The following is a 57,671-nucleotide window of genomic DNA, read 5'->3' as shown; positions in this document are numbered from 1 at the left end:
GCGGCCACCGACCGCGTGGTGGGGCTCGGCCAGCCCTGCTGGGTGAGCCTGCTGACCGCTGACCTCAGCACGGCGCAGCACTTCTACGGCGCCGTACTGGGCTGGACCTTCCGCACCGGATCGTTCGGCGAGGGCTTCTCCGTGGCCGTCGCCGACGGCAAACCCGTCGCCGGCCTCACCGACGTCGCCCGCAGCATGGGCGTGGGCGTCTCCTGGACGGCGTACTTCGCCGTCGGCGACGCCAACGAGGTGGCCTCACGGGTACGGGAGCGCGGGGGCACAGTGGCCGTGGGGCCGCTCGCGGTCGGCACCGGCCGCGTCGTGCTGGCCGCGGACCCGGCGGGAGCCGTCTTCGGCTTCTGGGAGGGACGCAACGTGCCCGACTGGGGCATCGGCAAGGGCTCCGCCCCCGCCTGGCTGGAGCTGCGCACCCGGGACGCCTTCGCCGCGGCCATGTTCTACGGCGAGATCTTCGACTGGGCCGTCGACCGGCCGGACCGCTGCGAGGTCCGCTACGAGGACGAGATGGTCACGGTACGGGCGAGCGGCCACACCGTGGCCTGCCTGCGCGGCGGAGCCATCGAGGCCGACCCCGATCCCCGAATCCGGCCGCGCTGGCACGTGTACTTCCGCGTCGACGACGTCGAGAAGGCCGTCGAGGCCGCCCTCGCGGCCGGCGGCGCGGTGGTCGCCGAGCCGACCCACTCCAAGGTGGGCCGGGAGGCGACGCTGCGCGATCCCGAGGGAGGCCTGTTCACGGTGACCGAGCGGAGCACCTGCTAGGGCATGTCCGATGGGTCAGCGCGGGCCCTGCGACGCCTGGCACGGCACCTCGCCGCGTTGTCGCATCACCCGAGTACGCCCAGTACGCGGGAGATGCTCCGCCTTGCGATGCACCGCACCAGACGCCGCAGGACCCGCACCGACCCATCGGACACGCCCTAGGGCGTGTCCTCAGGCCGTGTTCCGGGTCGTGTCCTGGGCCGTGCCCGAAGGCGTCACGGGCCGTCCGCGCCGTGGACCGTCTCCGCCGTGCGCCAGAAGCCGATCAACGCCTCCGCCGTCGCCGCTGGACGCTCCGCGTTGGGGGAGTGGCCCGCGCCCGCCACGATCGTCCGGTGCGCCGACAGCGCCAGCGCCATCTCGGTGATCCGCGGCACCGGCCAGGCGTAGTCCAGCTCGCCGGAGATGACGTGCTTGGGCAGGGCGACCGCCGCCAGCTCCACCGTGCGGTCGATCTCCTCGATCAACTGGCGGCCCGTCGCCATCAGTTGCTCCGGAACGGTCGTCATCCAGCGCCGGCGCAGGAACTCCGCGAGCGCCGGTGCCGTGCCGTTCGCCGCCGCGTTCTCGGCGTCCTGGCGCTGCATCTCCTGCCAGACGCCCTCCATGTCCAGCACCGTCAGGGCCTGCAGCAGCTGCCGGGTACGGGCCTGCTGGGAGGCGGAGATCGAGGCGGCGCCGCTGCTCATGACGGTCAGCGAGCGGAACGGGGCCGGGTCGGCGAGGACGGCGGCCCGGGTGATCAGGCCGCCCAGGGAGTGGCCGAGGAGGTGGACGCCCCTCCCGACGCCCCTCCCGTCCGCGCCCTCGTCGAGGGCCGCCGCCTGGGCCAGCACGTCGCGGGCCAACTCGTCCTGCGCGTAGGCGGTTTCGTCGCGGGGGCCGGGCGTCTCGTGCTGCCCGCGGCCGTCCACGGCCACGGCCCGGTAGCCGGCGGCCGCCAGGGGCTCGAGGAGGCCGATGAAGTCCTCCTTGCTGCCCGTGAAGCCGGGTACGAGCAGGACGGTGCCGAGGGGCGTCACCGCGGCACCCGGACGCGCGTCGTGCACGGCGAACTCGCCGCGTGCGGTGGTGAGGCGGTACGCCGTGGCGCACGGGGGCAAGGTGAGAAAAGGCGGCCTGCTCATGTCACGAGGCTAACGCCGGCCCTGCCCTGAGCGCCGCAGGGCCCGGAAGGAGAGCCCGGAAACGCCGGACGGGCCGCACAAGGCGGCCCGTCCGGTGCGTCGGCATCCGGCGGCGTTACGCCGAGGCGGCCTCGGCCGGGGCGGCGGCCTTCTTGGCGGCCGTCTTGCGGACGCGCTTGGGCTTCTCGGCGACGGCCTCGGTGCCCTCGGCCACCTCGACCGCGGCGGCGGTCTTCTTGGCGGCGGCCTTGCGGGTGCGCTTGGGCTTCTCCTCCGCGACCGGCTCGACCGCGGCCTCGGCCTTCTTCGCGACGGCCTTGCGCGTGCGCTTGGGCTTCTCCGCGACGGCCTCGGCGCCCTCGGCCACCTCGACGGCCGCGGCGGCCTTCTTGGCCGTCCGGGTGCGCTTCGGCTTGGCCTCGGCCTCGACCGCCTCGGCGGTCTCCACCGGGGCGGCGGCCTTCTTCGCGGCCGTCTTACGGACGCGCTTGGGCTTCTCCGCGGCGACCGCCTCGGTCACGGCCTCGGCCGTCTCCACCGGGGCGACGGCCTTCTTGGCGGCGGCCTTGCGGACGCGCTTGGGCTTCTCCGCGATGGCCTCGGCGCCCTCGGCGCCCTCGGCGGTGTCGACCGCGACCTCGGCCTTGGCGGCGGCCGTCTTACGGACGCGCTTCGGCTTCTCGGCGACGGCAGCCTCGGTCACGGCCTCGGCCGTCTCCACAGCGGCGGTGGCCTTCTTGGCGGCGGTCTTACGGACGCGCTTGGGCTTCTCCTCGGCGACCGGCTCGGTCACGGCCTCGGTCACGGCCTCGGCGGTCTCCACCGGGGCGACGGCCTTCTTCGCGGCCGTCCTGCGCGTGCGCTTCGGCTTGGCCGGAGCCTCCGGCTCCACGGCCGGGGCCGGAGCCGGGACCTCCACGACCGGTGCGGGAGCGGCGGGAGCCTCCTCCACCACGGTCGCGACCGGCGCGGCGACGACGGCCTGCGCCGCACCCGCCCCACCGCGCGTACGGCGCCGGCGGCGCGGACGGGCCGGGGTCTCCGGGGCACCCGACGACGAGACCTGCTCGGCGGCGGGCTCGGCCGGCACGGCGGCCGGGGCCGACGACACCGCCGCGCCACCGCGCGTACGGCGGCGCTGGCGCGGGGTACGGGTGCGCTCAGGACGCTCCGAGCGCTCCTCGCCCCGCTTCGGGCCGCGTCCGCGGCCGCCCGGCTCGCCGAGGTCCTCGATCTCCTCCGCCGCGAGCCCGGCGAGCTTCCGCTCGGAGCGCGGCAGGATGCCCTTGGTGCCGGCGGGGATGTTCAGCAGCTCGTAGAGGTGCGGGGAGGTGGAGTACGTCTCCTCCGGCTCGTCGAACGGCAGGTCCAGCGCCTTGTTGATGAGCTTCCAGCGCGGGATGTCGTCCCAGTCGACCAGCGTGACGGCGGTGCCCGACTTGCCCGCGCGGCCGGTGCGGCCGATGCGGTGCAGGTAGGTCTTCTCGTCCTCGGGCGCCTGGTAGTTGACGACGTGCGTGACGTCGTCGACGTCGATGCCGCGGGCGGCGACGTCGGTGCAGACCAGGACGTCGACCTTGCCGTTGCGGAACGCGCGCAGCGCCTGCTCGCGGGCGCCCTGGCCCAGGTCGCCGTGGACCGCGCCGGAGGCGAAGCCGCGGCGGGTGAGCTGCTCGGCGATGTCGGCGGCGGTCCGCTTCGTCCGGCAGAAGATCATCGCGCGGTTGCGGCCCTCGGCCTGCAGGATGCGGGCGACCATCTCCGGCTTGTCCATGTTGTGGGCGCGGAAGACGTGCTGGGTGATGTTGGCGTGCGTCTGGCCCTCGTCGTCCGGCGAGGTGGCGCGGATGTGCGTGGGCTGCGACATGTAGCGGCGGGCCAGCGAGATGACCGCGCCCGGCATGGTGGCCGAGAAGAGCATGGTCTGGCGCTTGGCCGGCAGCATCGTGATGATGCGCTCGACGTCGGGCAGGAAGCCCAGGTCGAGCATCTCGTCGGCCTCGTCCAGGACGAGCGCCTTGACGTGCGCCAGGCTGAGCTTCTTCTGGCCGGCGAGGTCCAGCAGTCGGCCGGGCGTGCCGACGATCACGTCGACGCCCTTCTTGAGCGCCTCGACCTGCGGCTCGTAGGCGCGGCCGCCGTAGATGGCCTGGACCCGGACGTTACGGACCTTGCCGGCGGTCAGCAGGTCGTTGGTGACCTGCTGGCACAGCTCGCGGGTGGGGACGACGACCAGGGCCTGCGGCGCGTCGGTCAGCTGCTCGGGCCTGGCCCGGCCGGCCTCCACGTCGGCGGGGACCACGACGCGCTCCAGCAGGGGCAGGCCGAAGCCCAGGGTCTTTCCGGTGCCGGTCTTGGCCTGGCCGATGACGTCGGAGCCGGAGAGGGCGACCGGGAGCGTCATCTCCTGGATGGGGAACGGATGCACGATGCCGACGGCCTCGAGCGCCTCGGCGGTTTCGGACAGAATCCCGAGTTCGCGGAAAGTGGACAGAATCTTGCCTCTTCTGTGAGACGCGGCGCGAGGCGCGCGAAGGGGGTCGTACGAAAGTGACGTACTGACCGCGCCGGGTGACGAACCCGGCCTTGGCTGGCCGGGTGGCGCGGGACCACTGCCTTCGCTCGAGCACACGTGCCGCTAGCGGATCCCTCCAGATGTGCGTACGTCTCGTACGTACCGCGGAGGGCGGTCGGTTTTGTGGAAGCCGATCGGGCCACCGACCGGGCATCCGCTGGTGCTCCGGAGACGCGCCCCCAGAAGACTCAGCATGAGTTCGGCCCGTCGAATACTCGACTGGCCTATTACCACTGTACCCCGGAAAGGCGCATGTGTGTCCGGACAATCCCGTGTCCGGATCCGGAGGAAGTGTCTGACCAGGGGCTTCGGCGTGTCGCCCGGCGGGCTATCGTTCGCTGCATGGAGACGCCCGACACGCCAGAGAACCCCACCGAGCCCACCGCTGAGCCCACCGGAATCGCCGCCCAGGACTGGGCCCACGCGTCCGCCGACCCGCAGTACCGGGCGGCCGTCGTGGATCTCCTCGGCGCTCTCGCCTACGGCGAGCTGGCCGCCTTCGAGCGGCTGGCGGAGGACGCCAAGCTGGCGCCCTCCCTGGACGACAAGGCGGCCCTTGCCAAGATGGCCTCCGCCGAGTTCCAGCACTTCCAGCGGCTGCGGGACCGGCTCGAGGCCATCGACGTGCAGCCGACCGCCGCGATGGAGCCCTTCGCGGCCGCCCTGGACGAGTTCCACCGCCAGACCGCGCCGTCGGACTGGCTGGAGGGCCTGGTCAAGGCCTACGTGGGCGACTCGATCGCCAGTGACTTCTACCGCGAGGTGGCGGCCCGCCTGGACTCCGACACCCGGGCGCTGGTGCTGACGGTGCTCGACGACACCGGGCATGCCACGTTCGCTGTCGAGAAGGTCCGGGCCGCCATCGAGGCCGAGCCGCGCGTCGGCGGCCGGCTGGCGCTGTGGGCGCGCCGGCTGATGGGCGAGGCGCTCTCCCAGGCGCAGCGCGTGGTCGCCGACCGGGACGCGCTGTCGACCATGCTGGTGGGCGGCGTGGCCGACGGCTTCGACCTCGCCGAGGTCGGCAAGATGTTCTCCCGGATCACCGAGGCGCACACCAAGCGGATGGCCGCGCTGGGCCTGGCGGCATAACAGAGGGCGCGGTAGCGGTACGGACAACAACGCGCACCAACCGGATCCCGCCGGTCCGTTCTCAGGCCGTGGCTGATCGGCGGGGGGCCCGGTTCGCCGGGCGCAGCAGCAGGGAGACCAGCGCCACGCACACGCCCAGCGACACGCCGAGCACCGCCAGTGTGTGGCCCGGCCCCAGCGCCGAGTGGCCCAGCAGGGCGCCGAACAACGCGGCGCCCGGCCCGGTGGCCAGGGCCAGGAGGCGGGAGCGGAACTGTCCGTAGCGCGCGGGAAGCCAGCGCAGGGCTCCGTAGGAGACGGCGAGGCCGATGAGGACCGAGCCGAGCGCTTCCCAGAGGATCATGGTCATTCCCTCCCGAGGTGGCCGAGAAGCGGGGTGCAAATCGGTCGTAGCGGTCTTACCCCAGGACCGCCCCGGACAACCCTCGTTCCGATCTCGTCCCGCACGCGCCGGGACGTACGCCGGACCGGGTGACGGGCCGCCGTACGACGACGGCGGGGCCCCGGTGAATTCCGCACCGAAGCCCCGCCGTTCACGTCCGGTCGACGCGTGTCACATCGCGCCGAAGCCGACCTTGCGGACGGTGGGCTCACCGATCTCGACATAGGCCAGCCGGTCGGCCGGAACCAGGACCTTGCGCCCGCGGTCGTCCACCAGGGCCAGCAGCTGCGCCTTGCCGGAGAGCGCCTCGGAGACCGTGCGCTCGACCTCCTCGGCACTGAGCCCGCTCTCCAGAACGATCTCGCGGGGCGCGTGCTGCACGCCGATCTTGACCTCCACGGCCTGTCCCTCCGAAGGTTGGCGGTCCCCCTGGGCAGGGCCCGGGGGAGGGGTGCGCGGTCAGCCGCGCCGTACGTTCCACACATTAGCCCGGGACGCGGCGGGCCGGGCCGGTCCCCCGCACGCTCGCAGCGAACACGCGGCGGGGAATACGGCTCAGGCGCGTCAGGCCCCGGGGCCGGAGCCGGGGCCGGTGGGCTCAGTGCTGCTCGTGCGCGACCTTCGGGAAGCCCGCGATGCCCCGCCAGGCCAGCGAGGTCAGCAGCTGGACCGCCGTCTCGCGCGGCACGGTGCTCTCGCTGGAGAGCCAGTAGCGGGCGACCACCTGCGAGACACCGCCCAGGCCCACGGCCAGCAGCATGGCCTCGTCCTTCGACAGGCCGGTGTCCTCGGCGACCACGTCGCTGATCGCCTCGGCGCACTCCAGCGAGACCCGCTCGACGCGCTCGCGCACGGCCGGCTCGTTGGTGAGGTCGGACTCGAAGACCAGGCGGAAGGCGCCGCCCTCGTCCTCGACGTACGCGAAGTAGGCGTCCATGGTGGCCGCCACGCGCTGCTTGTTCTCGGAGGTGGAGGCGAGCGCCGTGCGCACGGCCTGGAGCAGGTTCTCGCAGTGCTGGTCCAGCAGGGCCAGGTAGAGGTCCAGCTTGCCCGGGAAGTGCTGGTAGAGGACCGGCTTGCTGACGCCCGCGCGCTCGGCGATGTCGTCCATCGCCGCCGCGTGGTAGCCCTGTGCCACGAAGACCTCCTGCGCGGCGCCCAGGAGCTGGTTGCGTCGGGCTCGGCGCGGCAGGCGCGTGCCTCGCGGGCGCGCCTCGGTCTGCTCGATGGCTGTCACGCCGCCTCCCATGATTGTTCCGTGCACGGTGTGCACCGCGCCCGCCATCGTACTTTTGGGTAACCGGGCCGTGCGTGGTCGGAGCGGAGAATTTCACGGACCGGACGCTGTGGGAAGCCGACAAAGCCCGACAACCGGCACAGGGCGCCGCAGGCTACCGGTAATCGTCCTCGTCGATCTCCACCACCCGGGCCTGTTCCGCACGGTCCGCCTCGTTCGCCGAGTCGGGGTCGGCGCCCACCGGGACCTCGTCGTGCTGCGGCGCGAGATCGGCGGTCTGCTCCTGCGCGTCGGCCTCGGGGGCCTCGACGTCGATCTCCGTGACGTCCTCCGCGTCGAGCTCGTCGAAGGTGTCCGGATCGGTCGGGTCGACAGGCATGCGGGATCCCTTTCCAGCATCCAGGATGAAGCGCCCTCGTACTCCTTGGTACGAGCCTAGGAGACACGGACGCGCGCCGCCAGGCGATCTGTGACGGCCGCCACAAGGGGGTCGGCGTGATCGTCTCGTAACATTGCCCGCATGTCTTCGACCGAGTCGCCGGACGCCCGCGCCGTGCCCGTGGTGCCACCCACCCGGTCCTCGCAGGTCAGCGAGGGTGAGAAGGTGCGCACGGTCACCCTGCCCGGGATCACGCTCAGCGTGCGCTCCCGGCCGCCCGCGGCCCCCGGGCTGCCGCCCGCGCTCTACGTCCACGGCCTCGGCGGCTCGTCGCAGAACTGGTCCGAGCTGATGGAACGGCTCGAGTACGCCGTCGACGGCGAGGCGCTGGACCTGCCCGGCTTCGGCGACGCGCCGCCCCCGGCGGACGGCGACTACTCCATCACCGCCTACGCGCGCGTGGTCATCCGCTACCTCGACGCCTCGGGCCGCGGGCCGGTCCACCTCTTCGGCAACTCCATGGGCGGCGCCATCGCCACCCGCGTCGCCGCCGTCCGCCCGGACCTGGTGCGCACCCTCACCCTGGTCTCGCCCGCCCTGCCCGAGCTCAGACCGCAGCGCACGGCGGTGCCCACCGGGCTGCTCGCCGTGCCGGGCGTCGTCTCGCTCTTCGCCCGGATGACGAAGGACTGGACCCCCGAGCGGCGCACCCGCGAGGTGCTGGCCCTGTGCTACGGCGACCCCGCCCGGGTGACGCCCGAAGGGTTCGCCCTGGCGGTCGAGGAGTACGAGCGGCGGCTGGAGCTCCCCTATTTCTGGGAGGTCATGGCCCGCTCGGCGCGCGGCATCGTCGACGCCTACACGCTCGGCGGACAGCATTCGCTGTGGCGTCAGGCGGAGAAGGTCCTTGCCCCTACCCTGCTGGTGTACGGAGTGCGCGATCAGCTCGTCTCCATCCGTATGGCCCGCCGCGCGAGCAGGGCATTCCGCGACTCGCGGCTGCTGACGCTCCTGGAGGCGGGTCATGTCGCGATGATGGAGGACCCGGACGTGGTGGCTCACGCCTTCCGGGAACTGCTCGCGGATACCGCCACGACATCTGAACGGAGCGCCTCGCCCCGTGGGTAAACACAGCGCACGTGCCGACCGGGCCCGCCAGGGACCGGCCGCTGCCGCCGCCCCCGGTCCCGGCCGCCGCCGCGCCCCGGAAGGCCGCGGTCCGGCGGACCACGGTTCCGGCACGCTGCCGCCGGTTCCCGGACCGGGCACCGGCCGCAGGCGCGGCGTGGCCTCCGGCGACGACGCCGCGGTGCTCGCGGCCGCCTTCGACGCCGGCTTCGGGCCCGACTACGACGCGGGCTTCAGCGCCGGGCTGCGCACCGGCACCGGGCCCGGACGGAACGGGGTGCGGGACGACGCGCTCGGCGTCCTCGGCGACCAGCGCGATCCGGCCGCCGGCTGGGGCGTCATCGGCGCGCAGCGCGCCCAGGAAGCGGGCCCCTCCGTTCCGGCGCCCGCCGGGCCCACGCACTCCTCCACCGGCTTCGCCCCCGGCGGCCTCGACGCCGCCGTCGTGCTCGGGCGGGTGCCCGAGCCGGGGCGCGAGCCGGGCCGGCCCGCCGGGCGGGCCGCGAGCCGGGCGGCGGCCCGGGACGGCAGCGGCTCGCGCGGCTCCGGCAGGGCGGTGGCCCGTACGGTCACCGGAGTGGCCGCGGCCGTGGTGACGGCCGTGCTGGCGGTCACCGTGGCCGGACAGGTCGAGGAGAGCACCGACAGCAAGGCGCAGGCACGCTCCGAGGACGCCGCCCGGCGCGGCGGCGCCGGCGTCGCCTCCCGCTCCGACAGCAGACCCACGCCCAAGGGCGGCGCCACGCTCCCCGCCACGTACGAGCAGAAGATGGCGCACAAGTACCCGCTGGACACCTCCGCCGGCGCCTCGGGTGAATTCCGGGCCGTCGCGGGCGAGGAGAAGGCTCCTGGTAAGGGGGAAATCCTCCGTTACCGCGTTGACGTGGAGAAGGGGCTGCCGCTGGACGGCACGCTCTTCGCGGAGGCCGTCCACAAGACCCTCAACGACGAACGCGGCTGGGGGCACGGCGGCAAGCGCACCTTCGAGCGCGTCTCCTCCGGCAACGCCGACTTCGTCGTCACCCTGGCCAGCCCGCGCACGACGGCCACCTGGTGCGCCAAGTCCGGCCTGGACACCACCGAGGACAACGTCTCCTGCGACTCGGCCGCCACCGACCGGGTGATGATCAACGCCTACCGCTGGGCGCAGGGCTCGCAGACCTACGGCGAGCGGATGCACCTCTACCGGCAGATGCTGATCAACCACGAGGTGGGCCACCGGCTCGGCCGCGACCACGAGTCCTGCTCGGAGGAGGGCGCGCTCGCCCCCGTGATGATGCAGCAGACCAAGTTCCTCACCACAGACGGCAGGACCTGCCGGCCCAACGCCTGGCCGCACCCGGACCCGGACCGTCCCTCATCCTGAGACGATCCGTCTCCGGATGTGAGACACCTTTGCCCTGGGCCGAAAATTCGTTCAGGCTTCCTCGCATGTCGCCGCACCGTCACGCCCCCGAGAGCGCCCGCTTCACGCTGGCGCTGATCGGCGTGACCGCACACGCCGTCGCCGACATTCACTGTCGCTGAGAACTCTCCTTCCGGCGTTCCCCCTTCACGCGCATCCCGCACACGCGGCGCCCTCTTCGGCCTCGCGTCCCCGGGGGCGGTCCAGCGTTCCTCCCGGTGCCTTCGCGCGCCCTTCCGCAGGCCGCCCTCCGCGGGTGCTCCGCGCTTCCCTCACCTCGCTCCCCGCGAAAGGCCTTACCTGTCATGCGTCAGATGTCCGTCATATCCCGTCGGGTGGCCGCGGCCGCCGTCAGTGTGGTCCTGGCCGGCGGCGCGGCGGCGTGCGGCCCGGAGAAGAGCGGCGCCGAGGGCGGCGGCGCCGACGGCGCGCCGAAGAAGGGCGGCACGCTCACGGTCCTCAACCGGGCGCCGCAGAAGCAGTTCGACCCCGCGCGCCTGTACACCTCCGGCGGCGGCAACATCCCCTCGCTCGTCTACCGCACGCTCACCACCCGCAACCGTGAGAACGGCGTCGAGGGCACCAAGGTCGTCCCCGACCTCGCCACCGACACCGGCACCCCCAGCGACGACGCGAAGACCTGGACGTACAGGCTCAAGGACGGGCTGAAGTACGAGGACGGCACGCCCATCACCTCCGCCGACATCAAGTACGGCGTCGAGCGCTCCTTCGCCGCCGAACTCTCCGGCGGCGCCCCCTACTTGCGCGACTGGCTGATCGGCGGCGACACCTACCAGGGCCCCTACAAGGAGAAGAAGGGCCTCGACTCCATCGAGACGCCCGACGAGAAGACCATCGTCTTCAAACTCCGCAAGTCCGAGGGCGACTTCCCCTACTTCGCCACCTCCACCCAGTTCGCGCCCGTACCCAAGGCCAAGGACACCGGCGCCGCGTACGCCGAACGCCCGGTCTCCTCCGGCCCGTACAAGGTCGTCAAGAACGTGGGCGACGGCGAGCAGCTGACCCTCGAGCGCAACCCCCACTGGTCCGAGGACACGGACAAGGAGCGGCACGCCTACCCCGACCGCATCGAGGTCAGGTCCGGGCTGTCCCCGGCCGTCATCAACCAGCGGCTGTCCACCGGCTCCGGCGCCGACGCGGCCGCCGTGACCACCGACACCAACCTCGGCCCGGCCGAACTCGCCCAGGTCACCGGCGACAAGAGGCTCGCCGCCCGGGTCGGCACCGGCCACTTCGGCCAGACCAGCTACCTGGCGTTCAACCCCACGGTCAAGCCCTTCGACGACCCGAAGGTCCGCCGGGCCATCTCGTACGCGATCAACCGCACCAGCGTCGTCAACGCCGCCGGCGGCTCCTCGCTCGCCGAGCCCACCACGACCTTCCTGCCCCGCCAGAAGCCCCTCGGCCACACGCCGTACGACCACTTCCCGGCGGGCGCCAAGGGCGATGCGGCCAAGGCCAGGGAACTGCTGAAGGAGGCCGGTCACGAGAGGGGCCTGGAGATCACCCTCACCCACTCCACCGCCCAGGACTTCGAGACCAGCCCCGAGATCGCGACCGCGGTCCAGGCCGCGCTCAAGGACGCCGGGATCACCGTCAAGCTCGAGGGCCTGGAGCCCAACGACTACGACGAGAAGATCCACAGCGTCGACAAGCAGCCGGGCCTGTTCATCGCCCACTGGGGCGCCGACTGGCCCTCCGGCGGCCCGTTCCTCGCGCCGATCTTCGACGGCCGGCAGATCGTCAAGGACGGCGCCAACTTCAACACCGCCCGCCTCGACGACGCCAAGATCAACGACGAGATCGACGCGATCAACAAGATCACCGACCATGACGCGGCCGCCGAGCGCTGGGGCGCCCTCGACAGGAGGATCGGCGAGCAGGCCCTGACCGTGCCGCTGTTCAACCCGGTCTACAAGCGCCTGTACGGCAAGGACGTCAAGAACGTCGTCATCAGCGACTGGACCGGTGTCCTCGACGTCTCGCAGGTCGCGGTCAAGTGAGCACCGAACTCCTCCTCACCCGGGAACCGGAGGCGGGAGCCGCTCCCGCCTCCGGCGCCCGGCAGGTATGGCGACGGCTGAGGGCGCGCAAGGCCGCGCTCGCGGCCGCCGCCGTGCTGGGCCTGCTCGTCCTCCTCGCCCTGTTCGCGCCGCTGCTGGCCGCGCTCGAGGGCCAGGACCCGAACACCTACCACGACGCCCTCGTCGACTCCGCGCGCGGCGGCGTGCCGTTCGGCGACCTCGGCGGCATCAGCGCCGAGCACTGGCTGGGCGTCGAACCCGGCACCGGCCGCGACCTGTTCGCCCGCCTGGCCTACGGCGCCCGCGTCTCGCTGCTCGTCGCCGTCGGCGCCACCCTCATCCAGATCCTGATCGGCGTCGGCATCGGCCTGGCGGCGGCCCTCGGCAACCGCCTCGTCGAGAGCGTGCTCACCCACGTCACCGACGTGATGGTGGCGATGCCGCTGCTGGTCTTCGCCATCGCCCTGATGGCCGTCGTCCCCGCAGGCTTCCCCCGCCCGGTCCTGCTGGCCGTCGCCATCGGACTGCTGCAGTGGGGCGGCATGGCGCGCCTGGTCCGCGCCCAGACGCTGACCCTGAAGAAGCTCGACTTCGTCTCCGCCGCCCGCCTCACCGGCGGCTCGTCCTGGCGCACCGCCCGGCGCGAACTGCTGCCCTCGCTCGCCGCCCCCGTCATCACCTACGCGGCCGTCCTGCTGCCCACCAACATCGTGCTCGAGTCGAGCATGTCCTTCCTCGGCGTCGGGGTGAAGCCCCCGACCCCCTCCTGGGGCCACATGCTCTCCTCGGCCACCACCTGGTTCCGCGCCGACCCCATGTACGTGCTGCTGCCCGCGCTCATGCTGTTCGTCACCACGCTCGCCTTCACCGTCCTCGGCGACGGGGTGCGCGCGGCGCTCGACCCGCGCGAGGCCTCCCGGCTCGGCGCCGGCAGGAGCCGGCGCAAGGCCCGTACGAGCGGCGCGGGAGGCGCGGCATGACCGGATACCTGCTGCGACGCGCCCTCGGCGCGCTCGCCGTCGTCCTCGTCCTCACCGCCGTCGTCTACGCGACCTTCTACATCGCCCCCGGCGACCCGGCCCGCCTGGCCTGCGGCCCGCGCTGCAACCCCGAACAGATCGCCCAGGTCCGCGAACAGCTCAACCTCGGCGACCCGGTGTACGTGCAGTACTGGCACTTCCTGCAGGGCATCGTCGCCGGGCACGACTACTCCACCGGCGCCGGCGTGCTGCACTGCGACGCACCCTGCTTCGGCCTGTCGTACCAGAACAACCAGCAGGTCACCGACATGATCGTCGAGCGGCTGCCGGCCACCGCCTCGCTGGCGGTCGGCGCCATGGCCGTCTGGCTGCTGCTGGGCACCGCCACCGGCCTGCTCTCCGCGCTGCGCCGCGGCGGCGCGACGGAACGCGTCCTGACCTGGCTCACCCTCGCCGGGACGGCCACCCCCGTCTTCATCAGCGGCCTCGGCCTGCTGATGCTCTTCTGCGCCTACCTGGCCTGGCTGCCCTTCCCGTCCTACGTGCCGCTCACCGAGGACCCCGAGCAGTGGGCCTGGAACATGCTGCTGCCCTGGGCCGCGCTCGGCCTGCTCGAGTCGGCGAAGTACGCCCGGCTCACCCGCAGCTCCCTGCTGGAGACGCTGGCCGAGGACCACATCCGCACCTTCCGCGCCTACGGCGTCACCGAACGGTCGCTGATCGGACGGCACGCGCTGCGCGGCGCCGTCGCGCCCGTCATCGCGCTGACGGCGGCCGACTTCGGGTCGATGTTCGGCAACGCGGTACTCACCGAGATGATGTTCGGCCTGCCCGGGATCGGGCAGCTCCTGGTGAACGCCACCAAGAGCCTCGACCTGCCGGTGGTCGTCGCCGTGGTGACGGTCACCGGAGCCGCCGTCGTCGTCGCCAACATCGTGGCGGACGTGCTCTACGCCGTCGCGGACCGAAGGGTGGCCCTGCGATGACCGCCGAACCCCTGGTCGTCGTCGACGACCTGACCGTCACCTTCCCCGCCCGCGGAGCCGGCGACGGGTCCGGCGGCGGGCTCGTACGGGCCGTCGACGGGCTGTCCTTCACCCTGCCGCCCGGCGGATCCCTCGGCATCGTCGGCGAGTCCGGCTCCGGCAAGTCCACGGCCGCCTACGCGCTGCTCGGACTGCACCGGGGCACCGGAGCCGACGTCACCGGCACCATCACCGTCGCAGGCCACGACGTGACGGCCGCCGGCGAGGCGGAACTGCGCCGGCTGCGCGGCGGGGTCGCCGCCATGGTCTTCCAGGACCCGCTCTCCTCCCTCGACCCCTACCAGTCCATCGGCGACCAGATCGCCGAGGTCCACCGCGTCCATCACCGCGACGCCTCCCGCCGCGCCGCGCACGAGCGGGCACGGCAGGTCCTCGACCGGGTGGGCATCCCGGACGCCGCCCGCCGCGCCCGCTCCCGCCCGCACGAGTTCAGCGGCGGCATGCGCCAGCGCGCCCTCATCGCCATGGCCCTCGCCTGCGAACCCCGCCTCCTGATCGCCGACGAGCCCACCACCGCCCTCGACGTCACCGTCCAGGACCGGATCCTCGGCCTGCTGCGCGAGCTGCGCGCCGAGACCGGCATGGGCCTGATCCTGGTCACCCACGACCTGGGCGTGGCCGCCGGCAGCGTCGACGAGCTGCTGGTGATGAAGGACGGACGCGCCGTCGAGCACGGCCCGGTGCGCGAGGTGCTCGGCACCCCGCGCGCGACCTACACCCGCGACCTGCTCGCGGCCGTCCCGCGCGTGAACGTCCGCCGGGATCCCCCGCGCGAGCCCGCCGGCGCGCCCGGCGACGAACGCCCCGTCCTGCTGGAAGCCTCCGCCCTGCGGCGGCAGTTCGGGCGCGGCGGCAAGGCCGTCACCGCCGTGGACGGGGTGTCGCTGACCCTACGGGCCGGCGAGACCGTCGGCATCGTCGGCGAGTCCGGCAGCGGCAAGACCACCCTCGGCCGGATGCTGGTGCGCCTGCTGGACGCCACCGGCGGCGAGCTGCGCTACCGCGGCCGCGACATCGGCGGCCTCAAGGAACGCGAGCTGCGCCCCTTCCGCAGCGAACTGCAGATGGTCTTCCAGGACCCCGTCGCCTCGCTCAACCCCCGCCGCAGCATCGGCGAGTCCATCGCCGACCCGCTGCGGGCCGCCGGGGAACTGGGTGACCATCAGATCGTCGCGCGGGTAAGGGAACTGCTCGAGCGCGTGGGCCTCGACCCCGGCGCCTACCACCGCTACCCGCACGAGTTCAGCGGCGGCCAGCGCCAGCGCGTGGGCATCGCCCGCGCCCTGGCCCCCGAGCCCCGGCTGATCGTCTGCGACGAGCCCGTCTCCGCGCTGGACGTCACCACCCAGGCACAGGTGGTGCGGCTGCTGGGCGAGTTGCAGCGCGACCTGGGACTGGCCCTGGTCTTCATCGCCCACGACCTCGCCGTCGTGCGCCAGGTCAGCGACCGGCTCGTGGTGATGCGCGGCGGGCGGATCGTGGAGGAGGGCCCGGCCGACTCCGTCTACGACAACCCCCGCCACGCCTACACCCGCGACCTGCTCGCGGCCGTGCCACTGCTCGAACCGGCGGAAGCCGCTGCATAGCGCGAGACAACGCCCCATCTGTCGGAAAGTCACTTCTGTTCACCCCTTCCGGTGGCGCGACGGACAACCGTCCGCCGCGCCACCGGCCGACGCGCATAGCGTGCACCCCGCTGCCGTAACGGCGGCTGCCGACAAGGGAGAACGGGGGTGCGTTCGTGCGTGTGGGACTGCTTTCCGAGGGCGGGTATCCGTATGCCGCCGGCGAGGGCGGGGAGTGGTGCGACCGGCTGGTGCGCGGACTCGGCCAGCACGACTTCGAGCTCTACGCCCTGAGCCGCAGCGCCCGCCAGGAGGACAGCGGTTGGCACGCGCTGCCCGGCAACGTCCGCCGCGTACGGGCGGCCCCGCTGTGGGGCGGACCGGCACCGGGAAGCGTGGGGAGCGCCTACGGCTCCTACGGACGTGAACAGCGGCGCCGCTTCGCCGGGCACTTCGGCGACCTGGCCGCGGCGATCACACTGCCCGGTGACCAGGCGTACCGTTTCGCCGACGGCCTGCACGGACTCGCCGACCTCGCCCGCGACGAAGGCGGCCTCGCCGCCGCGCTCCGCTCCGAACTCGCCCTGCGCACCCTGGAGACCGCCTGCCGCGCCCCCGGCGCCCACCCCGCCGCCTACGGCACCAAGGTTGCCGACCTCCTCGTCGTCTCCGGCTTCCTCGAACGGGCCCTGCGTCCGCTCTCCCTCGACTGGTACGGCAGCGCCGACGGCGACCGCGGCCTCGCCGCCGTCGACCTCTGCCACGCCACCTCCGCCGGACCCGCCGCCCTGCCGGGCCTGCTGGCCAAACGCTTCTTCGGCACCCCCCTGCTCGTCACCGAGTACGAGGTCCACCTCCGCGAGTACTACCTGGGACACGCCCAGGAACGCGCCGACGGGCTCTCCCTGCCCGTCCGCACCCTCCTGTCCGCCTTCCACCGCCGCCTCGTCGCCCAGGTCTACGCCGAGGCCGCCCTGGTCACCGCCGGCGACGGACAGGCCCGCCGCTGGCAGGAGCGCTGCGGCGCCGACCGCGCCCGGCTGCGCACCATCCACCCCGGCATGGACGCCGGCCTCTACGAAGAAGTGGGGGAGGGCGGCCCGGACGCCGGACCCGCCGGCGGCGACGGCCCCGCCCTGGTGTGGGCGGGCGGCGACACCGAACCCCACCTGTGGGAGGCCCTGGCCGCGATGCGCGTCGCCGAGCCGGGCATCCGGCTGCGCGTCATCGGCACCCCACCCGAATCCGGCAGCACCCCCGAAGGCGTCACCTTCACAGCGGCCGCCGGACCCGAGGACTACGCGGCGGGCGACGTCGTCCTCTGCGGCGCCGGCGACGGCTTCCCCGTCGCCCTGGCCGAGGCCATGTTCTGCGGCCGCGCCACCGTCTCCCCGGACACCGGCGCCGTCCGCGAAGTCATCGGCGGCACCGGCCTGGTCGTCCCCCCGCGCGACCCGCACGCCCTCGCCGAGGCCTGCCTGGCCCTGCTGCGCGAACCCGAACGCCGCGCCCGGCTCGGCGCCGCCGCCCGCGCCCGCGCCCTCGAGCTCTTCACCGTCGAACAGAACGTCTCCGCCTTCGGCGCCCTCTACCTCGAGGTCCTCTCCCGCACCCCCGTCCAGCACCCCGCCCCCGATCCCTCCGTGCCCTTCTCCCACGCCGCCGGCTCCCAGCCGCCGCTGACCGTCTCCCCGCGCGCCGCCTCCCCCACCTGGGCAGGACGCCCATGACCACCTCGCTGCGACCCGGCGGCCACACGGCCCGTCCCGTCGGCATAGCCGAGGACACCACCGGCGATACCCCGGCGACGGACCAGCCCCCCGCCGGGGCGCCGGCCGACCCCGTGAAGGCACTCCTCCACCGCCACCACGCCCTGTGCGCCGGCGCCGTCGACCCCCTGGAGATCGCCGCGGGCCTGGAGGCACACGGCATCTGCGACCGGACGGCCGCCGAATACCGCCACCGCGACGTGTTCACCCTCGCCGAAGAACTCCACGCGCGCGTGGAGCGAGGAGAACAGCCGCACGAGGCAGCCGGCGAGCAGCCGCGGACCGCACCGGCGGGCGACGGACCCTGCGCGGTCCTGCGCGACGGCTGGGGCACCACCGGATCACTGGCCTGGCTGTGGCTGCTCGCCTACGGGCTCGTCGGCGACTGCCTGCTCGTGCTGCTGCTCCACGGCAGGCGGGGCCTGGCCGCGCGGGCACTGGTCTCGGCCGCCGTGGCCGTCGCCGCCCCGACCGCGCTCGCCCTGGCCTGCGCGGTGGCACCCGCCGCCTGGTGCGCCCACTGGTTCGCCGGCCGCACCCGCCGCGTGCTCGCCGCCAGCCGCGGCCTCAAGGAGTACGGCCGCACAGTACGGCCCGCCCTCCTGGCGGCCGTCGTGCTGTTCGTGGCCGCCCTGCTGGCCTGCCTGTGGCCCGCCCGCACCGCCCTGCCCGCCACCGCCCCGGCCGGCGGCCTGCCCGCCACCCCGCCCCCGCTCGCCTACACCGCCCTCGCCGCGCTCGGCGGGCTGTTCTTCCTGGCCCGGCTGCTCGCCGCACACGGTCTGGCCAGGCCCGCCGTCGCCGCCACCCTCACCGCCGCCGTCGCCGAAGCCGTACCGCTGGGCACCCTGCTCGCCGCCCGGCTGCCCGGCTGCGAGGCCCTGCGCTGGCCCGTCGGCTGGGCGGCCGGCGCCTTCGGCCCCGCCGCCGTACCGCTCGTCGCCTGCGCGCTGCCCGCACTCGCCCTGCTGGCCCACGCCTTCCCCGCCCTGTCCCGGGCCTCGGTCCACGGACGCGGCGACCACGCGCGCGTGCCCGGCTCCGCACGTCCCCCGGGGGCAACCCCTGTGCCGCAGGCACAGTGAAGGAGCCCTCGCCCGGTGATCCCACACCCCGTCAGAGGAGAGCAAGGAAGATGACCGTTCACCCCCTTGGCACCACCGGGCGAGAGCGAGGGCACGACCGATGAGGGTCCTGCTGCTCGGCGCCAACGGCTACCTGGGCCGCTTCGTGGCCGACCGGCTGCTCGCCGACCCCGCCGTCCAGCTCACCGCGCTGGGCCGCGGCGACGACGCGGACGTCCGCTTCGACCTGGCCACCGGCAGCCCCGGCGCGCTCACCCGCTTCCTCAACGCCGTCCACCCCGGCGTCGTCATCAACTGCGCGGGCGCCACCCGGGGCGGGGCACGCGAGCTGGCCCGGCACAACACCGTGGCCGTCGCCACCGTCTGCGAGTCGCTGCGCCGCAGCGGCTGCGGCGCCCGCCTGGTGCAGCTCGGCTGCTCCTCCGAGTACGGCCCCTCCCAGCCCGGCTCCTCCACCGCCGAGGACGCCGTGCCGCGCCCCGGCGGCCCCTACGGGGTGAGCAAGCTCGCCGCCACCGAACTGGTCCTCGGCTCCGGCCTGGACGCCATCGTGCTCCGCGTGTTCTCCCCCGTCGGACCCGGCACCCCGGCCGGCTCGCCGCTCGGCCGGCTCGCCGAGGCCATGCGCCGGGCCATGCAGAGCGGCGACAACGAACTCAAGCTCACCGGACTGGGCGTCCAGCGCGACTTCGTCGACGTCCGCGACATCGCACGGGCCGTCCACGCCGCCTCCCTCTCCGCCGCGCAGGGAGCCGTCAACATCGGCACCGGCCGGGCGGTGCGCCTGCGCGACGCCGCCACCCTCCTCGCGCGCGTGGCCGGCTTCGGCGGCGCCCTCCACGAACTCGACGACCCCCACCTGGGCACCCCGCCCGCCTACCCCTACCCCGACGGCTGCGGCAGCTGGCAGCAGGCCGACGTGCGCACCGCCCGCGACCGGCTCGGCTGGCGGCCGCGCATCGGCCTCGAGGAGTCACTGGCCGACATCTGGATGGAGGCGGCATGTCGTATCTGATCTCCCCGGGCCACCGCCGCGCCCTCTCCGCCCGCAAGGCCCCCCTCCGGCTCGCCGTCCCCGGCTTCGCCCACCCCCTGGTCGCCCCCGCCGAGTGGGGCGGCCTCCAGCGGGCCGGGCTGCCGCTGGACTGGGTGGTCCTCGGCGGCAGCTCCCTGCGCGAGTCCGGCGGCGTCACCGGCGGCCCCGGCAGCCGGCAGGACCCCTACTGGCTGTCGGCCGCCGTACCGCTGCGCACCGCCGGCGTCCGCGTCCTGGGCCACCTGGACGCGGGCTTCGGCTCCCGCCCGTTCGGCGAACTCCTCTCCGACGCCCAGCGCTTCCTCAACTGGTACCGCGTCGACGGCTTCGCCCTCGCCCGCTGCCCGGCGGACGCGGCCGGACTGCCGGAGACCCGGCGCGTGATCGGCGCCCTGCGCACCCTGCTCGACAAGGCGCACATCGTCCTCGGGCACGGCACCCACCCCGGCCCCGGCTACGCAGCCCTCGCCGACCAGCTGATCACTTTCTCCGGCCCCTGGTCCCGCTACCGCTGGTCCCAGGCCGCCGAGTGGACCGCCGAGCACCCGCCGGAGCGCTTCTGCCACCTGGTCCACGGCGTACCGCGCTCGCACCTGGACGAGGCGCTGCGCATCGCCCGCTGGCACGGCGCCGGCACGATCTACTTCACCGACCGCACCGACCACGACCAGGTGGATCCCTGGGAGTCCCTGCCCGGCTACTGGGACGAGATCGTCTCGCGCATCGGACCGGGTGTCTCGGAATGAGACGGGGCGTGGCAGGGTTACAGGGGAAGACCAGAACGCTGCCTCTATGTTCCCCGCGTCCGTGGGGATGACCCTGGAGACCCCGTGTCGCTGCCACCCTTGGTCGAGCCGGCCGCCGAGCTCACCGTCGACGAGGTCCGTCGGTACTCACGCCACCTGATCATCCCGGACGTCGGGATGGACGGGCAGAAGCGCCTGAAGAACGCCAAGGTGCTCTGTGTGGGTGCCGGCGGCCTCGGTTCCCCCGCCCTGATGTACCTGGCCGCGGCCGGTGTCGGCACGCTGGGCATCGTGGAGTTCGACGAGGTCGACGAGTCGAACCTGCAGCGCCAGATCATCCACAGCCAGGCCGACATCGGCCGGCCGAAGGCCGAGTCGGCCCGGGACAAGGTCCTGGGCATCAACCCCTATGTGAACGTGGTGCTCCACGAGGGGCGGCTCGAGGCCGACAACGTCATGGAGATCTTCTCCCAGTACGACCTGATCGTGGACGGCACGGACAACTTCGCCACCCGCTACCTGGTCAACGACGCGTGCGTGCTGCTGAACAAGCCGTACGTCTGGGGCTCGATCTACCGCTTCGACGGGCAGGCGTCCGTCTTCTGGAGCGAGCACGGCCCCTGCTACCGCTGCCTGTACCCCGAGCCCCCGCCGCCCGGCATGGTCCCCTCGTGCGCCGAGGGCGGCGTGCTGGGCGTGCTGTGCGCCTCGATCGGCTCGATCCAGGTCACCGAGGCCATCAAGCTGCTGGCGGGCATCGGCGAGCCGCTGGTCGGCCGGCTGATGATCTATGACGCCCTGGAGATGTCCTACCGCCAGGTCAAGGTCCGCAAGGACCCCGACTGCGCGGTCTGCGGCCCCAACGCGACCGTCACCGAACTCATCGACTACGAGGCCTTCTGCGGCGTCGTCTCCGAGGAGGCCCAGGAGGCGGCCGCCGGCTCGACGATCACTCCCAAGCAGCTCAAGGAGTGGATCGACGACGGCGAGAACATCGACATCATCGACGTCCGCGAGCCCAACGAGTACGAGATCGTCTCCATCCCCGGCGCCCGGCTGATCCCCAAGAACGAGTTCCTGATGGGCAACGCGCTGCAGGGGCTGCCGCAGGACAAGAAGATCGTCCTGCACTGCAAGACCGGTGTCCGCTCGGCGGAGGTGCTGGCCGTGCTGAAGTCGGCCGGATTCTCCGACGCGGTGCACGTGGGCGGCGGCGTGATCGGGTGGGTCCACCAGATCGAGCCGCAGAAGCCGGTGTACTGACCCGGGCCGGTCCCGGGCTCGTCCGGCGCCCCCGTCCGCTTCGGCGGGCGGGGGCGCCGGCGTTTCAGGAGCAGGTCGTCCCGTCCTTCGGGGGCTTCCCTTCGAGCAGCTGCGCGTTCACGGCCTTCGTCGCGCACTCGTTGACCCCGTAGGTGCCGTGGCCCTCGCCCTGGACCGTCAGCCGCACGCCGACGCCCTTGCCCAGCCGCTCGGCCATCCGCTCGGCACCGGCCACGGGCGTCGCCGGGTCGCCCGCGTTGCCGACCACCAGGATCGGCGCCGCGCCCGGCGCGCTCACCTCGGGGTTCTTCCACTTGCCGGCCACCGGCCAGTCCGTGCACGACAGCAGGGACCAGGCGGCGGACTCGCCGAAGACCGGAGAGGCCGCGCGGAACTCCGGCAGCCGGCGCCTGACGTCCTCCACGGTGTAGCGCTGCTGGGCGTCCGCGCAGGAGATGGCGCGGTTGGCCGCCTGGAGGTTGCTGTAGCGGCCGTCGGGGCTGCGGCCGGAGAGCGAGTCGAAGAGCAGCAGCAGGGTGTTGCCGGTGCCCTTGCCGATGGCCTCCTGCAGGCCGGCGGTCAGGTACTTCCAGCTCTCCTCGGAGTACAGCGCGGCCGCGATGCCGTTGACCGCCTCGTCCTGCGTGAGCTTGCGGCCCTGGGCGGTGGGCAGCGGCTTGGCGTCGAGGTTCTTCAGCAGCGTGGTGATCTGCTCCTGGGTCGGGCAGCCGCCGCCCGTCGCGCCCGTGCCCTTCGAGGCGCAGCCCTTCAGGTAGTTGTCGAGGGCGAGCTGGAAGCCCTTGGTCTGGCCGAGGTTGCCCTGCACCGGGTCCTGCGTCGGGTCCACGACGGCGTCGAGCACCGTGCGGCCGACCTTCCCGGGGAACAGGTGGGCGTAGACGCCGCCCAGCTCCGTCCCGTAGGAGATGCCGAAGTAGTGCAGCTTCTCCTCGCCGAGCGCGGCGCGGATCCGGTCCATGTCCTTGGCGGCGCTGATGGTGTCCACATGGGGGAGCACCTTCGAGGAATTCTTGGCGCACGCGTCGATGTACGCCTTGTTCGACGCGAGGGTTGTGCGGAGCTCGGCGTCGTCGTCGGGCGTGCCGTCGATCTGGAGGGACTCGTCCAGCTCCTTGTCGCTCTGGCACCACACCCCGGCGCTCTCGCCGACCCCCCGCGGGTCGAAGCTCACCAGGTCGTAGCGGGCCCGCAGCGTGGTGTAGGTGTCGGCCAGGCCCGGCAGAGTGGCCACGCCGGAGCCGCCGGGTCCGCCGAAGTTGAAGACGAGCGAGCCGATGCGGTCCGACTTCTGCGTGGCCCTGGCCCGGATCAGGGCGAGCTCGATCTTCTCGCCGTCCGGTTTCGCGTGGTCGAGGGGCACGGGCAGCTTCGCGCACTCCCAGCCCTTGCCGGGCGCCTTGCCGCCGCCCTGGGCCGCGGTGGGGGCGGAGCAGGCGCTCCAGCGCAGCTTGGCGGCGGCCCCGTTCCTGTCGTCGGTGGCGCTCTTGCCGCCCGCGTCGCTCTTCTGCCCGTCGCCGCCGCACGCCGTGGCGGTCAGGACGATCGCGAGGGCGGCGGAGGCGAGGGCGACGGCCCTTGGCCGGTGGGGACTCATTCCACCGACTCTACGGTCGGACCCACGGGCTGAATCCCCCGCACCCCCGGCGTACGGTCGTCAATCAGAGGGAGCGCGGGGGCGTACACGTGACCGGTGGCGGTCGCCGTGGCCGCCGAGGCGGGCGCGGTCGGTGGTACGGCCGTGCGCGACGCCGCGGCCGTGGCGCTGGGGGGCGGCCGGTGCTCGGGCTTCTCCAGCGGCCTGGACTGGGTCTGCCACAGCGCCACCAGGGCTGCCAGCAGGGCCGCGATGGCCAGGGCTCCGGTGAGCAGCCGGGCCCTTCTGCCCCCGTGTTCGTCCTTGTGCTCGGTGGTCCGGGACATCTCTTCCCTCCCCCCACGTCGCCGCCCACCCGCGGGACGACAACCGGGGCGACGACAACCGGGACGTTCCGTGCGGAACTCCTGTGCGGGAGATGGTAGTGCGGGCCACTGACATTCGAGCCGGCGGAGCTCGGCGGGGTTCGTATTACCGGTGTGGTGTGCTAACGGGTGCTATCGGTCCTATCGGTGCTATGACCACACCTATGTGTACACCTATGAACACACCTTATTGGGTCCTGGAACGGTGCCTTCCAAGAGGTATGCGTCGACTGTGCTCTTCACACAGGCATTGCCGCTGTCGTACGCCCCATGGCCTTCGCCCCGGTACGTCATCTCCACCCCGACGCCCGGACCCAGCTCCTGGACCATCTTGCGGGCTCCCTCGTAAGGAGTCGCCGGGTCACCGGTGTTGCCGACCACCAGGACGGGTGCCGAGCCCTTCGCGCTCACATCGGGCGTCCGCCATTCGCCCTTTACGGGCCAACCGGTGCACTGCAGAAGGCTCCACGCCATGAAGTCGCCGAAGACCGGCGACACCTTGCGGAACTCGGCGACCTTCTTCTCGACCTCCGCCGCCGTGTAGCGCTGGGCGAAGTCCGCGCAGGTGATGGCGGTGAGCGAGGCCTGCAACGAGCTGTACCTGCCGTCCTGGCCACGGCCGTTCATGGCGTCGCCGAGCGCGAGGAGGATCTTGCCGTCGTTGTTCTCGGCGTCCTCGACACCTTCGGTGAGGTAGTCCCAGAAGTCCCTCGAGTACAGGGCCTGGGCGATCCCGCTCGTGGCGAGCGACTGTGTCAGGTCGCGGCCCCCGCCGCCGGGCACCGGCCGCTTGTCCAGGCGGTCGAGCAGGCCGGTGACCTGAGGCTCGGTCGGGCAGTTGTCGGACGTCCGCACGCACGCCGTCATGTAGTTGCCGAGCGCCAGCTGGAACCCTCCCGCCTGCGCGAGGGCGCTCTGCACCGGGTCGCTGGCCGGGTCCACCACCGCGTCCAGCAGCGCCCGGCCCACCTTCTTCGGGAACAAGTGCGCGTAGACGGCTCCCAGTTCCGTCCCGTACGAGACGCCGAAGTAGTGCAGCTTGTCGTCGCCCAGCACCTGCCGCATCAGGTCCAGGTCGCGGGCGGCGTTCGACGTGCCGACGTACGGGAGGATCTTGCCGGACCTCTTCCGGCACCCCGCCGCGTACCTCTCGATCCGTTCGACGAGTGCCTTTTCCTCGTCGCGGGTGGCGGGGGTGGCGTCGGACGCGTAGTAGGCGTCCAGCTCCTTGTCGCTCATGCAGGTCACGCCGTTGCTGCGGCCGACCCCGCGGGGGTCGAAGCTCACCAGGTCGTAACGGGTGCGCAGGGTGCGGTAGTCGTCGGAGAAGGCGGGGAGCGTGGTGATGCCGGAGCCGCCGGGTCCGCCGAAGTTGAAGACGAGCGAACCGATGCGGCGGGCGGGGTCGGTGGCCCTGGCCCGGATCATGGCGATGCCGATCGTCTCGCCGCCGGGGCGCGCGTAGTCCAGGGGCGCGCGCATCGTCGCGCACTCCCACTCGCGGCCCGGGGGGCTGCCGGCCGCCTCGCCGCCCTCGCTGCGGCTGGGGGGCGGGCAGGGCTTCCAGTCCAGCTTCTGGGTGGTCGAGGCGTTCGCGGTGTCCGCCGGGTCCTCTCCGCGGTTTCCGCCGTCGCCGTTGCAGCTCGCGGTCGTGAGGGCGAGCAGCGCGGCGGAGAGCAGGGCTGCCGCCCGTACGGGTCTGGGCCTGGGCACGGCTCCATCCTCCGGGCGGGGTGGGGCACGCGCGCGTGGGGCGAGGCGTACGGGTTAGGGGGTGTCCCCTAGGGAGCCGCGGCCTCTCAGCGAGGGACGAACCTCACCTCGGTTGCTTTGACGCTGATCCAGACCGGGGTGCCCTCCGCCAGGGACAGGTCCGTTGCCGCCGCGGGCGTGATCTCGGCGACCACGTCCGGTTCGCCGGTGATGTGCACCCGCACTCTGCTGCCGTGCGTCGTGAGTTCGTCGACCTTGCCCTCCCAGACGTTGCGCGCGCTCGTGCCGGTGGGGGGCGTCGTGTGCAGTGACACCGCTTCGGCCGGGACCACCGCCAGGCCGGCGGTCGCCGGCGTCCGGGGTGGGTCCGCCGTGGTGAGGCTCGCGCCGTCGTCCAGGAGGAGGGTGCGTTCCGCCGTCGCCCTCGCCGGCCAGGCGTTGTGGCCGAGCATGCGGGCCGTCCAGGGGGAGCGGGGGTGTCTCGTCAGCTCGGCCGGAGTGGCGTACTGGGTCGTGCGGCCGTCCTCGACGACGAGCACGTGGTCGGCCAGGGACACGGCCTCCAGGGGGTCGTGGGTGACGATCAGGCATACGCCGGGGAAGTCGGCGAGGTGCGTGCGCAGGGTGTGGCGGACCTGGGCGCGGGTCGACTGGTCCAGGGCGGCCAGGGGCTCGTCGAGGAGGAGCAGCCGGGGGTTCGCCGCCAGGGCGCGGGCCAGGGCCACGCGTTGGGCCTGGCCGCCGCTGAGTTGGCCGGGCCTGCGGTGGGCGAGGTCGGCCACACCCAGGCGGGTCAGCCAGTGGAGGGCCTGGGCATGGGCCTCGGGCGTGGGCGTGCCGTGGGCCCGTAGGCCGTACGCGGTGTTCGCCAGGGCGGTGAGGTGGGGGAACAGGGCGCCGTCCTGGGGAACCCAGGCGATGCGGCGGCGGTGGGGTGGGATGGCGGCCACGTCCGCCGTGCCCAGCTCGACGGGGCTCGCGGTTGCGCGGGAGGTCAGGCCCAGGAGGGCGCGGAGCAGTGTTGTCTTGCCGGCGCCGTTGGGGCCCACCACGGCGATCGTCGTGCCGGGCGGTGCGTCGAGGGTTGTCTCGACCGCGCCCGTGATCGTGGTGCGCAGGGGGTGCGGGGTGGTGCGACCGGGGTGCGGGGTGGTGCGCAGGGGGTCCGGGGTGGTGCGGGGCCTGGCCGGGACGGGCCCCTCCGGGCCGCCCCGGCCCCTCCTGTCCGTTCGTGACTGCGGATTCAGCCAGTGGCCGCGCAGGACGAGCAGGACCGTCGTCGCTATCGCCAGGAGGAGCAGCGATACGGCCGTGGCGCCTTCAGGGTCGTCCTGCAGGAGGAGGTAGACCTGCAGGGGGAGGGTTTGCGTTGTTCCGGGGAGGTTGCCCGCGAACGTGATCGTCGCCCCGAACTCGCCCAGCGCCCGCGCCCAGCACAGGGCCGCCCCCGCGAACAGGCCCGGCGCGATCATGGGCAGCGTGATCGTGCGGAAGACCCTCAGGGGGGACGCGCCCAGGGACGTCGCCGCTTCCTCGTAGCGGGGGTGCAGCGTCGTCAGGGCTCCCTCCAGGCTGATCACCAGGAACGGCATGGCCACGAATGTCGACGCCATGACCGCGCCCGCTGTCGAGAACGGGAGCGTTGTGCCGAACCACTCCTCCAACGGAGGGCCCAGGATTCCTCTTCTGCCGTAGCCCTGGAGCAGTGCCACCCCTGCCACTGTCGGTGGCAGCACCATCGGGAGCATCACCAGGCAGCGGACCAGTGCCTTGCCGGGGAAGTTCGTTCGCGCCAGGAGCCAGGCCAGCGGCACGCCCAGGACCAGGGACAGCAGGAGTGCCCATGCCGACACGATCAGGCTGAGTGTCAGCGCCTCCGTCACCTCGGGGCGTGTCAGGCGCGCGGGAAGCGTCTGCCACGGCGTGCGCGCCAGGATGCCTGCCAGGGGGAGGAAGAGGAACGCCACCGCCAGCGCGGCCGGTAGCGCCAGCGGTAGGGGAGTGCGCTGCCTCATGGCCGCTGGAAGCCCGCCGCGCCCAGGAGCTTCCGGGCCTCCTCCGACGTGAGCCACTTGACGAAGTCCGCTGCCTTCTCGGCGTGCTGCGAGCCCTTGAGCGTGGCCGCCGGGTATGCCGCCACCGCGTTCTGGGCGTCCGGGACCGTGACGGTCGCGACCTTGTTCCTCGCCGCCGTCGCGTCGGTCACGTAGACGATCCCCGCGTCCGCCTCGCCCAGGGAGACCTTGCTCAGGACGGCCCGGACGTTCGGTTCCTGCGAGACCGGCTCGACCTTGATGTGCTGCTGGTCCAGGACCTTCTTGCTGTAGCGGCCCGCCGGTACCTCGGGAGCCGCCAGGACGACCTTCAGGTCCGGCTCGGCCAGGTCCGCGAGGCCGCCGATCCTCTTGGGGTTGCCGGGGGCCGTGGCGATCGTCAGGCGGTTCCTGGCGATGGTGGTGGGCGTACTGGTCTCGTTCCTGAGGCCTTCCATCGTTTTGGTGTCCGCCGTGACCAGCGCGTCGGCCGGGACGCCCTGGCGGACCTGGGAGGCCAGTTCCTGGGAGCCCGCGAACGAGAACTTCAGTCTCGTGTCCGGGTGGGACTGCTCGTACGCCGCGCCCGCCTGCTTGAAGACGTCCGTCAGGGATGCCGCCGCCAGCACCGTGAGGGTCGTTCGCGGCTTGGCGTCGTTCGGCTCGTCCTGGGTGCCGCAGGCCGTTGCCGTTGCCAGGAGGAGGCCTGCTGCCAGGGCTGTGCGGAGGGCGGGGCGCATGTTTCTCCTCAGGCGCGGTCGATGTGCACGTTCGTGGCCTTCACCCTGGCCACGGCCTCCATGCCCACCGTCAGCCCGAGTTCCTCCACGGCCTCGCGGGTGAGGAGGGAGACCAGGCGGTGCGGGCCGGCCTGGATCTCCACCTGGGCGGCCACGTCGCCGAGCTTGACGGCCGTGATGATGCCCGGGAAGGCGTTGCGGGCGCTCGTGTACGGCTCGTCGCTCTCCTCGGCGGCCAGGGTGACCGAGAACGCCGCCAGGTCCTTGCCGTCGATCAGGCGCCTGCCCGACTCGTCACGGGTGGTGGGGATACGTCCGGCGTCGGCCCAGCGGCGGACGGTGTCGGGGCTCACGCTCAGCAGACGGGCTGCCTGCCCGATGGTGTACGACCGCATGTGCGGCACCGTATGGCGTTGTGGGTCGCAGACGCAAGGGTGATCTAGATTGCACCCTTGCGGGTGAGGTGTGTGAAGGAGGCCCAGCCGGGGAGCACCGGCAGCCACAGGGTCATCAGGCGGAACAGCAGGACCGCCGGGGCCGCCTGTTCGGCCGGCAGGCCGGCGAAGGTCAGGGCACCGGTGAGGGCGAACTCCACGGCTCCCACGCCGCCCGGTGTGGGAGCGGCCGAGCCGAGGGCGTTGGCGGTCAGGAAGACCACGGCGATGCTGGCGTAGCTGAGCTCGCCGCCGAAGGCGCGGATCGCGGCGTCCAGGCACATGACGTTCGCCGCCGTCAGCATCAGCATGCCGCCGATGCCGGCGAGCAGCTTCTGCGGGCGCTGGAGGACGTCCAGCAGGCGGGGCACCACGCCGGCGAAGAGGGAGCGCAGGCGGGTCGAGACGAACTTGCGCAGGACCGGGATCGCCGCGACGACCAGGACGAGGACCGCGGCCGTCAGCAGGCCGCCGATCACCGTGCGGGAGGGGCCGAGGGAGGAGCTGCGTTCGGTTCCGGTGACGTAGCCGAAGGACAGCAGCAGCATGATGTGGCAGGCCAGGCCGAAGAGCTGGGAGGCGCCGACGCTGGCCACGGCCAGGCCGGGGCGGATGCCCGCGCGCTGGAGGAATCGGGTGTTCAGGGCCACGCCGCCGACGGCGGCCGGGGCCACGAGCTTGACGAACGAGCCCGCGACCTGGGCGAGCACGGTGCGGGCGAAGCCCACCTTCTCGGGGACGAAGCCCAGCAGGCTGAGGGCCGCGGCGACGTAGGTCAGGGCCTGGAAGGCGACCGCGACCGCCACCCATGCCCAGTTCGCCTGGTCGATGAGGTCGCCGAACCTGATGTGGGTGAGCTGGGAGAGCAGGAAGTACGCGGCGAACGCCCCGGCCACGAAGCTGATCAGGGTGCGCGGCTTGATGCGTTCCAGGCGGACGGGCTCTATGGGGGCCTGCGGCCGGATCAACAGGACCTGGCGGCGGATCTGCGCGAGCAGATCCTCCTCGCGGGCCTCCTCCATGGCCTCGCCCAGGGCCTTCTTCTCGGCCTGCCGCTCGGCCTTGAGCGCCTTGCGGCTGACCTCGTCGGAGCGGTCCTCCTTGGCCTGGCGGGCGGCCTCCAGGACCCGTTCGCGTTCGCGCTGGGAGCGTTCGCGGGCGAGCTGGCGCAGGGTCGCGCGGCTGATGCGGCTGAGGGCCAGCGGCTGGAGGAGGGGCAGGCTGTCGGCGACGGCGTCGGGGCCCAGGACGGCCACGGCGGCGGCCACCGCGCGTTCGGCGCCGACGCGCAGGCCGAGGGTGACCATGAGCTGGGCGATGTCCATGCGCAGGACCAGGTCGCCGGCGGCGATCTCGCCGCCGCGCAGGTCGGTCAGGACGACATTGCCGGAACGATCCACCAGGAGGGCGTCGCCGTCGAGCCTGCGGTGGGCGATCCGGCGGGACTGCAGGGCCTTCACCTGGCGCCAGGCGCCGGCCATCAGCTCGTCGGTGATCTCCCGGGTGGGGGTGGCGTCGAGGGTGCGGCCGCCGACATGCTCGTAGACGAGCATGACCGCGTCCGGGCCGAGCTCGGAGGTGGCGATGAGCCGGGGCGCGTTGGCTCCGGCGGCGATGGCCGCGTACGCCAGCAGCGCCTCCTGCTCGAGGGCCTGGCGCAGGGACTGCAGGCTGCGGCGCTGGGTGATGCCGCGCAGGGCCAGGCGCTGCCAGACGCGGTAGAAGAAGCCCTGCGCCTGGTGCTCGCGGTCGACGACGGTGACGTCGAGCGGCGCGCCCTCCTCGAGCGTGACGATGTAGCGCCGGCCCCGGTCGTGCGGCAGGGAGGGCACCGTCTCGGTGTCCTCCGCGCGCAGGGCGGTGACGGGCTTGAAGCCGACGCGGCGCAGGCCGGCCAGCAGGTGCTGGCCGGTGGGGCGCACGTTGGGGGAGCCGACGGCGTAGAGGGTGCCGTAGGCGACGGTCCAGCCGATCAGGACGGTGGTGGCGATCGAGAACGGCGTGGTGTAGCCGTTGACCAGGACGGCGAACGCGTCCAGCAGGAGGACGACCCACATGGCGACGCGCCAGCGGGGGCGTCGCGACATGCCGACGGCCGTCATGTAGGCGATCACCGGTGCCAGGTAGCCGTGGACCGGGTCGGTGACGCCGCCGGTGGGCGAGGTCTGGGTGAGCGCGTCGCGGATCGAGGCGGGCGCGGCCTCGGCGACCCACAGGTCGGTGGCCAGGGACACGCCGTGCGCGAGGACGGCCGCCAGTACTCCGTCGGCGATGCGCAGGCCGTCGCGTTTGATCAGCCGTTCGATGGCGAACGCGACCGGCACGATGAAGATCGCGACGTTGGCCGCGAGCCCGGCGAAGCTGGCCAGCAGCTGGGGCGCCTTGCCGGTGCTCTCGGTGATGTCCTGTTCCAGGCCGGTGGTGGTGGCATGGGCGAAGGCGGCGAGGGCGAGCACGAGGGCGATGCCGACGATGCCCAGGAAGAGGCGGACCAGGTCGGCCGGGCGGTGGACGCGGGCGGGGAGCAGGGGCTCGTCGCCGGAGACCTTGTCGATGTGGACCTCGCCGCCTTCGCACTCGTACTCGCCGGAGGCCTCCGGTTCACCGGGGCCGGGCAGCACCTCGGGGGCGCGGGCCTCTTCCGGAGGCTGCGCGCCCTGCTGCTCGTCGGTCTCTTCTCTGTCTCGTATCACCAGTCACCGCCCGGAAGATGGTGGCATGACCGGACCGGGCAAGGGGGTATCAGGGTGCATTTCGGGGGCGCGGACTCCGGATCGTACGCCCTGTAGTGCCGGGATGCACTCTGGGTGATCTTGTGGAATGGCCGGCTCCGGTTGTTTCCGGGGGTGCTGTCAGTGCGATGCGGCAGTATGAACCGGTGAGCGAGCTTCCCGAATACGCCGAGCGGGTGCTGGCCGTCGCCGAGCTGATCCCGCCCGGGAGGGTGATGACCTACGGGGACGTCGCCGAATGGCTCGGCGAGGGCGGACCCCGCCAGGTGGGGCGCGTCATGGCCCTGTACGGCGGCGCCGTCCCCTGGTGGCGCGTCGTACGCGCCGACGGCGTGCCGCTGCCCGGCCACGAGCGGCGCGCCCTGGCCCGCTACCGCGCCGAGGGCACCCCGCTGCGCGAAGGCGACGCCCCGCGCATCGCCGTCGCCCGCGCCCGCTGGGACGGCGATGTGACTCCGCACACCTGATGCGACCCGCCGGCAGGACCGCCCCGGGACACCCGGGGGCCCCTGGCCCCAAGGCATTACCCGAACGGATGAGGTTGCCGCGGACCGCCGGCGACAGCCGGGACGCCCTGCGCCCCACCCGCCTCCTGGCGTAGCGTCGGGGACCGCCCTTCGCCCCGGCCCCCGGCTCAGCACGGACGGCCGCACGAGACCCCGCACCCCCACCAGGACCGGCAACCCACGTGAGCTCCTCCTCCGCCTCCCGCTCGGCGCACCAGCCCGCCACGGGCGCGTACCGTCTCGTACGCACCCCGCCGGGGCCGGTGACTCCTCCTGAGCTGGACGCGGCACAGCGCGCCGTGGTTGAGCACCGCCAGGGACCGCTGCTGGTGCTCGCCGGGCCCGGCACCGGCAAGACCACCACCCTCGTCGAAGCGGTCGCCGAACGGGTGCGGCGGGGCACCGACCCCGAGCGCATCCTCGTCCTGACCTTCAGCCGCAAGGCGGCCGTCGAACTGCGCGACCGGATGACGGCCCGGCTCGCCGGCGCCCACGCCCCGCAGGCCACCACCTTCCACTCCTACTGCTACGCCCTGGTGCGCGCCCACCAGGACGCCGACCTGTTCGCCGACCCGCTGCGCCTGCTGTCCGGACCCGAGCAGGACGTCATGGTCCGCGAACTGCTGGCCGGCGACGCCGAGCTCGAGCGCCAGGGCCGGACCCGCGTCCGCTGGCCCGACGAACTGCGCGCCTGCCTGACCACCCGCGGCTTCGCCGACGAGGTACGCGCCGTCCTGGCCCGCAGCCGCGAGCTGGGCCTGGGCCCACGGCAGCTCGCCGGCTTCGCCCACCGCATCGGCCGGCCCGACTGGCGCGCCGCCTCCGCCTTCCTCGCCGAATACCTCGACGTCCTCGACGCGCGCGGCGTCCTCGACTACGCCGAACTCGTCCACCGGGCCGTCCTCCTCGCCGAACGCGAGGAGACCGCCCGCGAACTCGGCCGCCGCTACGACGCCGTCTTCGTCGACGAGTACCAGGACACCGACGCCGCCCAGGTCCGGCTGCTGCGCGCACTGGCCGGCGGCGGCCGCACCCTGATCGCCCTCGGCGACCCCGACCAGTCCATCTACGCCTTCCGGGGCGCCGACGTGAACGGCATCCTCGACTTCCCCCACGCCTTCCCCCGCGCCGACGGCACCCCCGCACCCGTCGCCGTCCTGACCACCTCACGCCGCTCCGGCGCCGGCCTGCTGGCCGCCACCCGCCTGCTCACCCGCCGGATGCCCCTCACTCGCCTGCCCGCCGAAGCCGTACGCGCCCACCGCGACCTGGCCGCCGTGCGCGACGGCGGCCGCGTCGAGGCCTACACCTTCCCCACCGCCGGCGCCGAGACCGACAACATCGCCGACATCCTGCGCCGCGCCCACCTCGAGGACGGCCTCCCCTGGCACGAGATGTCCGTCCTCGTCCGCGCCGGCTCCCGCTCGATACCGGCCCTGCGGCGCGCCCTGACCTCCGCCGGCGTCCCCGTCGAGATCGACGGCGACGACGTCCCGCTGCGCCACGAACCGGCCGTCGCCCCCCTCCTGACCGCCCTGCGGGCCGTGGCCGAAGCGGCAGCCCGGCCGCACGACGCCGACGACCAGGCCCCCTGGCTGGACGCCGAGACCGCGCTCACCCTCCTCACCTCCCCCCTGGGCGGCATGGACGCCGCCGACCTGCGCCGCCTGGGCCGCGCCCTGAGGGAAGAGGAACGCGCCGCCGGCCAGGCCCTGCCACGCCCCTCCGACACCCTCATCGCCGAAGCACTCGCCGAGCCCCAGCGCCTGGCGGCGCACGACCCCGCCTATGCCCGCAGCGCACAGCGCCTGGGCGCCCTCCTGCGCACGGCCCGCGAGCTCCTCGCCACCGGCGGCACCGCCGAGGACGCCCTGTGGACCCTGTGGGACGGCACCCCCTGGCCCGGCCGCCTCCAGCGCGCCGCCCACCGGGGCGGCGCCGCCGGACGCAACGCCGACCGCGACCTCGACGCCCTGTGCGCCCTCTTCGAGACCGCCGCCCGCGCCGAGGAACGCACCGGCGGCCGCGGCGCCCTGAACTTCCTCGACGAGCTCGACGCCCAGGACATCGCCGCCGACACCCTCACCCGCAGACCCGTGCGCCCCGACGCCGTACGCCTGATGACCGCCCACCGCTCCAAGGGCCTGCAATGGCGGCTCGTGGTCGTCGCCGGCGTCCAGGAAGGACTGTGGCCCGACCTGCGCCGCCGCGGCTCCCTGCTGGAAGCCGACCGCATCGGCCGCGACGGCCTCGCCGAACCCCTCAGCCCCAAGGCCCTCCTCGCCGAGGAACGCCGCCTGTTCTACGTCGCCGCCACGCGCGCGTGCGAGCGCCTCGTCGTCACCGCCGTCAAAGCGGCCGCCGAGGACGGCGACCAGCCCTCCCGCTTCCTCACCGAGCTGGGCACCACACCCGTCGACATCACCCAGCGCCCCCGGCGCCCCCTGGCCGTCACCGCGCTCGTCGCCGAACTGCGCGCCACCACCGTCGACCCCACCGCCTCCGACACCCTCCGGGCCGCCGCCGCCCGGCGCCTCGCCCGGCTCGCCGCACTGCGCGACGACGAAGGCCAGCCCCTCGTCCCCGCCGCCCACCCCGACCGCTGGTGGGGCCTGGACGAGCCCACCCACAGCCACACCCCCCTGCGCGACCCCGAGGACCCCCTCGCCCTGTCCGGCTCCGCCCTCGGCAACCTCACCGGCACCGGCTGCTCCCTGCAGTGGTTCCTCGGCCGCGAGGTCAAGGCGGACGCCCCCGCCACCGCCGCCCAGGGCTTCGGCAACGTCGTGCACGTCCTCGCCGACGAGGTCGCCTCCGGCCGCACCCCCGCCGACCTCGCCGTCCTCATGGAGCGCCTGGAATCCGTCTGGGACTCGCTCGCCTTCGACGCCCCCTGGAAGTCCCAGCAGGAGAAGGACAACGCCCGCGCCGCCCTGGAACGCTTCCTGCGCTGGCACGTCATGGAACGCGGCCGCACCCCCGTCGCCACCGAGCACCCCTTCGACGTCACCCTCAAGGCCCAGCAGTACCTCGTCCGCATCCGCGGCTCCATGGACCGCGTCGAACACGACGCCGACGGCCGCGCCTACGTCGTCGACTTCAAGACCGGCAAGGGCGCCGTCTCCGCCGGCGACGTCGAACACCACCCCCAGCTCGCCGTCTACCAGCTCGCCGTCCAGGAAGGCGCCGTCGACGGCCTCTTCGACGGCCGGCGCCCCGCCCCCGGCGGCGCCGAGCTCGTCCAGCTGCGCCAGGGCGCCACCAGGAAGGAGGGCGGCGAGACGCTCCCCAAGGTCCAGGCACAGCGGCCCCCCGAGGGCGAATGGGTCGGCGAACTCCTCGCCGAGGCCGCCGGCCGCGTCCTCGAGGAACGCTTCACCCCGCGCCCCGGCCGGCACTGCTCGACCTGCTCGTTCCGCTCCTCCTGCACCGCCCGGCCCGAGGGCCGCCAGATCGTGGAATGACACGGTGGAACGACATGTCAGTGGCTCCCCCTAACGTTGACCGCGTGACCCCGCGCCTGACCGACCCCGAGCAGCTCAAGGAGCTCCTCGGCATCCCCTTCACCCCGGAGCAGACGGCCTGCATCACCGCGCCGCTCGCCCCGCAGGTCATCGTGGCCGGCGCCGGCTCCGGCAAGACCACCGTCATGGCCGCCCGCGTCGTCTGGCTCGTCGGCACCGGCCAGGTCGCCCCCGAACAGGTCCTCGGCCTCACCTTCACCAACAAGGCCGCCGGCGAACTGTCCGAACGCGTCCGCAAGGCACTCACCGCGGCGGGAATCGCCCCCGGCGAACACGACGAGGACAGCGGCAGCGAACCGCAGATCTCCACCTACCACGCCTTCGCCGGCCGCCTCCTGAAGGACCACGGCCTGCGCATCGGCCTCGAGCCCACCGCACGGCTGCTCGCCGACGCCACCCGCTTCCAGCTCGCCGCCCGCGTCCTGCGCGCCTCACCCGGCCCGCACCCCGCCCTCACCCGCTCCTTCACGGACCTCGTCGCCGACCTCCTCGCCCTCGACGGCGAACTGTCCGAACACCTCGTACCCCCCACCCGGCTGCGCGCCCACCACCACCAGCTGCTCAGCACCCTCGAGAGCGCCCGGCTCACCAACGACGAACTACGCAAAACCCCCGGAACGGCCCGCGCCCGCCTCGAACTCCTCGAGCTGGTCGAGGCCTACCGGCGCGAGAAGAAGACCCGCGACCTCCTCGACTTCGGCGACCAGATCGCCCTCTCCGCCGAACTCGCCCGCACCCGGCCCGAAACAGGCCGCATCCTGCGCGAGGAATTCGCCGTCGTCCTCCTCGACGAATACCAGGACACCTCCGTCGCCCAGCGCCTCCTGCTCGCCGGCCTCTTCGGCGACGGCACCGGCCACGCCGTCACCGCCGTCGGCGACCCCTGCCAGGCCATCTACGGCTGGCGCGGCGCCTCCGTCGCCAACCTCGACGACTTCCCCCGCCACTTCCCCCACACCGACGGCACCCCCGCCCGCCGCTACACCCTCAGCGAGAACCGCCGCAGCGGCGGCCGCCTCCTCGACCTCGCCAACGACCTGGCCGCCCCCCTGCGCGCCCGCCACGAAGGCGTCGAAGCCCTGCGCCCCGCCCCCGGCGCCGAACGCGACGGCACCGTCCGCTGCGCCCTGCTGCCCACACACGCCGAAGAACTCGACTGGCTCGCCGACTCCCTCGCCCACCTCGTCCGCACCGGAACCAACCCCGGCGACATCGCCGTCCTGTGCCGCACGGCCACCGACTTCGCCGAGATCCAGGGCGCCCTCGTCCAACGGGACGTCCCCGTCGAGGTCGTCGGCCTCTCCGGCCTCATCCACCTCCCCGAGGTCGCCGACCTCATCGCCGTCTGCGAAGTCCTGCACGACCCCACCGCCAACGCCTCCCTCGTCCGCCTCCTGACCGGCCCCCGCTGGCGCGTCGGCGCCCGCGACCTGGCCCTGCTGGGCCGCCGCGCCCGCACCCTGGTGCCCTACGCCGGCACGGGCACCGACCCCGACCGCCGCCTGGCCGAGGCCGTCGAAGGCGTCGACCCGGCCGAAGTGATCTCCCTGGCCGATGCCCTCGACACCTTCCTCATCGCCGACGCCACCGACGACGGCCTGCCCTTCTCGGCCGAAGCCCGCGTCCGCTTCGCCCGCCTCGCCGCCGAACTGCGCGACCTGCGCCGCGCCCTGGCCGACCCGCTGATGGACGTCCTGCACCGCGTCCTGGCCACCACCGGCCTCGAGGTCGAGCTCTCCGCGTCCCCGCACGCCCTGGCCGCCCGCCGCCGCGAGACGCTCTCGCAGTTCCTGGACATCGCCGCGGGCTTCGCCGCCCTCGACGGCGAGGCGACCCTGCCGGCCTTCCTGGGCTTCCTGCGCACGGCGGCCCAGTACGAGAAGGGCCTCGACAGCTCACTGCCGGGCGGCGAGAACACCGTCAAGATCCTCACCGCGCACAAGTCCAAGGGCCTCGAATGGGACGTGGTCGCGGTCCCCGGCCTGGTGGCGAAGACGTTCCCCAGCGAGCAGTCCCGGGAGTCGTGGACCGCCCAGCCGAAGGTCCTCCCGCATGTCCTGCGCGGCGACGCCGACACCCTGCCGGACGTCACGTCGTGGGACAGCAAGGGCCTGACGGCGTTCAAGAACGCGATGAAGGCCCACCAGCACACCGAGGAACTCCGCCTCGGCTACGTCACCTTCACCCGCCCCCGCTCCCTTCTCCTGGGCTCCGGCCACTGGTGGGGCCCGAGCCAGAAGCGCCCGCGCGGCCCGTCCGAGTTCCTCGACGCCCTGCGCGAGCACTGCGAGGCGGGCCACGGCGAGATCGAGGCCTGGGCGGACGCCCCGGAGGAAGGCGACGCGAACCCGTCGCTGGCGGAATCCGCCACGGACCACACCTGGCCCCTGCCCCTGGACCCGGACTCCCTGACCCGCCGCCGCGAGGCGGCGGAGGCGGTGCGGGGGTATCTGGCCGGCGACGAGGAGGAGTACGAGTTCGCCGAGGCGTCGCAGGAGGACCGGGCGGAGGAGGAGTGGGAGGACCTGACGGACTGGGATGCCCTGCCGACGACCCGCCCCACGGACCACGCACACGAGGCGCCGGCCGGCCCCACTCCGGAGGAGACCCGCACCATGGCCTCCTGGGACCGCGACCTCGACGCCCTCGCCGGCGAGCTGAGGCGCGCCCGCGCCACCATCCGCGAGGTCGCCGTCCCCGCCACCCTCAGCGCCTCCCAGCTCGTCCAGCTGGCCGCGGACCCCGACGCCTTCGCCCGCGACCTGGCCCGCCCCATGCCCCGCCGCCCCCAGCCCGCGGCCCGCAGGGGCACCCGCTTCCACGCGTGGGTGGAGTCCCGCTTCGAGGCCCTCCCGCTGCCCCTCCTCGGCCCCGACGAACTGCCCGGCGGCCCGGAGGACGACCCGGAGATCGCCGACGAGCGCGACCTGGCCGCACTCAAGGAGGCCTTCGAGCGAACGTCCTACGCCCGCCGCACGCCGTACCGGGTGGAGGCGCCGTTCCAGCTCACCCTCGCGGGCCGAGTGATCAGAGGCCGCATTGACGCGGTTTACCGGCTGAGGCCGAGCGACACCTCGCCAGGCGCCATCACCTACGAGATCGTCGACTGGAAGACCAACCGGACCCAGGACGCCGACCCCCTCCAGCTGGCGATCTACCGACTGGCCTGGGCCGAACAGCACGGCCTGCCCGTGTCGTCCGTCACGGCCGCCTTCGTCTACGTACGCGACGGCGAGACCGTCCGGCCCCCCGATCTGCCCGACAGGGCAGGGCTCGAACGCATCCTCCTGGGGGAGGCGGACGCGTCCTCCCCGTAGGCGGGGTGTGACGAAACCCGGTCCCGGTCACACCACGTGTACGGATAGGCTCGAGGTCATGAGCAGCACCCCGGACAGCGCCGTCCGCACGTACATCGACGCCCATCGCGCCGCCTTCCTCGACGACCTCGCCGAGTGGCTGCGCATCCCGTCCGTGTCGGCCGACCCGGCGCGCGCGTCCGATGTGCGCCGCAGCGCGGACTGGCTGGCGGCGAAGCTCAAGGAGACGGGCTTCCCGACGGTCGAGATCTGGGAAACCGGCCTCCAGGAAACCGGCGCCTCCGGCGCCGAAGGCGCCCCCGGTGCACCCGCCGTCTTCGCCGAATGGCGATCCGGCGACGACAACGCCCCCACCGTCCTGGTCTACGGCCACCACGACGTCCAGCCCGCCGCCCGCGAGGACGGCTGGCACACCGACCCGTTCGAGCCCACGACGGTCGACGGCAGGCTGTACGCGCGTGGTGCCGCCGACGACAAGGGCCAGGTGTTCTTCCACACCCTGGGCGTCCGCGCCCACCTGGCGGCGACCGGCCGTACCGCCCCCGCTGTCAACCTCAAGCTGCTGATCGAGGGCGAGGAGGAGTCGGGCTCGCCGAACTTCCCCGCCCTCGTCCAGGCCCGTGCCGACCGTCTCGCCTGCGACGCCGTGATCGTCTCCGACACCGGCATGTGGTCCGAGGACACCCCGACCGTGTGCACCGGCATGCGCGGCCTCACCGACTGCCAGATCGACCTGTACGGCCCCGACCAGGACATCCACTCCGGCTCCTTCGGCGGCGCGGTGCCCAACCCCGCCATGGAGGCGGCCCGCCTGGCCGCGGCGCTGCACGACGAGGACCTGCGCGTGACGGTCCCCGGCTTCTACGACGGCATCGTCGAGCTGACCGGCACCGAGCGCGAGCTTTTCGCCGAGCTGCCCTTCGACGAGCGGCGCTGGCTGCGCGCGGCGCACTCGCACGGTGCCGCGGGCGAGTCCGGCTACTCGACGCTGGAGCGCGTCTGGGCCCGTCCCACCGCCGAGGTGAACGGCATCGGCGGCGGCTACCAGGGCCCCGGTGGCAAGACGATCGTGCCGTCGTCCGCCCAGCTCAAGCTGTCCTTCCGGCTCGTGGCCGGCCAGGACGCCGACCGCATCCAGCAAGCCGTGCGCGAGTGGGTGGCCGCCCGGCTGCCGGAGGGCATCCGGCACGAGGTGACGTTCTGGGGCGCGACACGCCCCTGCCTGACGCCGCTGGACCACCCGTACCTGCGGTCCCTCACCCGGGCCATGGGCCGCGCCTTCGGGCAGAAGATCCGCTACACGCGCGAGGGCGGCTCTGGCCCCGCCGCCGACCTGCAGGACGTGCTGGGCGTCCCGGTGCTCTTCCTCGGCATCTCGGTGCCGTCGGACGGCTGGCACGCGCCGAACGAGAAGGTCGAACTGGACCTCCTCATGAAGGGCGTGGAGACCACCGCGTACCTGTGGGACGACCTGGCACGGACCGCCGCGGACACGCCCGCCGCGGAGACGCCCGCCGCCCGATGACGCGGGCCGGGCAGACCACCATTCGTAGGGGGAGTTGGAAGCAGCTGTGACCACCTGGACCGAATTCGCCGCCGAACGGCCGATCACGCTCAGCGGCGCGAGCGGAATCGACCGTGCCGCCCACCACCGCCTGGACGAGGCGTGGCTCTCCGCGGCGTGGAGCCACCCCTCGACGCGCGTCTTCGTGGTCTCCGGCGGCCAGGCGCTGGTCGACGACACCCCCGACGGGCGCACCGAACTGGTGATGACGCCCGCCTTCGAGGCACCGGTCACCGAGACGCACCGCTACTTCCTGGGCCAGGACGAGGACGGCGTCGCCTACTTCGCCCTCCAGAAGGACGCGCTGCCCGGCCGCATGGACCAGTCCGCGCGCCCGGCCGGGCTGCGCGAGGCGGGCCTGCTGCTCTCCCCGCGCGACGCGGGTCTGCTCGTGCACGCCGTCGCCCTGGAGAACTGGCAGCGCCTGCACCGCTTCTGCTCGCGCTGCGGCGAGCGCACGGTCATCGCGGCGGCGGGCCACATCCGCCGCTGCCCGGCCTGCGGCGCCGAGCACTACCCGCGCACCGACCCCGCAGTGATCATGCTGGTGACGGACGAGCAGGACCGCGCGCTGCTGGGCCGCCAGATGCACTGGCCGGAGGGCCGCTTCTCGACGCTCGCGGGCTTCGTGGAGCCGGGCGAGTCCATCGAGCAGGCGGTACGCCGCGAGGTCGCCGAGGAGGCGGGCGTGGTCGTCGGCGAGGTGGAGTACGTCGCCAGCCAGCCGTGGCCCTTCCCCTCCAGCCTGATGCTGGGCTTCGTGGCCCGCGCCACGTCCGCGGACATCCAGGTGGACGGGGAGGAGATCCACGAGGCGCGCTGGTTCTCGCGGGACGAGCTGCGGGCCGCGTTCAAGACCGGGGAGGTCCTGCCTCCCACCGGCATCTCGATCGCGGCCCGCCTGGTCGAGCTCTGGTACGGCGAAGAACTGCCGTAACGGAACCGGCACGACCGGTCCCGCACCCGGCTCAGACGCCGATCTTGGCCTTGACCTGGGCCAGCGAGGGGTTGGTGAGCGTGGAGCCGTCCGCGAAGAGAACGGTGGGAACCGTCTGGTTGCCACCGTTCGCCTTCTCCACGAAGGCCGCCGAGTCGGCGTCGAGCTCGATGTTGATCTCGTTGTACGTGATGCCCTCGCGGTCCATCTGGCTCTTCAGGCGGCGGCAGTAGCCGCACCAGGTGGTGCTGTACATCGTCACGCTGCTCGACATGCGACCCGCGCTCCTTTTCCTCTGTTTCCTCAGTGATATTCCGGAAGTAGAACGCGCACCCATCCACAGCCATTCCCATAAGTCGTATCAGTACGACCGCAGGGTCCCGTCTGTGGACGACGTTCCCGGTCGCCCCCGCGAACCTGGCAGCATGGCGGGGTGACAGCAGCAACGCACTCCACCCTCTTCCCGCAGGTGCCGGCCTCCGCCGACGCGGTGCTCGACGGGCTCGACCCCGAGCAGCGCGAGGTGGCCACGGCCCTCAGCGGACCGGTGTGCGTGCTGGCCGGAGCCGGTACGGGCAAGACGCGCGCGATCACCCACCGTATCGCGTACGGGGTGCGGTCCGGCGTGCTGCAGCCCGCCAGTGTGCTCGCCGTCACCTTCACCAACCGCGCCGCCGGCGAGATGCGCGGCCGGCTGCGACAGCTCGGCGCGGGCGGCGTCCAGGCCCGCACGTTCCACTCGGCCGCCCTGCGCCAGCTGCAGTACTTCTGGCCCAAGGCCGTCGGCGGCGACATGCCGCGCCTGCTGGAACGCAAGGTGCAGCTCGTCGCGGAGGCCGCCGCCCGCTGCCGGGTCCGGCTCGACCGCAACGAGCTGCGTGACCTGACCGGCGAGATCGAATGGGCCAAGGTCACCCAGACCGTCCCCGAGGACTACCCGGCCGCCGCCGCCAAATGCGGCCGCGAGGCTCCCCGCGACCCCGCCGAGATCGCCCGGATCTACGGCATGTACGAACAGCTCAAGCGCGAGCGCGGCACCATCGACTTCGAGGACGTCCTGCTGCTGACCGTGGGCGTCCTCCAGGACCGGCACGACATCGCCGAAACCGTCCGCCGCCAGTACCAGCACTTCGTCGTCGACGAGTACCAGGACGTCAGCCCCCTCCAGCAGCGCCTGCTCGAGCTGTGGCTGGGCGACCGGGACAATCTGTGCGTCGTCGGCGACGCCAGCCAGACCATCTACTCCTTCACCGGCGCCACCCCCGACCACCTGCTGAACTTCCGCACCCGCCACCCGCACGCCACCGTCGTCAAGCTCGTCCGCGACTACCGCTCCACCCCCCAGGTGGTGCACCTGGCGAACGGCCTGCTCGCCCAGGCCCGCGGCAGAGCCGCCGAGCACCGCCTCGAGCTGATCTCCCAGCGCGGGCCGGGCCCCGAGCCCGTCTACGGCGAGTACCCCGACGAGCCCGCCGAGGCCGAGGGCACCGCCCGGCGCGTCAGGGAACTCATCGCCGCCGGCACGCCCGCCAGCGAGATCGCCATCCTCTACCGGATCAACGCCCAGTCCGAGGTCTACGAGCAGGCCCTCGCCGACGCCGGCGTGCCCTACCAGCTGCGCGGCGCCGAGCGGTTCTTCGAGCGCCCCGAGGTCCGCGAGGCCGGGCTGCTGCTGCGCGGCGCCGCACGCGCCGGTGGGCACTCCGACCCCCAGCTGGCCGGCGCCGAGGACGTGCCGTCCCAGGTACGGGCCGTGCTGAGCACCCGCGGCTGGACGCCCGAGCCCCCGGCGGGCTCCGGCGCGGTCCGCGACCGCTGGGAATCGCTGGCGGCCCTGGTCCGGCTCGCCGAGGACTTCGTCCGGGCCCGCCCGGACGCCGGCCTCGCCGACCTCGTGGCCGAGCTGGACGAACGGGCGAGCGCCCAGCACGCGCCCACGGTCGAGGGTGTGACCCTCGCCTCACTGCACGCCGCCAAGGGCCTGGAGTGGGACGCCGTCTTCCTGGTCGGCCTCGCCGAGGGCATGATGCCGATCACCTACGCCAAGACCGACGAACAGGTGGAGGAGGAGCGAAGGCTCCTCTATGTGGGCGTCACCCGGGCCAGGGTGCACCTGTCCCTGTCCTGGGCGCTGTCCCGCACCCCCGGCGGCCGGCCCTCCCGGCGGCCCACCCGCTTCCTGAACGGGCTGCGGCCGGGCTCGGCCGCCCCCCGCCCCGGTTCCCCCGGCTTCGCCGGCGCAGGCCGGCCGGGCGGCATCGAGCGCGGAGCCGCCCGCGGCCGGCGCGGCCCGGCACGCTGCAGGGTCTGCGGGCGGACCCTGACCGACGCGGGCGAGATCAAGCTGATGCGCTGCGAGGACTGCCCCTCGGAGCTGGACGAGGCCCTGTACGAGCGGCTGCGGGACTGGCGGGCCGAGCAGGCCCGCCGACTCGGCCAGCCCGCCTACTGCGTCTTCACCGACAAGACGCTCCTCGCGATCGCCGAGGCCGTACCGGGAACCGAATCGGAGCTTGCGAGCATCTCTGGAGTGGGAGGACGAAAGCTCGGCAGGTTCGGAGCGGACGTTCTCGCCCTGTGCGCAGGCCAGGAGCCGGCCTCGGAAGAGGTGTCCCAGGACACCTCCGAAGAATCTCCGGAAAAATAGTTTGCGCGCGCGGACGGCCTACCCATAGCCTTCCGAGCAGGGAACGACGGCTCTGCGGTACTACCGGGATTCGTTGGATCCGTGCTGTACTGAACCGAAGACATGGACCGGTTTCGACCGGTCCCCGAGACGCCGAGAGGAGGCGGAGACAATGATCAGCTTTATCGCCAGCAACAAAATGACCGATCGCCAGATCGGCTCCGCCGCCATGCTCGGCTCCACCATCGGCTCCTTCCAGGGCACCGGTCTGTCCGGCGCCGCCATCCGGCTGGAACAGCGACCGACGAAGGCGTCCGAGGTAAAGGCAGCAGCAGCGGCACAGGCCCAGGCCTATGCCCCGGCAGCGGCGGCCAATGGCGCCGGATCCCCGAACGCAGCGCAGCACCACCTTCCCAAGACGTGGGCCTTCCGTGGGCTCAAACCCTGGAGAGATCCAGCCTGATCGGACGATCAGGTCGGCACCTTCCAGGGCCGCGGAACCCACACCGGGATCCGCGGCCCTTTTGTTTGCCCCCAAGCCTGGGGAAACCAGCCCGGCCACCAGCCGGAACAACAGACGAGGACATAGAGACCGTGCAACTCAAGGCACACACCCCGTCAGCGACCGACCTGATCCCCCCGCCTGTCCCCACGGAGGACACCTTGACCCCCCTCTCCCCGCTCACCACCCTCACCGACCTCGACGACGCGATCGAGAGCCTCGGCGGATCCGTACCCTGCCGCAGCTATGACCCGGAGGTCTTCTTCGCCGAGTCCCCGGCCGACGTCGAGTACGCCAAGTCGCTGTGCCAGACCTGCCCGCTGCGCGCGGCCTGCCTGGCCGGTGCCCAGGACCGCCGCGAGCCGTGGGGCGTCTGGGGCGGCGAGCTGTTCGTCCAGGGCGTGGTCGTGGCCCGCAAGCGCCCCCGCGGTCGCCCGCGCAAGAACCCGGTCACCGCATGAGCACCGCCGGCACCATCGACCGCCCCACGACGTACGACCCCAAGAAGCAGGACCCGACGATGCAGCGCCCGTCCGAGCCGTTCGGCTCCCACGCCCCCCGCCACACCGCCGGCACGACCGCCTCGCGCCAGAACAGGAACCTCGAAATGCAACTCATCCCAGAAGCCCTGGCCAGGGCCCATATGGAAGACCGGCTGAGGGAGGCCGAGTCCCAACGGACCGCCGTGCGGCTCGCCGCCGCCCGGCGGATGCAGCGCCGCGCCGAGCGCGCCTCGCTGCGCGCCCGCCGAGCCTTGGCCATGGCCGTAATGCAGTGAACGCCCGCGGGGCCGGTCCGAACGGACCGGCCCCGCGCCGCCTTGGGTGCGCCACCCGCACCCGGCCCGTTCTCGGAGATATCGTCTGGGAGTGGACCGGAAGACGCATAAGCCAGTGCAGTTGAACCCAGAGGCCACCGAGACCCCCGAGCCCATCACCTGTGCCCGCTGCGGAACCCAGGCCCCCGGCGGCACACCGCCGCCGACCTGGATCTGCTCCGTCGAGAACGGCAGCCGCCGCTACTTCTGCGACGACTGCGCCCGCGCCAACATCAGATCCATCGAGGGCCGGCTCGACTCCGCCTGGTGGTGAGGGGGGCCTCCCCCCCCGCCCCCTCCCTCCCCTCCCCCCAACCCCCGTTTTTCTCAGGCAGGGGTGTCCTGGCTCCGGCTGTCCGCCGCGAAGCCAGGGACCCATGCCTCCATTTCCTCGCGCAGGCGCACGGTGGCGCCCAGCTGGCACAGCACCCCTATGGTGCTCATCGTCACCCGGTGGATCAGCAGATACGCCGGGGGAAGGTTGAGCTGCCGCGCCAGCTGGTACGCGGGGGAGCGGGGATCGGCGATGCGCGTCGCCTGGGCGCGCATCCAGTCGCGGGTGAAGGTGAACTCCTCCACCTGCGCCGGCTCGATGATCGGCAGCAGATAGTCCAGGACCGCCCCCGGATCGAGCTCGATCTCCGGTTTGACGAAGCCCTCCTCCCGCAGCAGCTCATGGACCGCGTCCGCCTCGCCGTCCAGGGTCAGCCGCAGCGCGGTCCCTATCTCCACGGGCAGCCCCTGCGGCAGCCGGTCCACCGTGCCGAAGTCCAGCACCCCCAGCCGCCACTTCTCCGGCGGGCCCTCGGGGTCGTCCCCGGTCAGCAGCCGGAAGTTGCCCGGGTGCGGGTCGGCGTGCAGCAGCCCCGTGCGGGCGGCGCCCGAGAACAGGAAGCGCGCCAGCAACTGCCCCGCCCGGTCCCGCTGCTCCTGGGTGCCGTCCGTTATCACCTCGGACAGTGGCACCCCCTCCAGCCACTCCGTCACCAGCACCTGATCGCTCTGGTGCACCACGTCCGGCACCGTCACATCGGCATCGCCGGCGAACTCCCGTGCGTGCTCGCTCTGGGCCCGTGCCTCCAGCTCGTAGTCCAGCTCCTCCGACACCCGGTCGCGCAGCTCGGTGATGAGCGGCTTGATGTCCATCCCCGGCACCAGCGGCCCCAGCAGTTTGGCGAACCGCCCCAACTGCGTCAGATCCGAGAGCAGCGCCTCACCCGCCCCGGGATACTGCACCTTGACCGCGACCTCGCGCCCGTCGTGCCACACCGCCCGGTGGACCTGACCAATGGACGCCGCCGCGGCAGGCCGGTTGTCGAACTCCTCGAACAGCTCCCGCCAGTCCGGCCCCAGGCGCTGGGCCAGCGCGGCGTGCACCGACTTCACCGGCATCGGGGGCGCAGCCTCCTGAAGCTTCGTCAGCGCCGCCCGGTAGGGCCCCGCGACCTGCTCCGGAAGCGCCGACTCGAAGACGGACAGCGCCTGACCCAGCTTCATGGCACCCCCCTTGAGCTGCCCGAGAGTGGCGAAGAGCTGCTCGGCGGTGCGCTGTTGCAGCTCCGCGGCGATGATCTCCGCCGGCCGTCCGCCGATGCGCTTTCCCAGACCGAGCGCCGTGCGCCCCGCGAACCCCAACGGCAGCGCGGCCAACTTGGCGGTCCGGGTGACCGCCTTGCGGGGTAGATCAGACATGCGCCCCTCCAACTAGCTGAACAGCCACGCCGCGGACGGCGGTTACCGGGTCATTGTCCCGTGTGGGCCCCCGCGGCCACGGAAGATCCCGCTCGTCCGGGAGCCGCCGCGCCGCACGGGCACCGCGGATGCGGCTCGACGGGCAGCGGGGACCAGGCGGGCCCCGGCAGGGCCAGCTCCAGCCGGACCCCCGCGCCCGACGCGGACCCACCGTCGAGAAAGGCCAGCGCCTTCGCCACGGTCAGCCCCGCCACGACCGTGGCCAGTGCCATGTCGCAAGACGGTACCCCCGACGCCCGGCCGGACCTCCACTGGGCGAGCATCCGGGGCCAGGCCGGATCCCGCTCCGCTCTCTCCAGCTCGATACAGCCCGCGCACGCCGACCCGCCCGGCAGCACCAGCGGCCCCACCACGCCCGTGGCCTCCAGCACCCCCGCGTACAGATGGGGTGTCCCGGAGGAGACCAGCTCCCGCGCTGCCAGGGGGTCCGGCGCGTACGCCGCGAGTCCGTCGCGCGGCGCGAACACCACCAGGGCCGGCGGCAGGTCGTCGTCCGGGCCGGGTTGGTCCGGCCCGGACGGCCCGCCCCTCCTCGCCCGTGGCCGGGGCAGGGGCGTGGCCCGGCGCACGACCTGGCGCGCCGCGGCGTCCCGCCGCTCGCCGGTCCGGTCCGCCTCCACCCCGGCGGGCGACACGTCCCACGGCTCGACCCGGCCGCCGTCCAGCACATCCACCCGGCCCACCCCCGAGGCCGACAACAGCGCCGCCACCGCCGCCCCCACCCGCCCCGCGCCCCGCACCTGCACCCGCGTCGCCTGACGCGCGGCCAGCACCCGCATCCCCGCGCCCGGCTCCCGATGGAGCACGGACAGCGAGGCCAGGTCCGGCCGCAGCCGCTCCAGCCCGCCGCCCCGGGCGCGCAGCGCGGCCGCTTCCGCGCCACCACCGCGCGGGTCGTCGAGCAGCCCGGCCCCCGCCAGCCGTCGCACCAGCTCGTCCGCGCGGCCCTCCGGCAGCCCGAACCCCCGCGCCTCCTCGCGCAGCAGTGCCATCCCGCGCGTCCCGTCGAGCAGGGCCAGGAAACTGCCCGTCGCGGTGTCCACCGGCCCCAGGACCACCGCGTGCGCGGGAGCGGCCCCGTACTGAACCAGCTCGCGGTTGCGCCAGGCCCGGCGCAGCGCCGGCTTGATCATCGGGTGGGCGGAGTCGGGCACCCGGCCGGGACCCGGGGCCGTCCCTGTCTCCGTTCCCGTCCCTGCCACCGTCCCCGTGCCCGTCTCCGCCGCCACGGCGTTCTTCGCCCGGCTCATCGTGTTCGTCGGCATCGCGTCCCCCTCGGTCGGCCTTCAGCATGCCCGTACCGGCCGATCGCCGCGTGAAGTTATCCACAGGCGCGGGGTGATCGTCGTACAAGTCCGGGTTTCCTCGACAAGCGACCCGAGGGGCGGGACTTCGCGCACCGCCAGCGGGTAACGTCGGGGCGTGCCCGTCGACCCTCTGCACAGTGCCGCACGCCCACCGCGCAGTGCCCCGAGCCCGCTCTCCCGCACGCCGGAGGCCGACGCGGTCGAGGTCCGACGGAGCTCGCGCCGCCGCAGAACGGTCTCCGCCTACCGCGAGGGCGACCGGACCGTCGTGCTCATCCCGGCCCGCATGTCGGACGCGGAGGAGAAGCGCTGGATCTCCGTGATGCTCGACAAGCTCGCGGCGCAGGAGAGCCGGCGGATGCCCGGCGACAGCGAGCTGGCCGGGCGGGCCCGCCGCCTGTCCGAGCAGTACCTGGCCGGCCGGGCGCGGCCCGCCGGCGTCCGCTGGGTCACCAACCAGAACACCCGCTGGGGCTCCTGCACGCCGGCCGAGGGCAGCATCCGCCTCTCGCACCGCCTGCAGGGGATGCCCGAGTACGTCGTGGACTACGTCCTGCTGCACGAGCTGGCGCACCTTCTCGTCCCCGGGCACGGGCCGGAGTTCTGGCGGCTGCTGGAGTCGTACCCGCGCACCGAGCGCGCCCGCGGCTACCTCGAGGGCGTGGTGGCCGCCGACCGGCTGCCGCATCTGCCGGCCGCCCGCAGCGAGTGAGCGGGCGGGGCCCGGAATCACGGTCCACCGGTTCCAGCCGTTAGCCTGGCGCAACGCATTCACCAGGTTCGGATGGGGGACGGTCGTCACGCATGTCCAGGGAATTCCAGCGCGGCCACAAGGCCAAGATCAGTGACCTGACGGCGGGGACCGATCTGTACGTGGGAGTGCAGATCGGCGGCTCCGGTCTGACCTTCGACATCAGCTGCTTCGGGCTCGACGCCCAGGAGCGGCTGTCGGACGACCGGTACTTCGTCTTCTTCAACCAGCCGAAGTCGCCCGAGGGCGCCATCCAGCAGCTCGGCGCCCAGGCCGGGGACACGGAGTCCTTCCGCGTCACCCTCGACCGGATCCCGGCGCACATCCACAAGCTCAGCTTCACCGCGACGCTCGACGGCCCCGGCCAGATGTCGCAGACCGGCCCCGGCTACATCCGTGTCGTCGCGGGCGGCACCGAGGTGGCCCGCTACTCCTTCACGGGAGCGGAGTTCAGCACCGAGCGCGCGGTGATGCTCGGCGACTTCTACCTCAAGGACGTCTGGCGGTTCGCCGCCGTCGGGCAGGGCTTCGACGGCGGGCTGGAGGCGCTGCTGAAGAACTTCGGCGGCGAGGTGCTCGAGGAGGAGTCGCCGGCGCCCGCGCCGAGCGCGGCCCCCGCCTTCGCGCCCCCGCAGCAGGACAGCGCGCCCCCGGCCTTCGCCCCGCCCGCCGCCGCCCAGCCGCCCGCCGCCGCGCCGCAGGCCGTTCAGTCGCCGCCCCCGCCGCCACCCGCACAGAGCTTCGCGCCCCCGCCCGGCGCCACCCCGCCGCCGGTGGCACCGCCGGCCCCGCAGGTCCACGCGGCCGCCACCATGGCGGCGCCCATCGCGCCGCCCGGTCACTTCTCCGGCGGCCAGACGCCGCCCGGTGGCACGGTCCCGCCCCCGCCCGGCCCGCCCGGTATGCCGGCCCAGCCCGCGCCGTACGCGCAGCCGGCCGCGCCCACCCAGGCCTTCGGGGCCCAGCAGCCCTACGGCCGGCCCGCGGTCCCGGCCCAGCCCTACCCCGCCCAGCAGTCGCCGCACGCCCTGCAACCCCAGCAGGCCCCCTACGGCGCGCCCGCACCCGGCGCGGCCCAGCACCAGGGCACCGGCGCGCCCGCCGTACCCGGCGTCCAGGCGGCGTTCGCGCGCTACCGCGAGGCCCCCAACGGCCAGCGCTGGACCCTGCAGAACCCCCGGCTCGTGCGCGTCGACCTCGGCGCCGACCCGCAGCCCGTGCTCGCCCGGCAGGGCAGCATGGTCCTCTACCAGGGCAAGGTCGACTTCAGCTACAAGGGCGCCGGCTTCATGGGCCGCATCGTCGGCAACGCCACCGGCCAGGAGATGCAGCTGATGCGCTGCACCGGCCGGGGGCAGGTGTTCCTCGCCGACGACTCCTCCCACGTCCACCCCATCCAGCTGGAGAACGACGCCATCTGCGTCTCCGCCGACGCGGTGCTCGCCTTCGACGAGTCGCTGCACCACGAGGTGCGCCGGATCGAGGGTCACGGCATTCCCGGCGGTGCCCTGTTCACCATGCAGTTCCACGGCACGGGCACCGTCGTCGTCAAGACGCACGGCACCCCCGTGGTGCTGCCGGTCACCCCGACCACCTTCGCCGACAGCAACGCCGTCGTCGCCTGGTCGGCCGGATCCCAGGTGATCGTCTCCAGCCAGGTGCGGCTGCGCCGCACCTCCTACCCGGGCCACAGCGGGGAGACCGTCAATCTCCAGTTCCGCGGCGCGCCCGGAAACTTCATCGTCGTCCAGCCCTACGAGGTCTGAGGGAGCCCGTCATGGACCAGTCGCTGATCGCGGGCCACGCCCCGACCCCGCCCGCCGCCCGCATGGAGAACCACGGCAGCAGCATGCTCAAGGTCGCCATGCAGAGCGGCCACGACCTGTTCGCCCGCACCGGTTCGATGGTCGCCTACGAGGGGTTCATCCAGTACGAACCGAACGCGCCGGCCATCCGCCAGATGGCCTCCCAGTGGCTCACCGGCGAGGGCACCCCGCTGATGAAATGCAGCGGTGACGGCCTGCTCTACCTCGCCGACTACGGCGCCGATGTCGTCTGCCTCAACCTCAGCAACGAGTCGGTGTCCGTCAACGGCACCAATCTGCTGGCCTTCGACGCCCACCTGCAGTGGGGTGTGGAACGGGTCAAGGGCATGGCCAAGTTCGCCGGGCAGGGCCTGTTCAACGTCGTTGTCAGCGGCACCGGCTGGGTCGCGCTGACCTCGCGCGGTACCCCGATCGTCGTCGACTGCGGCGGTGGCGAGGACGAGACCTATGTGGACCCCGACGCGCTCGTCGCCTGGTCCACCAACCTGCGGATGAAGGGGAAGCGCAGCTTCAAGGCTTCCTCGATGATCGGCCGCGGCAGCGGCGAGGCGTACCAACTGGGCTTCTCCGGCCAGGGATTCGTGGTCGTACAGCCCAGCGAGGACAGCACCGACCGGCTCCGGGCCCGGGGCTGAGGGGGACGAACAGACCATGCAGAGCCCGCTTTTCGCGAACACCGAGGCCCAGACGCAGGACCGCTACGCCCTGCAGAACCCGCAGATGCTGCGCGTCGCCCTCACCGGCCAGGACGACGTCCTCGCCCGCAAGGGCTCGATGGTGGCCTACCAGGGCCTGATCGAGTTCGACGGCGAGTACCGCACGCGCGGCCAGCGCAACGCCCAGGCGCGCACCGGCGAGGGCCTGGACCTGATGCGCTGCTCCGGCCAGGGCACCGTCTACCTCGCCAACCTCGCCCAGCACGTCCACGTCGTGGACGTGGACCACGAGGGCCTGACCGTGGACAGCTCCTACGTCCTCGCGCTGGACTCGACGCTGCACTGGGAGGCGATCGCGGTGGACAGCCAGTTCGGGATCTCCGGCACCGGCGCGTACAGCCTCAGCATCACCGGTCGCGGCAAGGTCGCGCTGATGACGTCCGGGCAGCCCCTGATGCTCGAGGTCACGCCGGACAAGTACGCCTACGCCGACGCGGACGCCGTCGTCGCCTGGTCCTCGTCGCTGCGTGTGCAGATGCAGGCGCAGACGTCCTCCTCGGGCGTGTGGCGGCGGCGCGGCGGCACCGGCGAGGGCTGGGAGCTGAGCTTCCTCGGGCAGGGCTACGCGCTCGTCCAGCCCAGCGAACTGCTGCCGCCGCAGGGCGCGCAGATCGGCCAGGGGATCGCCGCGCAGTACGGCCTCGGCCAGAACGGGGCCCGCGGCCAGAACCAGGGCAACATCTGGTCCAACTGACGCCAGGCAGCGGTAAGGGGCGGTCACCATGGTGACCGCCCCTTACCGTCCACTGTCGCCCGCCGCCGGCCGCGCCCGACCGCCGCCGCTCGCCGTCAGAGGCGCGCGAGCGTCCGTCGCATCAGCTGGACGACGGAGTCGTCGGCGACGCCGGCGACCTCCTCGTAGGGGAACCAGCGCAGGTCCAGCGACTCGTCGCTGATGGCCGCCCGGGCGCCCTCCGGCACCAGCGCCGCGTACTGGATGTCCAGGTGCCAGTTGCAGGGCGCCGGGATCGGGTGCCGGTCCAGCCGCACCGGGCCGCCCGGCAGCAGCGTCAGGCCCGTGATGCCGGACTCCTCGGTGGCCTCCCGCAGCGCCGCCGCCTCGACGGTGGTGTCACCGGGCTCGCAGTGGCCGCCCATCTGCAGCCACATGCGCAGCTTGCGGTGCAGGGTCAGCAGCACCTGCCCGCGCGCCGGGTCGATCACCAGCGCGCTGGCCGTGACATGCCCGGCATGGCAGGGCTTCCACATCCCGTCCGGGTGGGCCGCCAGGTGATCGAGGTAGAGCCCGCGCAGCTCCTGCTGGTCCTCGTACTCCTTCAGGACAAGGACCGCGTTCTCGTGCAGGCTCACTTCTTGTCGTCGCCTTCGCCCGATTCGTCGGATGTGCCGGGCTTGCCGGACTCGCCCGAGCCCTTGGCCGCCTCGCCCAGCATCTTGTCGAGCTCGGAGAAGTCCAGGTGCTCGCGGTGGACGAAGCCGTCCGGGTCGTCCAGGTCGGCCGCCGTCGGCAGCATGTCCGGGTGCTCCCACAGGCCGTCGCGGCCCTCCAGGCCGCGCGCGTCCGTCAGCGAGGCCCACAGCCGGGAGGCGTCGCGCAGGCGGCGGGGCCGCAGCTCGAGACCGATCAGCGTGGCGAACGTCTGCTCCGCCGGGCCGCCCGAGGCGCGGCGGCGGCGCAGCGTCTCGCGCAGGGCGTCGGCCGACGGCAGGTGCGGCGCGGCCGCCGCGTGCACCACCGCGTCCACCCAGCCCTCGACCAGCGCGAGCGCGGTCTCCAGGCGGGCCAGCGCGGCCTTCTGCTCCGGGGTGTCCTCCGGCTGGAACATGCCCTGCTGCAGCGCCTCCTGCAGCTGCTCCGGGTGCGTGGGGTCGAGCTGGCCGACCACGTCCTCCAGCTTGGAGGTGTCGACCTTGATGCCCCGCGCGTAGCCCTCGACGGCACCGAACAGGTGCGAGCGCAGCCACGGCACGTGCGCGAAGAGCCGCTGGTGGGCGGCCTCGCGCAGGGCCAGGTACAGCCGCACCTCGTCCTGGGGCACGCCCAGCCCGGAACCGAACGTCTCGATGTTGACCGGCAGCAGCGCGGCCTTGCCGGCCGGGCCCAGCGGCAGGCCGATGTCGGTCGAGCCGACGACCTCGCCCGCCAGCACGCCCACGGCCTGGCCGATCTGGGTGCCGAACATCGCGCCGCCCATGCTGCGCATCATGCCCAGCAGCGGGCCCGCCATGGCCTGCATCTCCTCCGGCAGGACGCCGCCCATCGCGGCCCCCACGCGCTCGGCGACGGGGTCGACCAGGTCCTTCCACACCGGCAGGGTCGCCTCGACCCACTCCGCGCGGCTCCAGGCCACGGCCGTGCCGGAGCCCGAGGGCAGCGAGGTCACGCCGTCCAGCCACAGGTCGGCCAGGCGCACGGCCTCCTCGACCGCCGCCCGCTCGCCGGCCGTGACACTGGCGTCCTTGCTGCCGTCGGCGGTGCCCTGGGCGACCGTCCGGCGCGCGATGTCCTTGGCCATGTCCCAGTTCACCGGGCCGCCCTCGTAGGAGAGCATCTGCCCCAGCTGCTGGAAGGCGGCGCCAAGATCGCCCGGGTTCATCGACCCGAACATCGCGGCGAAGGGGTTGTCCCCACCGCCGGCGGGGCCGCCGAACCCGAACGGATTCGCGGGCCCCTGGCCGCCCTGGCCACCGCCCTTCTTCTTGCCGTCGTCGCCGTTCTCCGGCTCCTCCGGCGGAAGACCGAATCCGAATGGGGTGTCACTCACGGGTTTCCTCGGCTCGTAGGGCCGCCGGCTGTGGACCGGCGGCGAATGCCCGACAACACCACCAAGCGTAGACACCTCGCCGCTATCCGGGCTTGGTGCTCCACGCGCCCGGGGCCTGCGGCAGGATGGACGTCACCTGGTACGTACGTGTCATGACAACGGTGATGGCACATACGTACTGAAGACAACCGCTGGAGACGCCCGGTGAGTTCCCCCGACCGAGAAGTTCGCGCAGCGCGAAACGGTTCCGCGCGAGACAGTACGACCCCGCACGGCTCGGCCCTGCGCGGCCGGCGGCCCGTCGTGGCCGTCACCGGTGCCGCGCGCGGCGTCGGCGCGCTGCTCACGCGGCGGCTCGCCGCCTGCGAGGAGATCAAGCACGTCGTCGCCATCGACGAGCGGCGCGGAGACGTGACCGAGGCCCAGTGGCACGTGCTCGACGTCCGCGACCCCGCGATCGCCGAGAAGCTGCGCGGCGCCGACGTGGTGGTCCACCTCGCGCTCGACCTCGACCTGGAGACCGACGCGGCCGCGCGCACCGCCTACAACGTGCGCGGCACCCAGACCGTGCTGACTGCCGCCGCGGCCGCCGGCGTGCACCGGGTGGTGCTGTGCACCTCCGCCATGGTCTACGGGGCGCGCCCCGACAACGACGTGCCGCTCGCCGAGGACGCCGAGCTGCGGGCGACCGCGGAGGCGACGGGAGTGGGCGACCTGCTCGAGATAGAGCGGCTGGCCAGGCGCGCGCCCCGGGCGCACCCCGGCCTGAACGTCACCGTGCTGCGGCCCGCCGTCCTGGTCGGCGGCACCGACACCGCCCTGACCCGCTACTTCGAGTCGCCCCGCCTCCTGGTGGTCGCCGGATCCCGGCCGACCTGGCAGTTCTGCCACGTGGAGGACCTGGTGAGCGCCCTGGAGTTCGCCGCCCTGGAGAAGGCGGAGGGGGAACTGGCCGTCGGCTGCGACGGGTGGCTGGAGCAGGAGGAGGTCGAGGAGCTCACCGGCATCCGGCGCATGGAGCTGCCCTCGGCCGTCGCACTCGGCGCCGCGTCCCGGCTGCACCGCCTGGGGCTGACCCCGTCGCCCGCGGGCGACCTGGAGTACACGATGCACCCGTGGGTGGTCAGCGGCCACCGGCTGCACGACGCGGGCTGGCGGCCCCGCTGGACCAACGAGGAGGTCCTCGCGGAGCTGCTGGAGGAGGTCGCCGGACGGCACACCGTCGCCGGGCGCCGGCTCGGCCGCAAGGACGCCACCGCCGCGGGCGCCGCGGGCGCCACCGTCGCCCTGCTGGGCACCGCCGCCCTGGTCCGCCGGGCCCGCAAGGCGCGCCGGCGCCTGTAGGGGCGCAGGGGCGCCCGGAGGACCGTACGGAGCGGCCTTCGCACGTCAGGTCGAACGGCCGTGCGCCGGGAGCCGCCGCGGTGCGGCACGATGGGGCGCATGAGCAGCTACGACCACCCCGGCGAACGCGCCGCCCACGATCCCGTCCGCCTGCTGGCGGTCCGGGACACCCCGCTCTCCGTGGACGAGGTCTTCGCGGCGGTCGGCGACGACGCCGCGGGCGGCACCGTGCTCTTCGTCGGCACCGTGCGCGACCACGACGGCGGCGCCGGCGTCACCGGGCTCGGCTACTCCGCCCACCCGAGCGCCGAGGCGGAGCTGCGCCGGGTCGCGGAGAAGGTCGCGGCGGACTTCCCGGTCCGGGCGCTGGCCGCGGTGCACCGCGTGGGCGACCTGTCCATCGGCGACCTGGCCGTCGTGGTGGCCGTCTCCTGCCCGCACCGGGCGGAGGCGTTCGCGGCGTGCCGGAGGCTGATCGACGATCTCAAGCGCGAGGTGCCGATATGGAAGCACCAGACGTTTACGGACGGTACGGAGGAGTGGGTGGGGGCCTGAGAGGCGAACGGGGCCGGGCGGGGATCAGACTCGCCCACGAATGGGCTGTTCCTGGTTGCGTAACCGGCCCCCTGACGTAAGCGTTGAGACCGAAGACGACTAATCTGCTCATCAGTTGTTCTCATCGGTCAGTGGCGGTTGCGTGAGGGGTCGGAGGCCGGCATGGCGGCGCTCGCTTGGTTGCTGATTCCGGTCGGCGCGGCGGTCCTGGCCGCCCTGTGGGGAAGCTGGGCGGCCCGGAACCGCAAGGCCGGCGACGTGGCGGAACTGGCGGGGTACGCGAAGTTCCGCGAGGCGATGGAACGGACCGAGTCCGGTTCGGGCTCGGCGCGCTAGCGGAGGGCCCCGTAGCTGCCCCGTACGGACCGCCCCGGAAGTGGACTGTCGGACCCGTCCCGTACTGTCGTTCCATGCCCCGCCGCACCGCGACGATGCTCGCCTCCCTCCTGATGCTGATCGCGCTGCTGTGCGCAGGCGTGCTGATCCCCGTGCCGTACTCGGAGATGTCCCCGGGCCCGACGGTCAACACGCTCGGTGAGCACGGCGGCGAGCCGGTGCTGCAGATCTCCGGGCGCAAGACCTATCCGACCAGCGGTCACCTCAACATGACCACGGTCCGGGTCACCGGCTCCCAGTACCGGATGAACCTCGTCGAGGCGGTCTACGGCTGGATCGCGCACGACAACCTGGTGGTGCCGCACAGCACGCTCTACCCGGACGACAAGTCCCCCGACGAGCTGAACCAGGAGACGGCGGAGGAGTTCACCCAGTCCCAGGAGAGCGCCAAGGTCGCCGCCCTGCGGCAGCTGGACATCCCGGTCGGCACGCGCGTGGTGGTCTCGTCCGTCGTCAAGGGCAGCCCCGCCGAGGGCGCCCTGCACGCGGGCGACGTGATCAAGGCCGTGGACGGCACGGAGGTCAAGGAGCACGGCGACGTGGCCAAGCTGGTCACCAAGCACAAGCCGGGCGAGAAGGTCTCCTTCCTGATCGTGCCCGCCAAGGAGGCGGCCGCCGCGGAGAAGGAGAAGCGCGCTCCCAGGACCGAGAAGACGGTCACCCTCGTCACCGGCAAGGCCACCGACGACGGCCGGGCGATAGTCGGCATCCAGGCGGGCCGGGACCACACGTTCCCGTTCACGATCAACATCAAGCTGGCGGACGTGGGCGGGCCGAGCGCGGGCCTGATGTTCGCCCTGGGGATAGTCGACAAGCTCACCCCCGAGGACCTGACCGGCGGCAAGTTCATCGCCGGCACCGGCACGATCGACGAGGCCGGCAAGGTCGGCCCGATCGGCGGCGTGGAGATGAAGACGGTCGGCGCGCGCTCCAAGGGCGCGCGGTACTTCCTGACCCCCAAGGACAACTGCGCGGCCGCCGCCAAGGACACCCCCTCCGGCCTCACCCTGGTGAAGGTCGACACGATCAAGGACGCGATGCAGTCCCTGGAGAAGATCCGCAAGGGGGACACGGCCGGCCTGCCACAGTGCTCGGCGGGCTAGGGGGACACCCCCTAGGGCGTGACCGATGAGTTCGCCGGGGCCGGCCGGGGGGGGGGGGGGGGGCGGGCCCCCCCCCCCCCCCCCCCCCCCCCCGCCGGGGGGGGGGGGGGGCCCCCCCCCCCCGCGCGGG

The 57,671-nt window shown here is 73.2% G+C and carries 50 protein-coding genes (1 of these 50 running past the window's edge); 32 read left to right on the top strand and 18 right to left on the bottom strand.

Annotation, left to right across the window (positions count from 1 at the left end):
• Positions 1-783, top strand: partial view of a VOC family protein gene (locus ACIG36_RS26450; RefSeq protein ID WP_399932670.1) — the 3' portion only. Its footprint begins 3 nt before the window's first position; only the last 783 of its 786 coding nucleotides appear in the window; its start codon lies off the left edge, out of view; it ends in the stop codon at positions 781-783.
• Positions 784-998: 215 nt separating this feature from the next.
• Here ACIG36_RS26450 and ACIG36_RS26445 read toward each other — a convergent pair whose 3' ends face one another.
• Both ACIG36_RS26445 and ACIG36_RS26440 read right to left on the bottom strand, forming a co-directional pair.
• Positions 999-1,910 (bottom strand): alpha/beta fold hydrolase, encoded by a 912-nt coding sequence (locus tag ACIG36_RS26445; RefSeq protein WP_399932668.1) that lies wholly within the window; start codon positions 1,908-1,910, stop codon positions 999-1,001.
• Between the two features lie 115 nt (positions 1,911-2,025).
• A complete protein-coding gene (locus tag ACIG36_RS26440) occupies positions 2,026-4,314 on the bottom strand; it encodes a DEAD/DEAH box helicase (protein WP_399932665.1) in 2,289 nt (762 codons plus the stop codon).
• Positions 4,315-4,827: 513 nt separating this feature from the next.
• Here ACIG36_RS26440 and ACIG36_RS26435 point away from each other — a divergent pair.
• A complete protein-coding gene (locus ACIG36_RS26435) occupies positions 4,828-5,574 on the top strand; it encodes a ferritin-like fold-containing protein (protein WP_399932662.1) in 747 nt (248 codons plus the stop codon).
• Positions 5,575-5,635: 61 nt separating this feature from the next.
• On the opposite strand, the gene ACIG36_RS26430 is transcribed toward ACIG36_RS26435, so the two are convergent.
• The 4 genes from ACIG36_RS26430 to ACIG36_RS26415 all read right to left on the bottom strand — a co-directional run bounded on the left by ACIG36_RS26430 (position 5,636) and on the right by ACIG36_RS26415 (position 7,572).
• On the bottom strand, positions 5,636-5,917 hold the full coding sequence (locus tag ACIG36_RS26430) for a hypothetical protein (protein WP_399932659.1): 282 nt from the start codon (positions 5,915-5,917) through the stop codon (positions 5,636-5,638).
• A 210-nt stretch (positions 5,918-6,127) separates the two neighbouring features.
• The gene (locus ACIG36_RS26425) at positions 6,128-6,355 is read right to left on the bottom strand and encodes a DUF3107 domain-containing protein (protein ID WP_399932656.1); all 228 of its coding nucleotides are present in this window, start codon (positions 6,353-6,355) and stop codon (positions 6,128-6,130) included.
• Between the two features lie 199 nt (positions 6,356-6,554).
• On the bottom strand, positions 6,555-7,193 hold the full coding sequence (locus ACIG36_RS26420; RefSeq protein WP_399932653.1) for a TetR/AcrR family transcriptional regulator: 639 nt from the start codon (positions 7,191-7,193) through the stop codon (positions 6,555-6,557).
• 154 nt (positions 7,194-7,347) lie between these two features.
• Positions 7,348-7,572, bottom strand: a complete 225-nt coding sequence (locus tag ACIG36_RS26415; protein ID WP_399932650.1) for a hypothetical protein — start codon at positions 7,570-7,572, stop codon at positions 7,348-7,350.
• 141 nt (positions 7,573-7,713) lie between these two features.
• Between ACIG36_RS26415 and ACIG36_RS26410 the strand changes: the two genes are divergently transcribed.
• The 12 genes from ACIG36_RS26410 to moeZ all read left to right on the top strand — a co-directional run bounded on the left by ACIG36_RS26410 (position 7,714) and on the right by moeZ (position 21,640).
• A complete protein-coding gene (locus tag ACIG36_RS26410) occupies positions 7,714-8,700 on the top strand; it encodes an alpha/beta fold hydrolase (protein ID WP_399932648.1) in 987 nt (328 codons plus the stop codon).
• Positions 8,693-10,066 carry a DUF3152 domain-containing protein gene (locus tag ACIG36_RS26405; RefSeq protein WP_399932644.1) on the top strand — a complete coding sequence of 458 codons (1,374 nt, stop codon included), beginning with the start codon at positions 8,693-8,695 and terminating at the stop codon, positions 10,064-10,066. The genes ACIG36_RS26410 and ACIG36_RS26405 overlap by 8 nt, the downstream gene beginning before the upstream one ends.
• Positions 10,067-10,131: 65 nt before the next feature.
• Positions 10,132-10,227, top strand: a complete 96-nt coding sequence (locus ACIG36_RS26400; protein ID WP_399932641.1) for an Ms4533A family Cys-rich leader peptide — start codon at positions 10,132-10,134, stop codon at positions 10,225-10,227.
• Between the two features lie 183 nt (positions 10,228-10,410).
• Positions 10,411-12,129 carry an ABC transporter substrate-binding protein gene (locus ACIG36_RS26395; RefSeq protein ID WP_399932640.1) on the top strand — a complete coding sequence of 573 codons (1,719 nt, stop codon included), beginning with the start codon at positions 10,411-10,413 and terminating at the stop codon, positions 12,127-12,129.
• A complete protein-coding gene (locus ACIG36_RS26390; RefSeq protein WP_399932638.1) occupies positions 12,126-13,130 on the top strand; it encodes an ABC transporter permease in 1,005 nt (334 codons plus the stop codon). The genes ACIG36_RS26395 and ACIG36_RS26390 overlap by 4 nt, the downstream gene beginning before the upstream one ends.
• Positions 13,127-14,116 (top strand): ABC transporter permease, encoded by a 990-nt coding sequence (locus ACIG36_RS26385; RefSeq protein WP_399932635.1) that lies wholly within the window; start codon positions 13,127-13,129, stop codon positions 14,114-14,116. The genes ACIG36_RS26390 and ACIG36_RS26385 overlap by 4 nt, the downstream gene beginning before the upstream one ends.
• The gene (locus ACIG36_RS26380) at positions 14,113-15,762 is read left to right on the top strand and encodes an ABC transporter ATP-binding protein (RefSeq protein ID WP_399932632.1); all 1,650 of its coding nucleotides are present in this window, start codon (positions 14,113-14,115) and stop codon (positions 15,760-15,762) included. The genes ACIG36_RS26385 and ACIG36_RS26380 overlap by 4 nt, the downstream gene beginning before the upstream one ends.
• Positions 15,763-15,923: 161 nt before the next feature.
• Positions 15,924-17,471, top strand: coding sequence for a DUF3492 domain-containing protein (locus tag ACIG36_RS26375; protein ID WP_399932630.1), 1,548 nt, complete (start codon positions 15,924-15,926; stop codon positions 17,469-17,471).
• Positions 17,468-18,595, top strand: coding sequence for a hypothetical protein (locus ACIG36_RS26370; protein WP_399932628.1), 1,128 nt, complete (start codon positions 17,468-17,470; stop codon positions 18,593-18,595). The genes ACIG36_RS26375 and ACIG36_RS26370 overlap by 4 nt, the downstream gene beginning before the upstream one ends.
• A 100-nt stretch (positions 18,596-18,695) precedes the next feature.
• Entirely contained in the window at positions 18,696-19,610 is a 915-nt protein-coding gene (locus tag ACIG36_RS26365; RefSeq protein WP_399932625.1) for an NAD-dependent epimerase/dehydratase family protein, read from the top strand.
• On the top strand, positions 19,598-20,377 hold the full coding sequence (locus ACIG36_RS26360) for a spherulation-specific family 4 protein (RefSeq protein WP_399932623.1): 780 nt from the start codon (positions 19,598-19,600) through the stop codon (positions 20,375-20,377). Before ACIG36_RS26365 ends, ACIG36_RS26360 begins: the two co-directional genes overlap by 13 nt.
• Positions 20,378-20,461: 84 nt before the next feature.
• Complete coding sequence (moeZ, locus tag ACIG36_RS26355; protein ID WP_399932621.1) at positions 20,462-21,640, top strand: adenylyltransferase/sulfurtransferase MoeZ; 1,179 nt, start codon at positions 20,462-20,464, stop codon at positions 21,638-21,640.
• Positions 21,641-21,704: 64 nt separating this feature from the next.
• Here the strand turns inward: moeZ and ACIG36_RS26350 are convergent, their stop codons facing one another.
• The 7 genes from ACIG36_RS26350 to ACIG36_RS26320 all read right to left on the bottom strand — a co-directional run bounded on the left by ACIG36_RS26350 (position 21,705) and on the right by ACIG36_RS26320 (position 31,233).
• Entirely contained in the window at positions 21,705-23,255 is a 1,551-nt protein-coding gene (locus tag ACIG36_RS26350) for an alpha/beta hydrolase (protein ID WP_399932618.1), read from the bottom strand.
• The gene (locus tag ACIG36_RS26345) at positions 23,252-23,581 is read right to left on the bottom strand and encodes a hypothetical protein (RefSeq protein ID WP_399932615.1); all 330 of its coding nucleotides are present in this window, start codon (positions 23,579-23,581) and stop codon (positions 23,252-23,254) included. The genes ACIG36_RS26350 and ACIG36_RS26345 overlap by 4 nt, the downstream gene beginning before the upstream one ends.
• 213 nt (positions 23,582-23,794) lie before the next feature.
• Complete coding sequence (locus tag ACIG36_RS26340; protein WP_399932613.1) at positions 23,795-25,333, bottom strand: alpha/beta hydrolase; 1,539 nt, start codon at positions 25,331-25,333, stop codon at positions 23,795-23,797.
• Between the two features lie 86 nt (positions 25,334-25,419).
• Positions 25,420-27,348, bottom strand: coding sequence for an ABC transporter permease (locus tag ACIG36_RS26335; RefSeq protein ID WP_399932610.1), 1,929 nt, complete (start codon positions 27,346-27,348; stop codon positions 25,420-25,422).
• The gene (gene modA / locus ACIG36_RS26330; RefSeq protein ID WP_399932608.1) at positions 27,345-28,106 is read right to left on the bottom strand and encodes a molybdate ABC transporter substrate-binding protein; all 762 of its coding nucleotides are present in this window, start codon (positions 28,104-28,106) and stop codon (positions 27,345-27,347) included. Before modA ends, ACIG36_RS26335 begins: the two co-directional genes overlap by 4 nt.
• A gap of 8 nt (positions 28,107-28,114) precedes the next feature.
• A complete protein-coding gene (locus ACIG36_RS26325; RefSeq protein ID WP_399932606.1) occupies positions 28,115-28,501 on the bottom strand; it encodes a molybdopterin-binding protein in 387 nt (128 codons plus the stop codon).
• A 44-nt stretch (positions 28,502-28,545) separates the two neighbouring features.
• Complete coding sequence (locus tag ACIG36_RS26320) at positions 28,546-31,233, bottom strand: flippase-like domain-containing protein (protein ID WP_399932603.1); 2,688 nt, start codon at positions 31,231-31,233, stop codon at positions 28,546-28,548.
• 185 nt (positions 31,234-31,418) lie between these two features.
• Between ACIG36_RS26320 and ACIG36_RS26315 the strand changes: the two genes are divergently transcribed.
• From ACIG36_RS26315 to nudC, 5 genes are all read left to right on the top strand, one after another.
• Entirely contained in the window at positions 31,419-31,739 is a 321-nt protein-coding gene (locus ACIG36_RS26315) for an MGMT family protein (protein WP_399932601.1), read from the top strand.
• A 221-nt stretch (positions 31,740-31,960) separates the two neighbouring features.
• The gene (locus tag ACIG36_RS26310; protein WP_399932599.1) at positions 31,961-35,242 is read left to right on the top strand and encodes an ATP-dependent helicase; all 3,282 of its coding nucleotides are present in this window, start codon (positions 31,961-31,963) and stop codon (positions 35,240-35,242) included.
• 44 nt (positions 35,243-35,286) lie between these two features.
• Positions 35,287-38,619, top strand: coding sequence for a UvrD-helicase domain-containing protein (locus ACIG36_RS26305; RefSeq protein ID WP_399932596.1), 3,333 nt, complete (start codon positions 35,287-35,289; stop codon positions 38,617-38,619).
• A gap of 58 nt (positions 38,620-38,677) precedes the next feature.
• Positions 38,678-40,144, top strand: coding sequence for a dipeptidase (locus tag ACIG36_RS26300; RefSeq protein ID WP_399932593.1), 1,467 nt, complete (start codon positions 38,678-38,680; stop codon positions 40,142-40,144).
• Between the two features lie 46 nt (positions 40,145-40,190).
• Complete coding sequence (gene nudC, locus ACIG36_RS26295) at positions 40,191-41,120, top strand: NAD(+) diphosphatase (protein WP_399932589.1); 930 nt, start codon at positions 40,191-40,193, stop codon at positions 41,118-41,120.
• Between the two features lie 31 nt (positions 41,121-41,151).
• On the opposite strand, the gene ACIG36_RS26290 is transcribed toward nudC, so the two are convergent.
• On the bottom strand, positions 41,152-41,394 hold the full coding sequence (locus ACIG36_RS26290) for a mycoredoxin (protein WP_190063366.1): 243 nt from the start codon (positions 41,392-41,394) through the stop codon (positions 41,152-41,154).
• A gap of 159 nt (positions 41,395-41,553) precedes the next feature.
• Between ACIG36_RS26290 and ACIG36_RS26285 the strand changes: the two genes are divergently transcribed.
• From ACIG36_RS26285 to ACIG36_RS26265, 5 genes are all read left to right on the top strand, one after another.
• Positions 41,554-43,767, top strand: coding sequence for an ATP-dependent DNA helicase UvrD2 (locus ACIG36_RS26285; RefSeq protein WP_399932586.1), 2,214 nt, complete (start codon positions 41,554-41,556; stop codon positions 43,765-43,767).
• 151 nt (positions 43,768-43,918) lie between these two features.
• On the top strand, positions 43,919-44,209 hold the full coding sequence (locus tag ACIG36_RS26280; protein ID WP_399932583.1) for a hypothetical protein: 291 nt from the start codon (positions 43,919-43,921) through the stop codon (positions 44,207-44,209).
• Positions 44,210-44,340: 131 nt separating this feature from the next.
• Positions 44,341-44,709 carry a WhiB family transcriptional regulator gene (locus ACIG36_RS26275; RefSeq protein ID WP_399932581.1) on the top strand — a complete coding sequence of 123 codons (369 nt, stop codon included), beginning with the start codon at positions 44,341-44,343 and terminating at the stop codon, positions 44,707-44,709.
• Positions 44,706-45,026: a hypothetical protein gene (locus ACIG36_RS26270; RefSeq protein WP_399932579.1), complete on the top strand. Its 321-nt coding sequence runs from the start codon at positions 44,706-44,708 to the stop codon at positions 45,024-45,026. Before ACIG36_RS26275 ends, ACIG36_RS26270 begins: the two co-directional genes overlap by 4 nt.
• A gap of 115 nt (positions 45,027-45,141) precedes the next feature.
• Positions 45,142-45,339: a hypothetical protein gene (locus tag ACIG36_RS26265; RefSeq protein WP_399932576.1), complete on the top strand. Its 198-nt coding sequence runs from the start codon at positions 45,142-45,144 to the stop codon at positions 45,337-45,339.
• A gap of 53 nt (positions 45,340-45,392) precedes the next feature.
• Here ACIG36_RS26265 and ACIG36_RS26260 read toward each other — a convergent pair whose 3' ends face one another.
• Positions 45,393-46,757, bottom strand: a complete 1,365-nt coding sequence (locus ACIG36_RS26260) for an ABC1 kinase family protein (RefSeq protein ID WP_399932573.1) — start codon at positions 46,755-46,757, stop codon at positions 45,393-45,395.
• 50 nt (positions 46,758-46,807) lie between these two features.
• Positions 46,808-47,950 (bottom strand): ThiF family adenylyltransferase, encoded by a 1,143-nt coding sequence (locus ACIG36_RS26255; RefSeq protein WP_399933377.1) that lies wholly within the window; start codon positions 47,948-47,950, stop codon positions 46,808-46,810.
• A 289-nt stretch (positions 47,951-48,239) separates the two neighbouring features.
• On the opposite strand from ACIG36_RS26255, the gene ACIG36_RS26250 reads away from it, so the two are divergent.
• The 4 genes from ACIG36_RS26250 (at position 48,240) to ACIG36_RS26235 (ending at position 52,111) form a co-directional block, all read left to right on the top strand.
• Positions 48,240-48,836, top strand: a complete 597-nt coding sequence (locus ACIG36_RS26250; protein ID WP_399932571.1) for a M48 family metallopeptidase — start codon at positions 48,240-48,242, stop codon at positions 48,834-48,836.
• 92 nt (positions 48,837-48,928) lie between these two features.
• Positions 48,929-50,641, top strand: a complete 1,713-nt coding sequence (locus ACIG36_RS26245) for a TerD family protein (RefSeq protein WP_399932568.1) — start codon at positions 48,929-48,931, stop codon at positions 50,639-50,641.
• Positions 50,642-50,652: 11 nt separating this feature from the next.
• Entirely contained in the window at positions 50,653-51,336 is a 684-nt protein-coding gene (locus ACIG36_RS26240; protein WP_399932565.1) for an AIM24 family protein, read from the top strand.
• Between the two features lie 16 nt (positions 51,337-51,352).
• The gene (locus tag ACIG36_RS26235) at positions 51,353-52,111 is read left to right on the top strand and encodes an AIM24 family protein (protein WP_399932563.1); all 759 of its coding nucleotides are present in this window, start codon (positions 51,353-51,355) and stop codon (positions 52,109-52,111) included.
• 95 nt (positions 52,112-52,206) lie between these two features.
• On the opposite strand, the gene ACIG36_RS26230 is transcribed toward ACIG36_RS26235, so the two are convergent.
• A complete protein-coding gene (locus tag ACIG36_RS26230) occupies positions 52,207-52,728 on the bottom strand; it encodes an NUDIX hydrolase (protein ID WP_399932561.1) in 522 nt (173 codons plus the stop codon).
• Complete coding sequence (locus ACIG36_RS26225) at positions 52,725-54,143, bottom strand: zinc-dependent metalloprotease (protein ID WP_399932558.1); 1,419 nt, start codon at positions 54,141-54,143, stop codon at positions 52,725-52,727. Before ACIG36_RS26225 ends, ACIG36_RS26230 begins: the two co-directional genes overlap by 4 nt.
• Positions 54,144-54,347: 204 nt before the next feature.
• Between ACIG36_RS26225 and ACIG36_RS26220 the strand changes: the two genes are divergently transcribed.
• The 4 genes from ACIG36_RS26220 (at position 54,348) to ACIG36_RS26205 (ending at position 57,541) form a co-directional block, all read left to right on the top strand.
• Positions 54,348-55,487 (top strand): SDR family oxidoreductase, encoded by a 1,140-nt coding sequence (locus ACIG36_RS26220; RefSeq protein ID WP_399932556.1) that lies wholly within the window; start codon positions 54,348-54,350, stop codon positions 55,485-55,487.
• Positions 55,488-55,577: 90 nt separating this feature from the next.
• Positions 55,578-56,042: a molybdenum cofactor biosynthesis protein MoaE gene (locus ACIG36_RS26215; protein WP_399932553.1), complete on the top strand. Its 465-nt coding sequence runs from the start codon at positions 55,578-55,580 to the stop codon at positions 56,040-56,042.
• A 162-nt stretch (positions 56,043-56,204) separates the two neighbouring features.
• The gene (locus ACIG36_RS26210) at positions 56,205-56,378 is read left to right on the top strand and encodes a hypothetical protein (RefSeq protein WP_399932550.1); all 174 of its coding nucleotides are present in this window, start codon (positions 56,205-56,207) and stop codon (positions 56,376-56,378) included.
• A 74-nt stretch (positions 56,379-56,452) separates the two neighbouring features.
• Positions 56,453-57,541: a PDZ domain-containing protein gene (locus tag ACIG36_RS26205; protein ID WP_399932546.1), complete on the top strand. Its 1,089-nt coding sequence runs from the start codon at positions 56,453-56,455 to the stop codon at positions 57,539-57,541.
• Positions 57,542-57,671: the final 130 nt, after the last annotated feature.

Origin of the sequence: Streptomyces sp. NPDC053048 (assembly GCF_044547045.1) — a bacterium.
Classification (GTDB): Bacteria; Actinomycetota; Actinomycetes; order Streptomycetales; family Streptomycetaceae; genus Streptomyces.
The sequence above is the reverse complement of the archived record's forward strand: the minus strand, read 5'-3'. Positions and strand labels throughout refer to the sequence as shown.

Coding starts and splice junctions, on each gene's coding strand:
- ACIG36_RS26445 (WP_399932668.1), bottom strand. CDS start 1,910: ATGAGCAGGCCGCCTTTTCTCACCTTGCCCCCGTGCGCCACGGCGTAC.
- ACIG36_RS26440 (WP_399932665.1), bottom strand. CDS start 4,314: ATGACGCTCCCGGTCGCCCTCTCCGGCTCCGACGTCATCGGCCAGGCC.
- ACIG36_RS26435 (WP_399932662.1), top strand. CDS start 4,828: ATGGAGACGCCCGACACGCCAGAGAACCCCACCGAGCCCACCGCTGAG.
- ACIG36_RS26430 (WP_399932659.1), bottom strand. CDS start 5,917: ATGATCCTCTGGGAAGCGCTCGGCTCGGTCCTCATCGGCCTCGCCGTC.
- ACIG36_RS26415 (WP_399932650.1), bottom strand. CDS start 7,572: ATGCCTGTCGACCCGACCGATCCGGACACCTTCGACGAGCTCGACGCG.
- ACIG36_RS26410 (WP_399932648.1), top strand. CDS start 7,714: ATGTCTTCGACCGAGTCGCCGGACGCCCGCGCCGTGCCCGTGGTGCCA.
- ACIG36_RS26400 (WP_399932641.1), top strand. CDS start 10,132: ATGTCGCCGCACCGTCACGCCCCCGAGAGCGCCCGCTTCACGCTGGCG.
- ACIG36_RS26395 (WP_399932640.1), top strand. CDS start 10,411: ATGCGTCAGATGTCCGTCATATCCCGTCGGGTGGCCGCGGCCGCCGTC.
- ACIG36_RS26385 (WP_399932635.1), top strand. CDS start 13,127: ATGACCGGATACCTGCTGCGACGCGCCCTCGGCGCGCTCGCCGTCGTC.
- ACIG36_RS26380 (WP_399932632.1), top strand. CDS start 14,113: ATGACCGCCGAACCCCTGGTCGTCGTCGACGACCTGACCGTCACCTTC.
- ACIG36_RS26370 (WP_399932628.1), top strand. CDS start 17,468: ATGACCACCTCGCTGCGACCCGGCGGCCACACGGCCCGTCCCGTCGGC.
- ACIG36_RS26365 (WP_399932625.1), top strand. CDS start 18,696: ATGAGGGTCCTGCTGCTCGGCGCCAACGGCTACCTGGGCCGCTTCGTG.
- ACIG36_RS26360 (WP_399932623.1), top strand. CDS start 19,598: ATGTCGTATCTGATCTCCCCGGGCCACCGCCGCGCCCTCTCCGCCCGC.
- ACIG36_RS26350 (WP_399932618.1), bottom strand. CDS start 23,255: ATGAGTCCCCACCGGCCAAGGGCCGTCGCCCTCGCCTCCGCCGCCCTC.
- ACIG36_RS26345 (WP_399932615.1), bottom strand. CDS start 23,581: ATGTCCCGGACCACCGAGCACAAGGACGAACACGGGGGCAGAAGGGCC.
- ACIG36_RS26335 (WP_399932610.1), bottom strand. CDS start 27,348: ATGAGGCAGCGCACTCCCCTACCGCTGGCGCTACCGGCCGCGCTGGCG.
- modA (WP_399932608.1), bottom strand. CDS start 28,106: ATGCGCCCCGCCCTCCGCACAGCCCTGGCAGCAGGCCTCCTCCTGGCA.
- ACIG36_RS26325 (WP_399932606.1), bottom strand. CDS start 28,501: ATGCGGTCGTACACCATCGGGCAGGCAGCCCGTCTGCTGAGCGTGAGC.
- ACIG36_RS26300 (WP_399932593.1), top strand. CDS start 38,678: ATGAGCAGCACCCCGGACAGCGCCGTCCGCACGTACATCGACGCCCAT.
- ACIG36_RS26290 (WP_190063366.1), bottom strand. CDS start 41,394: ATGTCGAGCAGCGTGACGATGTACAGCACCACCTGGTGCGGCTACTGC.
- ACIG36_RS26280 (WP_399932583.1), top strand. CDS start 43,919: ATGATCAGCTTTATCGCCAGCAACAAAATGACCGATCGCCAGATCGGC.
- ACIG36_RS26270 (WP_399932579.1), top strand. CDS start 44,706: ATGAGCACCGCCGGCACCATCGACCGCCCCACGACGTACGACCCCAAG.
- ACIG36_RS26260 (WP_399932573.1), bottom strand. CDS start 46,757: ATGTCTGATCTACCCCGCAAGGCGGTCACCCGGACCGCCAAGTTGGCC.
- ACIG36_RS26255 (WP_399933377.1), bottom strand. CDS start 47,950: ATGATCAAGCCGGCGCTGCGCCGGGCCTGGCGCAACCGCGAGCTGGTT.
- ACIG36_RS26245 (WP_399932568.1), top strand. CDS start 48,929: ATGTCCAGGGAATTCCAGCGCGGCCACAAGGCCAAGATCAGTGACCTG.
- ACIG36_RS26240 (WP_399932565.1), top strand. CDS start 50,653: ATGGACCAGTCGCTGATCGCGGGCCACGCCCCGACCCCGCCCGCCGCC.
- ACIG36_RS26235 (WP_399932563.1), top strand. CDS start 51,353: ATGCAGAGCCCGCTTTTCGCGAACACCGAGGCCCAGACGCAGGACCGC.
- ACIG36_RS26215 (WP_399932553.1), top strand. CDS start 55,578: ATGGGGCGCATGAGCAGCTACGACCACCCCGGCGAACGCGCCGCCCAC.
- ACIG36_RS26210 (WP_399932550.1), top strand. CDS start 56,205: ATGGCGGCGCTCGCTTGGTTGCTGATTCCGGTCGGCGCGGCGGTCCTG.
- ACIG36_RS26205 (WP_399932546.1), top strand. CDS start 56,453: ATGCCCCGCCGCACCGCGACGATGCTCGCCTCCCTCCTGATGCTGATC.